The sequence below is a fragment of the Pseudomonas simiae genome (assembly GCF_900111895.1).
Classification (GTDB): domain Bacteria; phylum Pseudomonadota; class Gammaproteobacteria; order Pseudomonadales; family Pseudomonadaceae; genus Aquipseudomonas; species Aquipseudomonas simiae.
Genome location: NZ_FOKB01000012.1, coordinates 1 through 55095 on the forward strand (window position 1 = coordinate 1; position 55095 = coordinate 55095).

Sequence of the window (55095 nt, forward strand, 5' to 3'; positions counted from 1 at the left end):
GGCGTCGCCGCGCTGCCCAGCAACAACGGCTTGGCCGCTTCGACATGCGCGTCCAACCGAGGCCCGACGAGCTGATCGGCCAGCCTCTCCAGCCACGTACGCACGCGACCCGACTTGATAGGCCCCAACACCTGCATACCCAGTCGAACGTGTACCCCCATGCCTCGCGTGGCCCAGATCAAAAACAGATTGATCAGCACTTCACCGGTGATTTCGCCCGCCAGTTCATACATCTCTGGCGGTGCAAGCATGCGTATCCAGGCGACCACTGCCGACAGATAGATGAACAACAGTGGCTCATCGCTCAGCACCAGCAGGCCATGGGCGATGGCGTCCTTGCCCAGTTTCAGCAGCTCGTCCAGTTCGGCCTGGGTGATGTACTGCAGCAATTTCTCGCTATTGGCCTTGAGGTCCGCCAACAGGTCGTACAGCTGCGTGACGTTATCCCAGAGGTTATAGAGCGCCTTACCGATCCCACCCGCGAACGCCACGCCTTGCATCGCACTTCGCTCGAACGGCGTGGCGCTGGCGAAGTCTTTCCATCGCGGCTTGAAGGTCTTCGTCCATTCATCACGCAGGCGATGTTCCAGCCCGGCGATCACCGACTGATAAGACGCATACAGTGCCTTGACGTGTGCCTTGGAAACGTTGGGGTAAAAGGTGACCTGGTAGCGTTGATCGCGGATGCACTCGTTGACTTCAAGAATGCCGCTGGCATCGATGGTTCGTCGGATAGGGGCACCGAACGGCTTGCCGTCCGATCCGATGGCTTGCAGCATCACCGGCGTATTGCCGATAGGAACAAACCGCGTGCTTTCAAACATGTGCACCAGGGTCAATGAGCCCTGAGCCTTGCAGACGGCGACCGTGCGATTGGGTTTTTTGGAAGACGCGGGAGCGACGAGGGCAACGTCTTCCCCGACTCTGAATACTTGCTCCACGTCCAGCGCTGAACCACTCCAGAAGCTCTCGGCCCATTCGTCAAATGAGTTCAGGCACGACCTGAAGTCACGAAAGACGGTTTCCACGTCCGGCGTTTCGGCATCCATGGGGTAGAGGACGAACTGCGCAATAACGGGAATCATGAAACGGCCCCATTGAGTGGGGCACTGATAGAGAAGAGCATCGGCGGTCCCTCGCGCTGATTGGTCAGGCGAGAGACTTTGGAGAGGTTGGCAGGGAAAAGAAGTCGGCGTTATTCGCCAGGAAGGCTAGGAAGTTTCGCCAAGACCTCGGGTAAACCGAGGCTCGGTTGTAGGAGGGAGATTACAGGTTGAACAGTCCTACAGCTTCAACTGCCCAATCGCCTTGCTCAGTTCTCCGGCCAGGGTGGCCAGTTGATTGCTGGTGGTCGCCGAGTCGACGGTCTGCTGCACCGTGTTCTCGGTCACGTCGCGAATGCTGACGACCGCGCGATTCATTTCTTCGGCCACGTGGCTTTGCTGTTCGGCGGCGACGGCGATCTGGGTGTTGCTTTCGCGCATCTGCGCCACGGCACCGGTGATTTCGGCGAGCGCGGCGCCGGCCTCCTGGGCTTGATGCACGCAGTCGTCGGCCTTGAATGAGCTTTCCTGCATGAAGTCCACCGCGTCGCGGGTGCCCGCTTGCAGAGCCGAGACCATGCGGGTGATTTCATCGGTGGAGCTTTGCACGCGCTTGGCCAGGTTGCGCACTTCGTCGGCGACCACGGCGAAGCCACGGCCCATTTCTCCGGCGCGGGCGGCTTCGATGGCGGCGTTGAGGGCGAGCAGGTTGGTCTGCTCGGCGATGCTGTGGATAACGCTGACCACGCCGTTGATTTTCTGGCTGTCTTCGGCGAGCTTCTGGATCATTACGGCGGTTTGTTGCACGCCGGTGGACAGGCCGGCGATCGAGCGTTGTACCCGGGTGACCACTTCCTGGCCGCTGCCGGCGAGGGTATCGGCGGTCTGGGAGAGATCCCTTGTGGCGCCTGCGTGTTGGGCAATGTGATGAACCGTTGCAGTCATCTCGTTGATGGCGGTGGCGGCCTGGTCGGTTTCACTTTGCTGGCCGAGCATGCCGTGCTGTACCTCGTTCATGCTGCTGGCCAGCCGTGCGGCGCCATCGTCCAGTTGCCGGGCGGTGTGCGCCACGGTGTTCACGACGCGCTGGTAACCGGCCTGCATCGCGTTGAACGCGCTGGCCATCTGGCCGACTTCGTCCTTGCACGCCAAGGGTACGCGAGCCGACAGATCGCCGGTTTTCTCTACGTGCAGCATCACGTCCTTGAGGGTGTTGAGCTGGCTGAGCAGGAAGCGGATCAGCAATTGCGACGCGCCGAGCATCGCCAGCATCAGGATCAGGACCGCCACTGCATAGTTGGCGAAGCGTTCCTCGAACACTTGGCTCAAGCTGGGCGCGTAGGCAAGGACGGCAATGTATTGACCATCAGGGCGGGCGACGACTTCAGCGCCCAGCAGCGGGTTATCACCGAACACGGGCATAGGGTTGAACTCGACCCAACCCGTGGCGCTGCCCAGGGCTGACAGATCCTGATCGGCCAATTGTGGGATTTGGCCGCGCTTGAACGTCAGCCAGTGCTCGCCCTTGGGCAGTGTTTCCCCAGCCGGCCAGGCGTCTAGCAGCCGCGCTTGTGCCTGCGCCGAGGCGTGGGAGGCCGTGCTGCGCGCCTGTTGTTCAAGTTGCACGGCATACAGCACCAGCAACAAAGTAGTGATGAAGGCGACCGCGTTGACGGCCCAGAATTTGTACTTCAGCGAGATATTGCTAAGCCAGGCACCCATGGAAGGTTTTCTCTGATAGCGGAAACAGCATTGGCAAGGTGCCATTATTGTGCCGCTATCGAGTCAAACGGTTTTGACGTGGGTCAATGCACCGCATCAATCCACTTCAGGCAGTCCAAAAAAGCGACGGGCGCATGCCGTGCTGTGGCGGGCGAGGTCTTCCATGCTTTCGTTTCGATGCAGGGCGACTTCGCGCAGGACTTCCGGTAGGTACGCCGGCTCATTCCGGCCATTTTTCGGCTTGGGGCGCAGGGTGCGTGGCAGCAGATAAGGGGCGTCGCTTTCCAGCATCAGACGCTCACGAGGAATTTCCCTGACAAGTGGGTGCAGGTGTGTCCCACGGCGTTCGTCGCAGATCCAGCCGGTGATGCCGATGTGCAAGTCCAGGTCGAGGTAGCTGAACAACGCCTGCTGTTCGCCGGTAAAGCAATGCACCACGGCGGCCGTGAGATGGTCGCGGTAGTCCTTGAGAATTTCCAACAGGCGCTGGTTGGCGTCACGTTCGTGGAGGAACACCGGCAACTTCAGCTCGACGGCCAGGGCCAAGTGTTCTTCCAGGACTTTTTCCTGCTGCGGTCGCGGGGAGAAATCCCGGTTGAAATCCAGCCCGCATTCACCCACAGCCCGTACGCGGCTTTCGCTGAGCAAACCGCGCAGACGCTTGGCGCTGTCGCCGTTCCAGTCGCTGGCGGAGTGGGGGTGGATACCCGCGGTGCTGAACAGGCGTTGGCCGCTTTCATCCAGTTTTTCGCATAACTCCAAGGCCTGTTCGCTGCCCTCAATGTGGGTGCCGGTGAGCACCAATTGCTGTACGCCGGCGGCGTAGGCTCGGTCGAGTACAGCCTGGTGCTTCTCGTCGAAACTGGAGTTGGTCAGGTTGACGCCGATATCAATGAGTTGCATGGTGCTATCTCCGCCTGCGGCCGGAAAGCATATCAGAGCTGTAGATTTATAAGAAAAACGAAGAACTACAACGAGTTATAGCTGTCTTTGAACGTCGCAAGTTCATTGTGGTGGGCCGAACGCCTTACCCTGTGCCACCGTTGCGCGCAAAGCCTGCGCATAAAGCGCTCTGTTTCTGACACCCACCGCCTCGTTTTTCGCGAGCGCGTTGGCCAGTATTCTTTTCCGGAGAGCGGATGATCCGACCCTCGGCGTTGCTTATGTTGTGCCTGACGTTGCTGCTGCCCGTGGCGGCGGTTGCGCGTCTGGACGGGCCGCTGGAAGTGACCAAGCCCGGCAAGGTCCGCGACCTGGCAGAGATTCGCTCCAGTCGCACCCTGCGCGTATTGGTCAATCAGAGCCGTAACAGCTCCGGCGAGGTCCAGGGCCAGGCCATCGGCGTCGAGTACCATCGCCTGCGCGCCTTCGAGCAATACCTCAATGGTCATGCCCGTGATGGCCAGGAAATCAACCTCAAGATCATTCCCAAGGCCAAGGACCAGTTGCTCGGCGCCCTGGCCCGTGGCGAAGGTGACCTGGTGGCACCGGGTGAATTGCTTGATGTGAAGGCGGCGCACAAGATCAGCGCCAGCGATCCGATTGTCAGCGATGTGCCGCTGTGGCTGGTGGGTGTGAAGGGCGAGCGGCGGTTCACCAAACTGGAGCAACTGTCCGGTCGCACCCTGGCGCTGACCACCGGGAGCGCGGCGGCGGATGCCATCAGCCAGGTCAATCAGAAGCTGGCGTTGCACAAGCAACCGCCGGTGAAAGTGGAGTGGGTGGACCCGACCCTGGCTGTGGAAGATGTACTGGAAATGGTCCAGGCCGGCATTTTTCATCTGACTATTGTTGAAAAGCCGATTGCCGAACGCTGGTCGAAGATCCTGCCCAAGTTGCGATTTGATAAGCAGGTAGCGATCAGCGAACCGGGCGACGAATACTGGTTCGTGCGCCAGGATGCCTCGATGCTGCGGGCCAGTATTGATCGATTCCTCAAGACCTACCGGACGCCGGCCGACCAGGATGTGGCGTTCCAGCGTATTTACCGGCGTCTCTATCAAGTACGCAACCCCCTGGCACGCGTTGACCGCCAACGCCTGGAAAAACTGCGCCCGGTATTACAAAAACATGCCCGCGAGCAAGGCATGGATTGGTTGAACCTGGCGGCACTCGCCTTCAAAGAGTCGGCGCTTGATCCGGGTGCACGCAACAGTGGTGGTCCCACCGGCCTCATGCAGATCACGCCGTCCGCGGCGCAGCGAGTGGGGGTCAACAATATCGAGAGCCTTGATAGCAATGTGCAGGCGGGTGCGCGCTACCTGGCGATGATCCGCCGCAAGTTCTTTGCCAGTCCCAAGCTCAACGAGCGCGAGCGGATGGCGTTTGTACTGGCGGCCTACAACATGGGGCCGGAGCGGGTGCAGGGCATGCGCACCGAAGCCAAGCGCCGGGGGCTGAACCCGAATCAGTGGTTCTTCCAGGTTGAACGCATCGCCATGGAGCAAGTAGGGATGGGCGGCGTCAGCTATGTTAATAGCGTCAACAAGTACTATTTGGCGTTCGAGAGGGAGCGAGAGTCCCTGGAGCCGCCAGCGCCGAAAATCGCCTCACGTAAGTAATCGATTTAATCGATATTAATCAGGCATTTTTTCGGCTTTTATCATTGCCTAAACTGATTAATATAGCGGCCAACCACCCCCTACTTAGAAAAGGATTATCACCATGAGCCCACTGATCAACAGCATCCTGGCCACCCGCGCCGGTTACGGCCTGACCATTTTGCGCATTGTCGTCGGCATCATTTTTGCCGCCCACGGTTCGCAGAAACTCTTCGGCTGGTTTGGCGGCTACGGTCTGGCCGGTACAGCCCAGTGGATGGAAAGCATCGGCCTGGCGCCGGGTACTCTGATGGCGCTGTTGTCGGGCGGCACCGAGTTCTTTGCTGGCCTGGCGTTGATTATCGGCCTGCTGGCTCGCCCTGCGGCACTGGGCCTGACCATCCTGTCGCTGGTGGCGATCTTCTCGGTGCATATCCATAACGGCCTGTTCATGGCCAACAACGGTTATGAGTTCGCGCTGGCCTTGCTCGGTGGTTCGCTGGCGGTGCTGCTGGAAGGCGCCGGAAAGCTGTCTGCGGATCGCGCCATCGCCAACTGATCCCCGTAGAACCTTCAAGAGGCCCGCCATGTGCGGGCTTTTTGCTGATCTGGATTCTTGACACCGCCCCTCCGGCTTCTCTAGGATGCCGCTCATGCGCCGATTTAAACAGCTAATTGCGGGGCGCCATGGGTGATCGTTATCGGTCCCGACAGAAGCATGCTCCATGCTTCGAAATTCCGCTAAAGCGCTGGTTCGGTGTTGCCTCTCACCTGCCCGCAGACTTTTGAGGCAGAGACACGACACGATGAATGCACTACGCCCCCTGATACGCCTGGCTCCGATCACTGCGGACCTCACTCAACGCAATCCTAAAATCCTCCTGGGCGGCAAGCACCAGCCGACGCTGTTGCGTTACCTGGACGGCTGGCCGCGTCGTACGGGCCGACCTTCCGCGTTCCTGATCCAGTTTGTCGAAGATGGCGATTCCCTTGCGCGGTTTGCCAGCAACAGTTTCGACCTTGCCGTTATCCAGGCGCCAAGTGCAAGCGACGCCGATGAGGTCATCCGTCAGTTGACCCGCATTGCTCGGCAAGGGCTGATCGCCCGTCGTTGAGCGTTCAGTGAATCACACTGCCGGCTTTGAGACGACGACGGCGTTGGCCCAGAAAGACCATCCAGGCGATCAGGCATAACGTCAGGGGTATCGCAAAGGTCACGACCAGTTTTATAGCCCACTCCATATGGCGTACCTGGGCATAAGCTTCGAGCTCCAGGGCATGCAGCTCCATGGGCAGGCGCAGACGCTCCTTGTTGAGCGCCTGCAACCGCGTGGTGGTATCCACTGCCTGGGTGCCGAGGGCGGTTGTCCACGGGCTGAGCCGTTGCCATTCTTGTTCCGTGCGTTGCAGACGCCGCTCCAGTTCGCCGGCTTTCACGCGATAGGCCTGCTTCGCGACTTTGCGCATAGCTTCCAGCCGGTTTGACGAACGTTCCTGCGCCACGCGCGGGCGAATGGCGGCGAGTGTGTCGGGGGCGGACAGGTTGTCCAGCGTATTCAAGACAAACAGCGCGTTGCCGTCCGGCGCGGAGTTGTTGACCTTGTCCATGAGCATGTCCGTGTCAGCAACCACCACGACATGAATATTGGCCGCTTTTTGCAAACCGGGCGGCAGCCCGTTGATGCCATCGGGAAACACCGAATAGCTCGGCCCCTCGATACGCGCAGCAATCACATGAGATCGTTCCTGATTCGACGCCTCTTCCATCAATGCGTCGATCTTGGCTGCGCTCGTGAGGCTATTGGCATCCAACAGGACAGACTGTTCGGAACTTTGCAGGATCGGGGTGAAGGTCGTGCGGCTCTTGCCCAGTTGGGAGAGGGCGCCACTGCTCGATACCGTCACTCTATTGAGGTTCCAGGTACTGATGTCATTTGTGTTCATCGCCTGGCGGGGCAGGTTCAACCGCACCTGATTGGGCGCGCCCGGGGCTTCCCGTGGCGTGTAGAGGTCGTCGACCACCAGCTTGTTCGTCGGCATCTGGATACCCCAGGCCGCCAGCAACTCGTTCAGTCGAGTGTTTTCGGGGGGAAGGTTTGAACGTTGTTCAGTCAACGGGTCGATAAACAACATCAATCTGCCGCCCCTCAAGACAAATTGTTCTATTGCATACAGGGCTCGCTCAGACAACGCCTGTGGGTGCACGACCAGCAGCGTTTTGATCGGCTGGGGGACGGATGCGGCACTCGGCTCCAGGTTGACCAGGTCGAACGCCTGCCGCAGTTCCTGCAACAGCCGGCTCGCAGATTCGTCCATCTCCAGCCCCGACAGTAACGCAACGACCGGGCGCTCCGGGTGCTGCAATTTATAAAGCAGATGGCCGATTTCATACTCAAGCAAAGGCTCTTGGTCGAGGCTGAAGGCGCCGATGCGCCGCACACCGTGACCGACACGGGTGCCGATGAGGCCGAGAAAACCCGCATTGTCGTCAAGTCCTGACAGTCGGGCTTTGTAGGCGTCCTCCGAAAAAGGGGCCGGTTCAATAAGGTGCAGGTTGATCATGCCATTGGCCGTTTCCTCATATTCCTTGAGCAGGTCTTCAATGCGCTTGCTGTAGCGTTGTAGCGCGTAGCTTCTTTTCAGGTTGTTGTTGGAGTTGAAATAATACAAGTCCACCGGGTCTTCCAGTGCAGTCAGCAGCTGTTTTACGGCAGGCGCTAAAGTGTGGATTTTTTGCTCAGAAAGATCCCACCGTAGATCAGGCAGTTTGCCTACCCAAACCAGATTGAACGCCAGGAAAAGCAGGAGGGTGACGGTGAGTGTCATGCTGGTGCGCAGCGAGGACCGCATTAAGAATTTCCCTTCTCAGCTGTGTTTGTAGTTGAGGGTGACAGTCGTCGCAGTGAGAAAGGCGAGAATCATACTGATGAAGTAAAGCGTGTCACGAAGTGTGAGTTTCCCATCATCGATGTTGCTGAATCGCAACGTAGGGCTAAGTGCTGCCAAACTGTCAATCAGCCCGATAGGGGCTTGATGTTCAAGTGCATCCAAGATGGCAGAAAGCCCGCTGGCTGTCAGAAGCAGGCCCAGGGTCAATCCGAAAACGACGGTGCGTTGGCGTACAAATGCACAAATAAAACAACCCACCGACAAGTAACTGCCCGCGAGTAACCAACTAACGACCCATTGCGAAGCAATAACGCTGTTGTCGGGCTTGCCCAAGTAGTTGGCGATGATGACCAGAGGAAACATCAGTAACAGGGCTGTGCCTGCTACGAGCCAGGCGGCGAGGAATTTTCCGATCACCCATTCATAGGTTGTGATGGGCATGGTTTTCATCAGCCCGAGAAAACCTGCACTGGATTCATCCGCCCAGAGTTGCGTGGCCAAGGCAGGCGTCAGTAACAAGTACAACCAGGGGTGAAACTGGAAGAAAACCTGCAAGTCACTGCTGTTCTGTTCTGGCCACGGGCTTACGTATCTTCCCAATGTCACTGACAGTATCAGGAAGACGGCAATGTGCAGGTAAGTACTGGGTGTGCAGGCATAACTGGCGAGCTGGCGCTTTAAAATGATCGGTAATAATTTCAAAGGGGCGCCTCCTGGCTCAGGTGGTGGACCACATCATTCAAGCGACCTGGTTCCAGGCTCAATGAGTTGATTTTCCAGCGGCGACTGGCAATCAGCGTGTTGATATGGGGATAAATGGTGTGCCCCGGCATGGCGAGAACGGTTACCGTGCCGGGTGCATGTCGATGCTCTTCGATGCCAGCCACGCCGGGCAGTACGGCCAGCGCCAGCAGGTCCAGTGGGGTGTCCGCGGCCAAGGTGACGGCCTGGAAATGGCGCGAGTCGCGTTGTAGATCAGGCAGTGGGGTGTCGGCGACCAGCCGACCACCCGCGATGACAAGTGCACGTGTGCAGAACTCGGACAGTTCATCGCAATGACGGGAGGCGATGATCACTGTCATTTCTTGCGTCAATGACTGGATAAGCCCCCTGAATGAATGCTTCTGATCAGGCGCGAGTCCTTCGGTTGGTTCATCCAGCAGGAGTAGGGCAGGGCTATGCAGAATGGCCTGGGCGATGGCGACTTTGCGTTTCCAGCCGATGGAGAGCGCATCGAGGGGGGCATTGAGCACCGGAAACAGATCCAGTCGCGCTACCGCCTGTTCCAGCCGCGCGCGTTTGTCTGCGCCGTGGAGGCCGCGAACGGCCGCGATGAATTTAAGGAACGCGCTGACGGACATCGTTGGATGGCCAAGGTCCATGGACAGTTGATAGCCAACGCGTTGCTTTGCTTTAAGTGCGTGGGTTTGTATATCGAACCCCTGGATTTTTATATGACCGCTGGACGGCTGCGTTGAACCTGCTAATAGGTCGAGCAGGGTAGTTTTTGCCGTATGATCCTGTCCGAATAATCCCAGGCATTCTTGTTGATTGGCGCTGAATGAAAGGTCGCTGAGTATGGTTGTGTTACCCGTGTGTTTTGTCAGGTTGCTTATTTCGATCATTTTTTTTACCGAAAAAGTTTGGCATGACGTAAGGGGCGTGAAAAAAGGGTACGGGTAATGGCCACTTTTGGGAATGTCGATAACGCTTATTAAGAGAAGTCCTACGCGCCGGTTAGACAGGCCGCTGAAACAATGTGCTAGGTTTCGGAATGTCCAATTTTTGAATGTTTATTTATTGTTTAGATAAACTTCTGCCCTGCACAATGAGGCCTGAATGCCATGATGCTGCTACGTACCCTTGTTCTTGAGCGCAACGGTCAAGATGCTCCAGTTAACGGTGCACTGCTCTGTGGGTTTGCCGTAGGTCAGACGGCTTCCAACTTTCTTGTCTACAGTATGGATGAGGAAGTAGAGCCGGAAAGTTCCAGGGTTTATATCGCTGTGTTACGTAAGAAAGTTGATCGCTACTTCCTGGGCGCGGTTGAGTCCAGGGAAGATCTGCAGTTGGCATTACATGTGTTCAAGCAAATTCTGACGTTGGCCGCTTCGGGAATGAAGGCGGGCGGGGTTACGGAAACCCAGGTGCCCTATCATTTTGTTGATTTGAAAGGCTGCAAGCTGCCGCCTGCCAGGCCCGAGGACCATCATTCGGTGATCATCAAGAAGGCGCTGGTGATGAAGGTGATCACCCTGGGCATGTCTGCGCCGACGCTGCCGGCGATCGAAAGCGCTTCAGTGATCGTGCCGTCCATTCGTTTCTCGTCGCAAATGAGTTCATCTCCCAAAGCGATGACCCCTTCCGAGCCCGTCCGGGCACCTGTGCATCAACAGTCCGTTGAGGAAAGCCGACAGCTACCTGTCGAGGCTCCCTCAATGATGGCGCCGGCCTCACCGGCCGATGGGTTGGAACCACCGAAACGCCCACCGCCCGAAGACCCCAGTACGCTGTTCGAAGTGGACAGCACATTGACCAATCTGGCCCGTGTTGCTCAAGAGCTGACTCAGCAAAAATTGGCAGCCATCGAACGGGAATCGGCACTTGAGCAATGGCAGGCGCGCTTGCAGCAGGAGCAGGAACAATTGGATCAGAAGGTTCGAGAATTGGAACAACGCACCACTCAATTGCATGATCATTCGCTTGCTGTCAGCCAGAGGACCGAAGCCCTGAAGGTGATGACGTCGCAGGTATCGGGCTTGCGACAGAGTTTGCGGGGAGTACTGCTTGAGCTGGATCAGGCGTTGGATGGCTAGACTGGCCTGGCTACTTTCGCCGGTTCATTTATCATCAACGCCAGCCAGCCGGCGCCTGGGCTTTGAGCACAGGCGGATCGGCACCTATGGACATTGCCTCGGGATGCAAGCGTTTGAGTACCAAGCTGATTACCAAAGAAGGTCATGAAGCGCTGAAGAAGGAGCTGGATTACCTGTGGCGCGAAAAGCGCCCGGACACCACGCGCAAAGTGACCTGGGCGGCCTCGCTGGGAGATCGCAGCGAAAACGCCGATTACCAGTACAACAAGAAGCTGCTGCGTGAGATCGACCGTCGCGTGCGCTACCTGCGCAAGCGCCTGGAAGACATGCGTGTGGTGGAGTACATGCCCGAGCAAGAGGGCAAGGTGTTCTTCGGCGCTTGGGTAGACATCGAAAACGAGCAGGGTGAGACCAAGCGTTTTCGCATTGTCGGCTATGACGAGATTTATGATCGAATGGACTACATCTCCATCGATTCCCCCATGGCGCGTGCGTTGTTGCGCAAGCAGGTAGACGATGAGGCTATCGTGCAGACCCCGAGCGGAGAAGTGTGCTGGTGGATCACCCGCATCGAATATGTGAAGTGAGCGAAGTCGGCCCGCATTCAGTGATGAACGCGGGCCGACTGCGTTTCAGCCTTCGCGTAGCACGGTCAGTGGGCTGGCATTGAGCGCACGACGGGTGCCAAACACACCTGCACCACCGATCAGTACGGCACCGATCACCGGCAGCAGCAACAGCCACGGATGAGGCTGCCAGGCCAGGTCAAACGCATAGCGATACAACACAAAGGTCACCAACTCGGTCCCGAGCGCTGCGAGCAGTCCACTCACGGCACCCAGCAAACCGAACTCGATGCGCCTGGCCTTGACCAATAGCTTGCGCTCGGCGCCCAGTGCGCGCAGCAGTGCCCCTTGTCGGATGCGCTCATCCAAGGTGGCTTGCAGGCCGGAGAACAGCACCGCCATCCCCGCCGCCAACACAAACAGCAGCACGTATTCCACCGCAAGGGTCACTTGCGCAAGGATGCTGCGCAACTGCTCCAGCAGCGCCTCAACCTGCAGGATGGTCACCGCCGGGAAGGCCCGCGACAGGTCGACGATCTGCTGGTCATGCCCTGGCGCCAGGTAGAAGCTGGTCAGGTAGGTGGTCGGCAGATCCTTCAAGGTGCCCGGTTGGAAGATCATGAAGAAGTTGGGCTGGAAGTTGTCCCAGTTGATGGTCCGCAGGCTCGTTACCCGCGCTTCACGATTTTCACCGCCGACCGTGAACACCAGGTGGTCGTCGAGCTTGAGCTTGAGGCTTTCCGCCACCTTGGCTTCGACAGAGACGCCAGGGACTTCATCGGTGGGTTGTTGTGACCACCACGAGCCCGCGGTCAGGGCGTTGCCCGGCGGCAGTTCGGCGGCCCAGGTGAGGCTCAGGTCGCGTTGCACCGCGCGATCACCGCTGGAGTCCTTGCTGACGATTTCCTGTACGGGTTCGCCGTTAATACTGATCAAACGTCCCGGCACCACCGGATACAGCGGTGCGGATTGCGCTTGCAGTTCCAGCAGGCGGGCGCCAAAGGCGTCCTTGTCGGCTGGCAGGATATTCAAGGCGAAATAGTTGGGCGCATCCTTGGGCAACTGATTTTGCCAGGTGTCGAGCAACTCGCCGCGCAACAGGGCGATCAAGCCCATGGACAGCAGGATCAAGCCGAAGGCCAGGGATTGACCCGCCGCCGCCAGTGGGTGACGCAACAGTTGGCCCAGGCCCAGGCGCCAAGGCAGTGACGCGCGGGCCAGCAGGCGACGCAGGCTTTGCAACAGCAGCAGGAGCAAGCCGCCGAGTATCAGCGCAGCGACCACGCCGCCGCCCAGCAGGGCGAAGGTCAGCACCAGGTCGAGGCTCAGGCGCCACATGATCAGGCCCAAGGCAAACAGCGCCGCGCCATAGACCATCCAGGTACTGGAAGGAATCGGCAGCATGTCGCGACGCAATACCCGCAGCGGTGGCACACGACCCAGTGCGGCCAGGGGCGGTAGGGCGAAACCGGCGAGGGCGACCAGCCCTGTACCGATCCCGGCGATCGCCGGCAGCAGCCCACCGGGTGGCACGTCCGCTGGCAGCAGGTCGTGGAGGAAATAGAACAGGCCAAACTGCGCCAGCCAGCCGAGCACGGCGCCGGTGAGGCTCGCCAGCAGTCCCAGTACGCTCAGTTGCAGGCTGAACAGCAACATGGCTTCGCGTCGCGATAATCCCAGGCAGCGCAGCAACGCACTGGCGTCAAAACGTCGGGTTGCGAAGCGGTTGGCCGACAGCGCCACGGCCACACCGGCCAACAGCACGGCCACCAGGCTGGCCATGTTCAGGTAGCGCTCGGCCTTGCCCAGGGCGCCGCCGATCTGCTGGTTGCCGTCCCGGGAGTCCTGCAAGCGTTGGTTGGCGGCGAGGCCTGGCTTGACCAGGTCTCGATAGGTCTGCAGCACGGTGCTGCCCTGTGGGCCGCGCCACAATTCGCGATAACTCACGCGGCTGCCGGGCTGCACCACACCGGTGGCGTCCAGGTCTGCCAGGTTGATCATCACCCTTGGCGTCAGGCTGTAGAAGTTGCCGGCGCGGTCCGGCTCGTAGGTCAGCACGCGGGCCAGGCGCAGCGTCTTCATACCCACATCGATGCTGTCGCCAACCTTGAGGTCCAGCGCGGTCAGCAGGCGCGCTTCCACCCAGGCTTCACCGGGTTTTGGTCCGCCGCCTGGGGTTTCAGCGCCAAAGGGGGCCGCCGCGCTTTTCAGTTCACCGCGCAACGGGTACTGCTCGTTGACTGCCTTGATGCTGGAGAGCTGGATGCCGTTATCGGTGGCAATGACGCTGGAAAATTCCACGATGCGGGCGTGATCCAGGCCCAGTTCGGTGCCTGAGCGGATTTGCTCCGGTCGTGCGGGCGAGCTGCCTTCCAGTACCAGGTCGGCGCCGAGGAACTCGGTGGCGCGCAACAACATGGCGCCATTGAGACGCGCACCGAAGTAACCGATGGCGGTGCTGGCTGCCACGGCCACCAGCAGGGCGAAGAACAACACGCGCAATTCGCCGGCGCGGGCGTCGCGCAGCAATTGGCGCATGGCAAGGCTGAACAGGCGCAACAGCGGCAAACGTGCCATCAAGGCTCCAGGGGCGCGACCATCAGGCCGGCTTCAAGGCGGATCAGGCGTCGGCAACGGTGGGCCAGACGCTCGTCGTGGGTGACCAGCACCAGGGTCGTGCCGCTCTCTTTGTTGAGTTCGAACAGCAGGTCGCTGATGCGCTCGCCGGTGTGGCTGTCGAGGTTGCCGGTGGGTTCATCGGCAAACAGCACGTCCGGTTCTGCGGCAAAGGCGCGGGCAATCGCCACCCGTTGTTGCTCGCCACCGGAAAGTTGGCGCGGCGAGTGGGTCAGGCGTTGGCCCAGTCCGACACGCTCAAGCAAGTGTCGGGCGCGTTCTCGGGCGTCTTTGCGGCCGTCCAGTTCCAGCGGCAGCATGACGTTTTCCAGCGCGTTGAGGCTGTCGAGCAGTTGGAACGACTGGAACACGAAGCCCACGTGCTCGGCACGGATGCGTGCGCGCTGGTCTTCGTCGAGGGTGCTGAGGGCTTGCCCGGCGAGGGTGACTTCGCCGCTGCTGGGCAGGTCCAGGCCGGCCAGCAGGCCGAGGAGGGTGGATTTGCCGGAGCCGGAGCTGCCGACGATAGCCAGGCTATCGCCCTTGTTCAGTTCCAGGCTCAGTTCGTGCAGGATAGTCAGTTCACCTTCCGCGCTGGGAACCACTTTGCTAAGGTTCCGCGCGGTGAGAATGCTTGCGCCCATGGAGAATCCGATGCGAATGTGGTTTTTGAGTGCTGGCCTGGCCTTGATGTGCATGGCCCAGAACGCAGCGGCGGGTACAGTCCTGATCGTTGGCGATAGTATCAGTGCCGGTTTCGGCCTGGATACCAGCAAAGGGTGGGTTGCCCTGCTGCAACAACGGCTCAAACAGGAAGGTTTCGACGATAAAGTGGTCAACGCTTCCATCAGCGGGGATACCAGTGCCGGAGGCCTGGCGCGGCTGCCGGCGGCGCTTGCAGAGCATAAGCCGGACGTGGTGGTGATCGAGTTGGGTGGCAACGATGGCTTGCGCGGCCAGCCACCCGCGCAATTGCAACAAAATCTTGCGTCGATGATTGATCAGTCCAAGGCCGGCGGGGCCAAGGTGCTGTTGTTGGGGATGCAACTGCCACCCAACTATGGCCCGCGATACACCACCGCATTTGCCGAGGTCTATGGTGCGTTGGCCAAGCAAAAAAACGTCCCGCTGGTGCCGTTTTTCCTCGACGGCGTGGGCGGGCATCCGGAGCTGATGCAGGCCGATCAACTTCACCCGGCGGTCGGCGCACAGAATAAGTTGCTGGAAAATGTCTGGCCGACGCTAAAACCGCTGTTATGACGCTTTTCTACCGGCAGGCTTTCGGCTAAGGTGGCGCCCCCCCGATTTGGAGCCCCCGATGTCGCGTCCTGCCTGGTCCCTGTTTAACTACCAACTGATCGAGCCGGACGAGCAGCTGGACCTGTTCGCCTGTCAGGAAGTGCGGGTGCATCTGGTGGCGCGTCAACTTGAGCTGGGGGGCTCCATCGATCGCACACTCTGCGGCACGCTCTTGCCTGCGCAACCGCGCTGGTCGCGGGTGGATCGTTCGATTTTCCAGGACCAGCGCCTGTGCCCTTTGTGCCGTGCGATCCTGGAGTCCCAGAAGCGGGGTACGCCGCCGATCTGGCCGGAGCTGCGTTTCGAGTTGTAGGGGGCAGCTAGAAGCGCGCTTCACGTATACAATCGATGTTTACCTACCCGTCGTCTGCGAAGGATTTACCGGATGTTGTCGCGCCTTTCCGTCGTCACCTGCTGCCTGTCTCTCGCTGCACTCTGTGCGGCCGGTTCTGCGTCGGCCCTGCAGTTGCCCTTGCCACCGCCGGGTGAAGACATCGTCGGCCAGGTCCAGGTGATCAAGGCCAAGTACGAAGACACCTTTGCCGACCTGGGCACCACCTATGACCTGGGTTACTCGGAGATGGTCGCCGCCAACCCCGGCGTGGATGCATGGTTGCCGGGCGCGGGCACCGAGATCGTGCTGCCGACGCGCTTCATCCTGCCGCCGGGCCCGCGCGAAGGCATCGTGATCAATCTGGCGGAATACCGACTCTACTACTTCCCCAAGGGCCAGAACGTGGTCTACACGTTCCCGTTGGGGATCGGTCGTGAAGGCTGGGGTTCTCCTATTGCCCACACCAGCATCATCGCCAAGACACCCAACCCGACCTGGACGCCGCCCGCGTCGATCAAGGCCGAGCACGCCGCCAATGGTGACCCGCTGCCCAACGTGGTGCCGGCCGGCCCGGACAATCCGCTGGGTCCGTTCAAGTTCACCCTGGGCACGCCGGGTTACCTGATCCACGGTTCCAACATGAAATTTGGTATCGGCACGCGTACAAGTCACGGCTGCTTCCGTATGTTCAACAACAACGTGTTGGAGATGGCGGGCATGGTGCCGGTGGGGACGTCGGTGCGCATCATCAACGATGCCTATAAATTCGGTCGCAGTGGTGGCAAGGTCTACCTGGAAGCACATACGCCGTTGAATGATGACGGGACGCCGTCGGTGGTCGACAAACACACCGCTGTCATCAACGCCTTGCTCAAGCGTGAAGACTTGGCCAATCAATTGCGGGTGAACTGGGACCAGGTGCGCGATGTGGTCGCGGCGGAAGATGGTTTGCCGACGGAGATCGGCGAGCCTGGCGCGGCCTCGGTCGCCGTGAGCGCGCCGATCGACCTGCCGCAATAAGTCGCTCGATCATAAGCCCGCCACGGTCTTGCGCCGGGGCGGGCTTTTTATTGCCCGAGATTGAGGTACACACCCCAGGCAATAAAAAAGCCGACCCATAAATGGATCGGCTTGATAACAACCCCGAGGGATTATTACTTGCGGCTAGCTTTTTCAAGCATACGCAGAGCGCGCTCGTTAGCTTCGTCAGCAGTCTGTTGTGCTTTTTGAGCAGCAGCCAGAGCTTCATCAGCTTTACGGTAGGCTTCGTCTGCACGGGCCTGGGAGCGAGCTGCTGCGTCTTCAGTTGCAGTCAGACGAGCTTCGGTTTCTTTGGAGACGCTGCTGCAACCGGTAGCCAGAACTGCGGCCAGAGCCAGAGCAGAGAATTTCAGAACGTTGTTCATCGTGTTCCCCTTCAAGGACTTTCTATTAGATAGCTAGTTCGCCCAGAGTGAGCTAATAGCCGGCGTACATACTACCCATTACTTGTAGTAAGTAAACTGACGTAGCGCAAGAAGCAAAAAAAATTCTCGCGCCGAATCTATTTTGGCTAATCTTTTGGAGGTTTGTATAAAAACCGTCCAATTTTTTCGAACAGGCGAAAATTGGATCCAGGCTGAAAGGGCCGGCCCGCATGTGTTAAGCCTTGCAAACAGATGAAATTTTATATATCCACGCTGATACTTCCGTTCAGCATGGCTTTGCGTTGTCCTGCATCTTTTACGCATGTAGAGGTGACTTTAAGAGCGCCTGTTCGTCTTAAGGTTCAAGTGCCGGCAATGTTCAGGCTTTCGATCCCAGGTTGATCGGAGCCCTTTCTATATCCACCAGCGGCAGCGGATGACGAGTGCGCCTTGAGCAATTTCAGGATTGGTGCCTACTATTCCCTACGTGCTGGTTGTAAGCGCTCAGGGTTTTCTCGTTGTCGAAACCGGCACGGGGTGGCGTAGATGTTCCTTCGCCGGAAAAACATCGGTAAGGTAGGGGTCAGAAACCAAGACCCGCGAGGAGTAGTGATGAGCGAGGCGTTGTCCATCCACCATGACCAGGCTGGTCATCAGTTCGAGACCAATGTGGACGGTCATCGTGCCTATCTGACCTATATGGACCTCGGCAAACAGACCCTGGACATCTATCGGACCTTCGTGCCCAACGCACTGCGGGGCCGTGGGATTGCGGCGGCATTGACCGAGGAAGCCTTGAAGTTCGCCGAAGAGGCCGGTTACACGGTGATCCCGTCCTGCTCCTACGTCGAACGCTACATGGAGCGCCACCAGCGCCATGCTGCCAAGCTGTAAGACATAGACAATGCAATGAAAAACGCCGGGCTGAGCCCGGCGTTTTTGTGTGCGCAGTTTAAATCAGGTGCGTTTGCGCTTAGGCAATACGTCCTTGAGCTTGGCGTGCATGCTGCGCAGGGTGTTTTCGGTGGCGGACCAGTCGATGCAGGCATCGGTGATCGACACGCCGTACTGCAAGTCGGTCAGGTCTTTTGGAATCGCCTGGCAACCCCAGTTCAGGTGGCTCTCGACCATCAGGCCGATGATCGACTGGTTGCCTTCCAGGATCTGGTTGGCAACGTTTTCCATCACCAACGGCTGCAGAGCCGGGTCCTTGTTGGAGTTGGCGTGGCTGCAGTCGACCATGATGTTCGGCTTGATCTTCGCCTTGTTCAACGCCTGCTCGCACAGCGCAACGCTGACCGAATCATAGTTGGGCTTGCCGTTGCCGCCACGCAATACCACGTGACCGTAGGCGTTGCCCTTGGTGGTGACGATGGACACGCCACCTTCCTGGTTGATACCCAGGAAGCGGTGTGGGCTGGAGACCGATTGCAGCGCGTTGATCGCCACGGTCAGACCGCCATCGGTGCCGTTCTTGAAGCCCACGGCCGAGGACAGGCCGGACGCCATTTCACGGTGAGTCTGGGATTCGGTGGTACGTGCGCCGATGGCCGACCAACTGATCAGGTCCTGCAGGTACTGCGGGGAGATCGGGTCCAGGGCTTCGGTGGCAGTGGGCAGGCCCATCTCGGCCAGGTCCAGCAGCAATTGACGACCGATGTGCAAGCCGTCCTGGATCTTGAACGAGTCGTCCAGGTACGGGTCGTTGATCAAGCCTTTCCAGCCGACGGTGGTGCGCGGTTTTTCGAAATAGACGCGCATCACCAGGTACAGCGTGTCGGACACTTCCGCCGCCAGTACTTTCAGGCGTTCGGCGTACTCGTGGGCAGCCTTCAGGTCGTGGATCGAGCAAGGCCCGATGACAACGAACAGGCGGTGGTCGGTGCCGTCGAGAATGTCACGGATGACTTCGCGGCCCTTGGTGACGGTCTGCAGGGCAGCGTCGCTCAGGGGGATTTCGCGCTTGAGCTGATCGGGTGTGATCAGGGTCTCGTTGGATTCGACGTTTAGGTCATTGATCGGTAAATCAGCCATCGTGTTACTCGTCAGGGTCACGGGTGCCGGCCGCCAGCCATCCCCGTGCGGCGGAGCACAGCATGATTTGAATGCAGGGGGAGGAACCTTAGCGCGTAACACGGGCCCGCGACAATGGGCAAAGCCCGCTTTAATCCAGTGCTGGCGCCACAAAGGCCTCATGGGAGAACTCGCCCGCATGGCGCGATACCCACTCGCGGGCGAGGGCTTCGAGTTGCTGGGGTGTCGGCTCGGCATCTTCGTGCTGGCGGCAATAGCGCTGTATCCGGCATGCTTGCTCACCCATGCGGGCACCGAACAAGGCATGTTCGTCGGTAAACGAGATACCGACGCGGTAGCCGGTTTCCACCTTGCGGCACCACGCCACATAGCCCGGATAACGCGCGCTGGCGCCCAGGGAGGGGATGTGCAGATCAACCGCCGTGCCTTCGCGCCAGGCACGTGGCCAATCGCAGGCGATGCCGCCCAGGCCGCTGGTGTGCAGGCGTTGGCGGGGGATAGCAGGAGAGGGGCGTTGGATTAACTCGACAGCGACATCATCAGGGTGAGGTACAAAACGACCCATGTACACGGACTCCGAGCACCGTCCAATTGACGGCGGTGGCAGCAGTATAGTGAAGGAACTGGAATTGACCGACCTGGATATTGACCAGCAATTGCTGGGATTGCCAGGTATTTCGCTCGTCGTGTTTACGAGCCAGGGGTGTTCCAGTTGCCGTTGGGCGCGCCAACAGTTGCCGGGCTGGCCGTTGCCAGTGGACCGCGTGTGCTGGGTGGACGCCGGGCAGAACGGTGGGGCGGTCGAACGCTACCAGATCTTTCATTTGCCGGCGCTGTTCGTGGTGTGCGAGGGTCAATTCCTGGGGCAAATACACACACGTCTTACGCGTGACGACGTTTTCGACTCAGTAAAACAGGCACTCACCCGTCCACCTGAGGAATTGCCATGACAGCAGTTACACCCCAGTCGCCGCGGATCGGCATCATCGGCACCGGCGCCATCGGCGGTTTCTACGGCTTGATGCTGGCGCGCGCCGGTTTCGATGTGCACTTCCTGTTGCGCAGTGAATACGCGGCGGTCAGCGAGCACGGCCTGCATCTGAACAGCACGGTGCATGGCCCCTTGCACCTGCATCCGGTACAAGCGTATGCCCGTGCGGCCGATATGCCGCCGTGCGACTGGTTGCTGGTAGGCACCAAGTCGACCGGCAACCTCGAGCTGGCCCCGACCCTCGCCCAGGTGGCCGCGCCGGATGCCAAGGTGGTGCTGCTGCAAAACGGCCTCGATGTCGAAGACAGCCTGCGTCAGCACCTGCCCGCATCGCTGCACCTGCTGGGTGGCCTGTGCTACATCGGCGTGCACCGCTCTGCCCCCGGCGTGATCGAGCATCAGGCGTTAGGCCGGGTCAACCTGGGTTATCACAGTGGCACGGCGGCCAATGATGGTGCCGCCCAACAGGCGATCGTCGAAGCCGGCGCAGCGCTGTTTCACAAAGCTGGCATTGAGTCCCAGGCCATGGCCAGCGTGCATCAGGCCCGTTGGCACAAACTGGTGTGGAACGTGCCCTACAACGGCCTCTCGGTATTATTGGGCGCGGGCACCACGGCCATGATGGCCGACGAGTCCAGTCGCGCGCTGATCCAGGCGCTGATGGCCGAAGTGATACAGGGTGCCCACGCCTGTGGTCATGACATCCCGCAAAGCTACGCCGAGCAGATGTTCACCATGACCGAAACCATGGACGACTATCTGCCGAGCATGTACCACGATCACGTGCACAAACGCCCGCTGGAACTGGCGGCGATCTACGCCCGGCCACTCGCTGCCGCCAAGGCTGCCGGGTGCGAACTGCCGCGGATGCAGGCGCTGTACCAAGCCTTGAGTTTCATTGATCGACATAACCGCTGAGTTCGAGGGCACACGATGGCAAAGGGATTGGGCGACAAACTGGTGCTGGCGATCTCGTCGCGGGCACTCTTTGACTTGAGTGAAAGCCACAAGGTCTACCTGGCCGAAGGGGTCGAGACTTACCGCCAGTACCAGATCGAACACGAGGAGGAAATCCTCGAGCCCGGTGACGCTTTCCCGCTGGTCAAGAAGCTGCTGAGCCTCAATGCCCGTCTCGGCCGTGCCCGGGTCGAAGTGGTGTTGGTGTCGCGCAACAGTGCCGACACTGGCCTGCGCGTGTTCAATTCAATCCAACATTACGGCCTGGATATTTCCCGCGCCGCTTTCGTAGGCGGGCGTAGTCCTTATCCTTACCTGGCAGCGTTTGGTTGCCATCTGTTTCTTTCAACCCACGCTGAAGACGTGCGCAGTGCCCTCGATGCCGGGTTTGCAGCGGCGACGATTCTGTCCGGCGGTCCGAACCGTGCCTCCAGCGAAGAACTGCGCATTGCCTTCGACGGCGACGCGGTGCTGTTCTCCGATGAGTCGGAACGCGTGTACCAGGCCGGGGGCCTTGAGGCGTTCCAGGCCAATGAGCGGGAGTCGGCGCGCCAGCCTTTGCACGGCGGTCCTTTCAAAGGGTTTTTGGCGGCACTCAACTTATTGCAGCGCGAGTTTCCCGATGAGGCCTGCCCGATCCGCACCGCCTTGGTCACTGCCCGTTCGGCGCCGTCACACGAGCGGGTGATTCGCACCTTGCGTGAATGGGATATTCGCCTGGACGAGTCGTTGTTCCTGGGCGGCCTGGAAAAATCCGCGTTCCTGGAGGCGTTTGCTGCCGATGTGTTCTTCGATGACCAGGCCGGGCATTGCGAGAAAGCCATGGAGTTTGTCGCCACCGGGCATGTGCCCCATGGCATCAGTAATGAGGTGAAGCTGTAAGTCAGTCGAAGTCAGCGAGGCGCTGCTAAGCTGATTTCATCTCCGCCATCCTGGCCGCCCAGGAGGTTCTATGATTCGTTCGATGCTGTACGCCACGGACCTCGGTCTGTATGCGCCTTATGTGATGCAGCATGCGCTGGCGCTGGCGCGGACGTTCAAGGCGGACCTGTATGTGATTCACGTAGTCGAGCCCATCGGGCTGTTCGCCGAATCGGTGTTACAGAGCTACCTTGATGAGAAGGCCCTGAGTGAGTGGCAAAGTCAGGGGGTGACCACGGTCATGGCGACGATCGAACAGCGGGTGCTGGACAGTTTTCGCGAGGAGTTGGGTGACGGGGAGCAAGACCTGAAGTTGATTCGCTCGGTACGGGTGATCCAGGGGGACCCGTGTGAGGTGATACTCGACCAACTGCGCAAACTTTCCGTAGACCTGTTGATCGTAGGTAGTCATAGCCATGCAACCGCGGCGGCCACCCCGTTGGGGCGCACGGCTGCTCGGGTGCTGCAGTTGTCTACGGTGCCGGTTTACCTGGTGCCTTCGTTGCAGCGTCGACGCAGTGAGGACGTGTGATGGTTGGGAACGATAAAAAGTTCTAGATTTATCCATCGAACCTTTAATATAGTTATATACCGTCGCTGATACCCGTGGCGTCTATCTGCTTTGAGGGACACATATGAAGCTTCAACAACTGCGCTACATCTGGGAAGTGGCGCACCACGACCTCAACGTTTCCGCTACCGCTCAAAGCCTTTACACCTCGCAACCCGGTATCAGCAAGCAGATCCGCCTGCTCGAAGACGAGCTGGGCGTTGAAGTGTTCGCGCGCAGTGGCAAGCACCTCACCCGTGTCACCCCGGCCGGTGAGCGCATCATCACCACCGCTGGCGAGATCCTGCGCAAAGTCGAAAGCATCAAGCAGATCGCCCAGGAATTCTCCAACGAGAAGAAGGGCACCCTGTCCATCGCCACCACCCACACCCAGGCGCGTTATGCGTTGCCGCCGGTGATCCGCGATTTCATCAAGCAGTACCCGGACGTGGCCCTGCACATGCACCAGGGTTCGCCGATGCAGATCGCCGAGATGGCCGCTGACGGCACCGTCGACTTCGCCATCGCCACCGAGGCCCTGGAGCTGTTCGGCGACCTGGTGATGATGCCGTGCTACCGCTGGAACCGTTGCGTCGTCGTGCCTCAAGGTCACCCGTTGGCCAAGCTGCCGAAGTTGACCCTGGAAGCCCTGGCTGAATACCCGATCGTGACTTACGTATTTGGTTTTACCGGCCGTTCCAAGCTTGACGAAGCCTTCAGCCATCGCGGTCTTACGCCGAAAGTGGTGTTCACCGCAGCCGACGCCGACGTGATCAAGACATACGTGCGCCTGGGGCTGGGCGTGGGCATCGTCGCCAAGATGGCGGTCGACACTGCGCTCGACAAAGACCTGGTGGTGCTTGATGCCAGCGAGCTGTTCGAGTCCAGCGTGACCAAGATCGGCTTCCGTCGTGGCACCTTCCTGCGGGGCTTCATGTGCGACTTCATCGAGAAGTTTGCGCCGCACCTGACCCGTGAGGTCATGGCCAAGGCGATCCAGTGCCACAATAAGCAGGAGCTGGAAGCGTTGTTTGATGGCGTTGAGCTGCCCGTCCATTAAGTGAATGAATGCGATCCACTGTAGGAGCTAGCCCGCTCGCGACAATCGTCAACGATAACGCAGGGCGCCAGGATTAACGCGGCGTGCTTGTGTGCTTCGCGAGCAAACTCGCTCCTACAGGTTATCTAGCCTCGGTAACTGTAAAATGTTGCCGAGCGCCCGCCACCATAATCTCCACCTCATCGCCTTCGAACTTACCCAGCAAGCTTTTGCCCAGTGGCGAGCGCGGGGTGATGACGGTCACCGGTTGCCCGACCACATCGACCTTCAAGCCTGCCGCGTCCGGCGCCAGGAACAGCCACTGCTGGCGACCGTTTTCGTCTTCCAGGCCCAGTAGCGCGCCGATTTCAATGCCCCGCTGATCATCGTAAGCACGCAGTTGCATGTTCTGGCACAGCGCCAACGCTTGCTTGATCTCCTCCACGCGTTTGGCTTGCCCCGCCGCCAGGTAGGATGCTTCCAACCCCAGCGTGTCGTATTTGTTCTCTGCGATGTTTTCTTCGTGGGTCGCGGTTTCGTAGGCGGTCTGCGCGGCGCGTTGGGCAATGTCGAGGTCGAGGGTGAGCTTTTCCAGTACGAGCGGGTGCACGGCGTGTTTATTCATGGTCATCAATCGCAGAATTGCAGGACATTGGCCCGGGTCTTTTCGTTGGGGGCGTTCTGGTCCTGTTGCAGCCAGAACTGGCATTTGGGATTGGACAAGTTACGCGCATTGTTGCGGGCCTGGTCCAGGGTTTGTTGTTGTTCCTGCTTCTGCAGGTTTTGCTGGTACTGCTCGAACATGCGGTTCGGCGGTTCAGGTGCTACCACCGCAGGCTTGCCCAATTGCTGCACGGCCTGGGCCACCGGTGCCAGGCTCTGCGGGAACAGGTAGCGCGATGCCAGCCAAGCCGTTAGCGCGATGGCGATAAACCCCAACCACACCCCAAACGCGATGGAAGCACTGAGCTTGAACAGCGACAACGGACGATCAGACATGATGGCCTCCTGGCAGGCATTGACGGCGTGGCGGCAATTGTCGCACAGCCACCGTGCAGAATAATCGCGATCAAGTCTTCTGCATCCGCGCATTTATGCGGACAATCGAGCCTTTGAGCGTTGGAGCCCGGAATGAAAGCCCGCTGGGATATTTTTTGTAGTGTCGTCGACAACTACGGCGACATCGGCGTGACCTGGCGCCTGGCCCGGCAATTGGTCGCGGAGCACGCCTGCGATGTGCGCTTGTGGGTCGACGACCTGCGCGCGTTCGAACGCATGTGTCCGGACATCGATGTGGAGCAAGACCTGCAATGGCAGGAAGGCGTCGAAGTGCGCCATTGGCCGGCCGAGTGGGTGAGTGTACCGGCAGCGGATGTGGTGATCGCCGCGTTCGCCTGCCAGTTGCCGCCCGACTATATGGAAGCCATGGCTGAACGCGGATGTACGCCGTTGTGGATGAACCTGGATTACCTGAGTGCTGAAGAGTGGGTGGTGGGCTGTCATCGGCTGCCATCGGTGAAATTCAAGGGCGTGCAGAAGTACTTCTTCTTTCCCGGGTTCCGCCCCGGCACTGGCGGGTTATTGCGTGAGGCGCGGTTGCTGGAAGAACGTAAGGCGTTTCAGCAGGATGCCGGTGCACAACGAGACTTCCTACAAGCCTTGGGCATAGTTCCCGCAGTCGATGCGCGGCTGATCTCACTGTTCGCCTACGAAAATGCTGGCCTCGCCAGCTGGCTCGACGTGTTATCGACGGACGGGCGTGCCACTCATCTGCTGGTTCCGGAGGGGCGTATTCTGGGCGACGTGCAGCGCTGGCTCGATGTGGAACGGCTGGTCGCGGGCGATATCCAGCAACGCGGATCGCTGACGGTGCAGGTCATCGCGTTCGTGCGCCAGGAACAATACGACCGTCTACTGTGGTGCTGCGACTTCAATGCCGTGCGCGGCGAAGACTCGTTCGTGCGCGCCCAATGGGCCGGGCGGCCGTTGTTGTGGCACATCTACCGTCAGGACGAAGACATCCATCTCGACAAGCTCGACGCCTTCCTGGAGCTGTACACCGCCGACTTATCAGCGGCGGCAAGCGCGGCGTTGATCGGTCTCTGGCAAGCCTGGAACACGGAGGCCGATATGGCTCAACCGTGGAAAATGCTGCTGGAGCACTGGCCGGAGGTGAGCCAGCGCGCCGAAACATGGTGTCTGGAACAGGGTTTGCAGGCCGATCTTGCGACGGCGCTGGTGAAGTTTTATGAAAGTTGGATATGATACGCCACCTTGAATTTTGTAAATCCCATCCAAATTTCGGATATATGCAATGAAAACTGGTAAAGAACTGAAACCCGGTACAGTGATCCGTCTCGAAAACGACCCTTGGCTGGTTCAGAAAGCTGAGTTCACCAAGTCTGGTCGTAACAGCGCAATCATGAAGACCAAGCTGAAGAACCTGCTGACCGGTTACAAGACCGAGATCGTCTACAGCGCCGATGACAAACTGGACGACGTAATCCTCGACCGCAAAGAAGCGACCCTGTCCTTCATCAGCGGCGACACCTACACGTTCATGGACACCACTGACTACACCATGTACGAGCTGAACGCTGAAGATATCGAAGCCGTTCTGCCGTTCATCGAAGAAGGCATGGAAGACGTCTGCGAAGCTATTTTCTTCGAAGAGCGCCTGGTTTCCGTAGAGCTGCCGACCACCATCGTGCGTAAAGTGGCCTACACCGAAGGTTCCGCTCGCGGCGACACTTCGGGCAAGGTGATGAAGCCTGCCAAGCTGAGCAACGGTACCGAACTGCAAGTGGCCGATTTCATCGAAATCGACGACCTGATCGAAATCGACACCCGCGAAGGTGGTTCGTACAAAGGTCGCGCCAAGAAGTAATTCTGGCCCTGCCGATACGAAAAAAGCCCGACCATGCGTCGGGCTTTTTTATGCGCGTTACGTTTTACTTCAAGTGTTGCTTCAGCTCATCCGAGGCCTGGAGCAGCGCGGAGCGGACTGCTGGGACTTGGCTGACCACGTTGAGCAAACCGTAGTCGTGGATCATGCCGTTGTAACGTACGGCGGTGACCGCTACACCGGCTGCGTCCAGCTTGCGGGCATAGGCTTCGCCTTCATCGCGTAACACGTCGGCGCCGGCTGTTTGAATCAGCGCGGGCGGCAAGCCTTTCAGCTGGTCAATGGTCGCCCGCAGCGGCGAGGCGTAGATCTCGGCGCGCTGGTTGGCGTCGGTGGTGTAGTTGTCCCAGAACCACTTCATCATGTTGCGGGTGAGGAAGTGCCCTTCGGCGTATTGGTTATAGGACCCTGTGTCGAAATTGGCGTCGGTCACCGGCCATAACAGCACTTGGAACTTGATCGCCGGTGTGCCCTTGTCCTTGGCCATCAGGCTGACCACTGCCGCCATATTGCCGCCGACACTGTTGCCCGCTACCGCCAGGCGCTTGCCATCAACGTTGATCTCTTGGCCGTGCTCGGCCACCCATTTTGTCGCGCCGTAGGCTTGGTTGATCGCCACCGGGTAGTGCGCTTCCGGCGAAGGCGTGTAGTTGACGAAAACCGCCACCGCCCCCGAACCCACCACCAGATCCCGCACCAGGCGTTCATGGGTCGGATAGTCCCCAAGCACCCAGCCGCCGCCGTGGAAGAACATGAACACCGGCAATGTGCCCTTGACCCCGGCCGGACGCACGATGGTCAGGTCCAGCGGCTTGCCATCGACCTGGATGGTCTTCTGGCTCACATCCGCTTTGGGCAAGGTCAGCTTCACACCGGCCTGGGCGCCGGTCAGTACGGCACGGGCGTCCTTTGGCGTCAGTTGTTCCATCGGTTTGCCGGTGCCGGCGTTCAACACGTCCAGAAAAGCTTGGGTGGAGTGTTCGACTTCACCTGACGCAGCAAAGGCGTTGGTGATGGACAAGGCGAGCAGGGTGCCGGTGAGTGCTTTACCAATTGTGTTCATTGCGTTCTCCAGGGGCGGCCGAGGTCATTTAGACAGTCACGTGCAGGCGTACATCAACGTTGCCACGGGTGGCGTTGGAGTACGGGCAGACTTGGTGAGCGGCGTCGACCAGGCTTTGCGCGTCGTCTTGAGCCAGGCCCGGCAGGCTGATGTGCAGGTCGATATCCAGGCCGAAACCACCAGGAATCTGGCCGATACCGACGTGGGCGGTGATCGAGGCGTCATCCGGGATTTTGCGTTTTGTCTGGCTGGCGACGAATTTCAGGGCGCCGATGAAGCAGGCCGAGTAGCCGGCAGCGAACAGTTGCTCAGGGTTGGTGGCCTGGCCGCCGGCGCCACCCAGTTCTTTAGGGGTGGAGAGTTTGACGTCGAGGATGTTGTCGTTGGAAACAGCACGGCCATCACGGCCGCCGGTGGCGGTAGCTACTGCGGTATAGAGCGTTTGCATGGCGTTTTCCTCTTTGTTTTAGCGCTAAATGTTTGCGCGCTAAGTAGTTGGTGAGGAGAATGTATAGCGCCAATGTTTTGCGCGCAAGATAAATTTATAAAATTATTCAGAGGGCGGGACGAACGGTCGTTGTCTGCGGGCGCAGCGGAGTCGACGCCCTTGAAGGGGAAGGGGTTTAAATGCTGGCTTGCAGGTTAGCGCGCAACGCAATCAGGTCGCCCTGCAACTTACGCAATTGGTCCAACTCCAGGCCGCTTGCACCGAGGATGCAGTGGGGAATTCCCATGGCCCGGTCTTGCAGGGCGCGGCCGGCGGCGGTCAATTCCACGACCACCACGCGTTCATCTTCGCGGCTGCGGGTACGGCTGAGCAGGCCTTCGACTTCCAGGCGCTTGAGCAGCGGTGTCAGCGAGCCCGGATCAGTCAGCAGGCGACTGCTGATTTCGCCGACGGTCAAACCATCCTCTTCCCACAACACCATCATTGCCAGGTACTGCGGGTAGGTCAGGCCCAGCGCTTGCAGCAGTGGCTTGTAGACCTTGGTCATCAGCAGCGAGGTCGAGTGCAGGGCGAAGCACAGCTGGTTATCCAGCATCAGGGATTCGCAAGGATCGGGATTTTTGCTCATGGCGTTGCCTCCGGAAAACGTCTCTGGGCTGGAATCTAGCGGGCAAATCTTTAATGCGCCAGATAATTCTGTCCGAGCGGTCAGACCAAGCCACTTTGCAATGCCAGGTCCCACGACGGCACGGGGCTGAAGCGGGTTTTGAGGTATTCCAGCAACAAGCGGCTGCGTGCGTTGGGTTGCTGTTCCAGGCGTAGTGCATAGATCCCGGTGGTTTCGGGGCTGGGCAGGCCATTTTCGCAAAACAATGGCAGCAGTTCGCCGCGCACCAGGTATTCACTGGCCAGCCAGGTGGGCAGGTGGGCAATGCCCAGTCCGGCCAGGGCACCGGACAGCAAGGCTTCGGCGTTATTTGCACTCATGCGGATGCGACGTGGGCGATAGGTAGCACGGCGCCCATCCAGCTCGAATCGCCAGGCGAATGTTGGCGCCAGGCCATCCCAGTCCAGCCCGTCGTGTTCGCTCAGCTCCTGAGGGTGGTTCGGCATGCCTCGGCTCTTCAGATAGGCCGGGCTGGCACAGGCGACGCGCACGATGCTCGCCAGTGGGGTAGCGATCAACCGCGTGTCGACGATATGCCCGGCGCGCAGTACCAGGTCAACCTTGCCCAGGTGCGCGCCCTGCATGTCCACAAAACTGTCGATCAGATGCAGGTGCACATCCAGCCCTGGGTAGACATTCAGGAAGTCCGCAATCACCGGCGCCAGGTGCCGTCGACCGAACGCCGCTGGCGCATCCACCCGAATCAGACCCTCCGGCGCATGGCTCAACGACACGGCTTCGGCCCGTGCTAATTGCAACTCGCTGACGATCCGCCGCGCCCGCTCGGCAAACGCCACACCCGCCGGGGTCGGCACTACCGCGTGGGTGCTGCGCTGGAATAGGCGGCTGCCCACCGAGCTTTCCAGGCTGTCGATCCGCCGCGCCACCGCGGAGGGCGTCAAGGGATGACGGCGTGCTGCCGCGGAAAAACTGCCGGTTTCCAACACATCGAGAAACAGGCTCAGTTGATCAGTCAGAGTATTGGGGTTCATCAAACGAATGCTTATGCGAGATTGGCACAGCCATTGTGCGTTGCTGTGCGTTTCCGCGCCAGAGTCGACTGCGTAGGATGCAAGGCCTGTGATTGCGGAGTGACAAGCTGTGTTGGATTTAATGATGTACCTGGTATTGGGCGCGGCCCTCGGCACAGTGGGTGGGCTGTTCGGCATTGGCGGCGGGCTGATCGCGATCCCGGTGCTGGGCGTGTTGTTCGGCCTGGATCAGCAACTGGCCCAGGGCACGGCACTGGTGATGGTCGTGCCCAATGTGATGCTAGCGCTGTGGCGCTACCACCAGCGCAACCGCATTGAACTGCGCCATGCGTTGCCGTTGGGCGTGATGGGTTTCAGTTTCGCCTGGCTCGGTTCGATCTGGGCCGTGGGCCTGGATGCGGGCGCCATGCGCATCGGCTTTATTGCCTTCCTGCTGACGCTCTCGGCCTACAACCTGGTGCGCATGTTCACCCGCAACGCACCGCCGACGGCGCAGATGCGTTACTCCTGGCCGTGGCTCGGGGTGCTGGGTGCGGCATCCGGTTCCATGGGCGGTTTATTCGGTGTGGGTGGCGCAGTGGTTGCCACGCCGGTGCTGACCAGTGTGTTCGGCACTAGCCAGGTGGTTGCCCAAGGCCTGTCCCTGGCCCTGGCACTGCCGAGTACCGGTGTAACTCTGGTCACCTACGCCTGGCACCAGGAAGTGGACTGGATGATCGGCGTCCCCTTGGCCATCGGCGGTTTGCTCAGTATCAGTTGGGGCGTGAAAGTCGCCCACGCCCTCCCGGAGCGTGTACTGCGCGGCCTGTTCTGCGGCTTTCTGGTGGTGTGCGCGGTGATGCTGACCTTTAAGGTCTGAAACCTTCGATGATGTATTCCGCCAGGCAGTCGGTGATGGGCGAATTCATCTGGGGGTTGCGCAACAAGTGCAGGTTCATCGAGGGCAGGGGGGGCAGGCCCTCGTCCTTGCCCAGCACCCGCAGGTCTTCAGTCACCAGGCTTTCCATGCTGACCATCACCGCCAGGCCGGCGTTGACCACTGCCTGGATCGCCGCCACGTTGGAGCTGTGATAGGCGAGGCGATAATCCCGCCCGGCTGCCTCCAGTGCTGAGCGCGCCCACTGGGTATAGAGACAGTCGACACCGGACATCGCCAGTGGCAGGGCATCATGCTCGTCCGTGCAAAAGCAGGGCGCTGCCACCCACACCATGCGTTCTGTGCGCAACAGCTCACCGATTTCATTGCCTGGCTCGCGGCTGACGACGGTCAACGCCAAATCCCGCCGCTGCATCAGCACTGATGAAGATTCGCAGTGCATCTCGATCTGAATCAGCGGGTAGGCCTTGGAAAACTGCTTGAGAATTCCCGGTAGGAAACGCATCACGTAATCATCTGGCGTGCCGATGCGCACCAACCCCACCATGTGCGGCTCACGCAGGGTGTTGAACACCTCACTGTGCAGTTTCAGGATGCGCCGTGCATAGCCCAGCAACACCTGGCCCTCGGGCGTCAGTCGCACCTGCCGACCATCACGCTCGAACAGCTTGCGCTGCAACACGTCTTCTTCCAGGCGCTTCATCTGCATGCTCACCGCCGATTGGGTGCGGTTGACCAATTCACCTGCGCGGGTGAAACCTCCCTGGTCGGCAATGGCGACGAAGGTGCGCAGCACTTCTGTGTCGATGCTCGGAAAGCTGGACAATTGATCAATCTCTGAGATGTATTGCATAAAAAACATTCGTTGGATTGATCATAAGCCCAGGCACACACTTGCGCCATCCCCACTGGAGGGCGCGAAGATGAAAGGTCAAAGAGGTTTTGTGTTGATGGCGAAACGTCCGTTTGCCGGGCTGTTTCACAAGATTGCCCGTTGGCAGGTGGTGCATGCGGAACGCCAGATGCTGGCAACCTTGAGCGATGATGCACTCAAGGATATCGGGCTCAATCGCGGCGACGTAGAGCAGGAGCGGCAGCTGCATTTCTGGCAAGACCCGCTGCGAAAATGATCGCAGATGCAGTAGGGTGGGGGGCGCGCCCATACGGAGATTCCCATGCCCGCCGACCTGTCTTTTTCACTCAAGCAAGCTCGGCGCATGGCGCTGGCGGCCCAGGGTTTTTCCGGGCGCCAGGCGCCTGCACTGATTAAGGCTGCGCATCTCAACCGGATGATCGAGCGTCTGGGTGTATTGCAGATCGATTCAGTGAATGCCGTGGTGCGCTCGCATTACCTGCCGCTGTTTTCCCGTTTGGGTCATTACTCCCCTTTACTCCTTGAGCAGGCGGCCTGGAGCCAGGGCCGGCGGCGTTCGTTGTTCGAATACTGGGGGCATGAGGCTTCGCTGTTGCCGCTGGCGCTTTACCCGTTGATGCGTTGGCGCATGGCGCGGGCGCAGCAGGGGCAGGGAATTTATTCGCAAATGGCGCGTTTTGGGCGTGAGCAGCAGGCCACGATCCGGCGGGTCTTGCAGATCGTCGAGCAGCAGGGCGCGCTGGGTGCTGGTAGTTTGTCGACCCGTGCGGAACGTGCCGGTCCTTGGTGGGACTGGAGCGATGAGAAACACGCGCTGGAATGGCTGTTTGCTGCCGGCCTGGTGACTGTTGCAGGCCGACGCGGCTTTGAACGTCTCTACGATCTGCCAGAGCGGGTCATTCCCAGCGATATCCTTCAAACCTCTGTGACTGAGGCGCAAGCCCAGCGCGGTTTGCTGCTGCACAGCGCTACGGCGCTGGGCGTGGGCACCGAAAAGGACCTGCGCGATTACTTCCGTCTCGACCCTGCCGACAGCCGCTCTCGCCTCGCCGAACTGGTGGAAGACGGCCAACTGCGGGTTTGCCAAGTACAAGGTTGGAAGCAACCGGCTTACTGCCTGCCTGACCCGAAAGTGCCACGCAACGTGCCGGCCAGCGCTCTGCTGTCGCCGTTCGACTCGCTGGTCTGGGAACGCAGCCGCACCGAGCGTCTGTTCGACTTCCGATACCGCCTGGAGATTTATACCCCGCAAGACAAGCGAGTGTACGGCTACTACGTGCTGCCGTTTCTGTACAACGAACGGATCGCTGCACGCGTCGACCTGCGCGCCGAACGCGCCAATGGACGCCTGGCGGTGCATGCGGTGCACGAAGAAGAGTCGGGACTCGATGATGAGGGTATGCAGGCGCTGGCGCAGAACCTGTTGCAAATGGCCGGTTGGCTGGGACTGGAACAGGTGCAGCTCAATTGCCAGCGGCCGAGTGCCGACCGGTTAAGGGCGGCAATGCTTGATAGGGGTGGGCTTTAGGGCCTCTTCGCGAGCAAGCCCGCTCCCACATGTGACCGCGTAGATCCTGTAGGAATGCCGTCGAATGTGGGAGCGGGCGTGCTCGTGAAGGCGTCAGTGCAGGCGACTTAAATCTCAGCGTTTGACTTGTTTAAGCGTCTCGGCAATCAGAAACGCCAATTCCAGCGACTGATCGGCATTCATCCGTGGGTCGCAGTGGGTGTGGTAGCGGTCCGACAATCCATCCTCGGTGATCGGCCGCGCGCCGCCGATGCACTCGGTGACGTTTTGCCCGGTCATCTCGATGTGAATCCCGCCGGCATAAGTCCCCTCGGCCTGGTGCACCTGGAAGAACTCCTTCACCTCGCCCAGGATCTGCGCAAAGTCGCGGGTCTTGTAGCCGCTGCTGGCCTTGATGGTGTTGCCGTGCATCGGGTCGGAACTCCACAGCACCTGCTTGCCTTCGCGCTGCACGGCGCGAATCAGGCCTGGCAGATGGTCGCCGACCTTGCCTGCACCCATGCGTGCGATCAGGTTGAGGCGGCCGGGGTCGTTGTCCGGGTTGAGGATGTCGATCAAGCGGATCAGGTCATCCGGGTTCATGCTCGGGCCGACCTTGACCCCGATCGGATTGTTCACTCCACGCAGGAACTCGACGTGGGCGCCATCCAGTTGGCGGGTGCGGTCGCCGATCCACAGCATGTGCGCCGAGCAATCGTAGTAGTCGTTGGTCAGGCTGTCGCGGCGCACGAACGCTTGCTCATAGTTGAGCAGCAACGCTTCGTGGGCGGTGAAGAAACTGGTTTCGCGCAGTTGCGGCGAGCTGTCCATACCGCAGGCGCGCATGAAGGCCAGCGTCTCATCGATGCGGTCGGCCAGTTGGCTGTATTTCTCGGCCAGCGCGGAGTTGGCGATGAAGTCCAGGTTCCACTTGTGCACTTGGTGCAGGTCGGCAAAACCGCCCTGGGCGAAGGCGCGCAGCAGGTTAAGGGTGGCGGTGGACTGGTGGTAGGACTGCAGCAGGCGGTCCGGGTCCGGCACGCGGCTTGTTTCGTCGAAGCCGATACCGTTGACGATGTCGCCACGGTAAGCGGGCAGGGTGATGCCGTCGATGGTTTCATCGTTGGCCGAGCGCGGCTTGGCGAACTGGCCAGCCATGCGCCCGACCTTGACCACCGGGCAACCGGCGGCGAAGGTCATCACGATGGCCATCTGCAGCAGTACCTTGAAGGTGTCGCGGATTTTCGCGGCGGAGAACTCGGCAAAACTCTCGGCGCAATCGCCGCCTTGCAGCAGGAATGCGCGGCCCTGGGTCACCTCGGCAAACTGGCGACGCAACTCGCGGGCTTCCCCGGCAAACACCAGTGGCGGGTAGCTGGCCAGGTTCTGCTCTACTTGCAGCAAGTGCGCAGCGTCCGGGTACTGGGGTTGTTGCTGGATCGGCAGGGCGCGCCAGCTGTCGGGGCTCCAGGGTTGGCTCATCATGAACTCGATTGGCTGATTAGAGATCGGGCGCCAATGTTATCAGCAATTAGTGCGTGACCTGTTGCCGCCGGTTGGCCGACAATCGCGCCTTTGCCGTGCGGTAAACCGTTAGGAGTAGTGATGACCGAGGAGCGTGTCGAGCGCCTGCTGGCCGAAGTCCATGATGATTTCGGCATGATCCGTGTGCTCGAAGTGGCGGATTACCGGTTTCTGGAATTCGGAGATGCCATCGAACAGAGCTGCGTATTTACCGCCGACCCCAGCTGGCTGGAGTACGACTACACCCGCGCCATGTTGATCGGCGCGTTGTGCCATGAGCAACCGGAAAGCGCGCTGTTCCTTGGGTTGGGCGCCGGCACGCTGACCCAGGCCTGTCTCAAGTTCCTGCCGCTGGAAGACGTGGAAGCCATCGAGCTGCGCCCCGATGTGCCGCGCCTGGCCATCGAGTACTTGGGGCTGGACGACGACCCGCGGCTGTATATTCGCATTGGCGATGCCCTGCAATTGCTCGACAGCGCCGAAGCGGCCGACTTGATCTTTGTTGACCTCTATACCGACGTCGGCCCCGGTGTCGGGCACCTGGCCTGGACCTTCCTGGAAAACTGCCAGAAAAAACTCAATCCCGGTGGTTGGCTGGTGATCAACCAGTGGGCCACCGACGATGGCAAACCCCTGGGGGCGGCGTTGTTGCGTGGCTTGTACCACCGGCATTACTGGGAACTGCCGGTGAAGGAGGGCAATGTGATTCTGCTGGTGCCGTCGGAGCTGGATCAGGTATTGGACCTGGGTGCGCTTTCGGCGCGTGCCGAAGCGTTGGCGCCGCGGTTGGGATACTCGTTGCAGCCGTTGATCAAGGCGATTCGTCCCGCAACCTAGTCGCCTGTAACGATGCCATCGCCGGCAAGCCTGCTCCCACATTTTGACCGCATTTCCCTGTTGAAATGCATTCCCCTGTGGGAGCGGGCTTGCCCGCGAAGAGGCCGGTACTGCCCGTTCAAATACCCTTGAACACCCCAGGGCGCTTCTCGATCATCGCTCGTACGCCTTCCTTGGCATCCTCGCTGTTGAGCAGTTTATCCACCATCGGCGGCAAAGCCGCAGCCGCCACGGTCTCGCCTTCCACCCGCGCCAGCCGTGCCGACATCAAGGTGGCCTGTACGCCCAGAGGTGCCTGGCGGGCGATACGGTTGGCCAGTTCGACGGCGCGGGGCAGCAGGTCTTCGCTGGCCATCACTTCCTGCACCAGGCCCAGGCGCAGGGCGTCATGGGCGTCGAACTCGTCGCCGGTCAACAGCCAGCGCATGGCGTTGCCCCAGCCGGCAATCTGATGAAAGCGCAACGTCGCGCCGCCAAACGGAAAGATCCCACGCTGAACTTCCATCTGCGCAAAGCGCGTATTGCTGGCGCAGAGGTTGATATCTGCAGCCAGCATCAGCTCTATCCCGATAGTCAGGCAGTAACCCTGGGCCGCGACGATCACCGGTTTGCTCACGCGTGGGCCGGCAAACACGCCCCAGGGATCGCAACCGCCCAAGGGCGGCTGCCAGCCACCGGCCATCACCCCGCTGACATTGGCCAGATCGAGCCCGGCGGTGAAGTGATCGCCATGGGCGAACACCACGGCGACCCGCGCGTCGGTGTTTCGATCAAATTCGCCATACGCCAGGCTCAGCTCATTGAGCAGATCCAGATCGAACGCGTTGCGTTTGGCCACCCGGTCCAGGCCTAAAAGCAAGACATGACCCTGGAGTTCACGGCTGACGCGGCTGCTACTGGCTTGATTCATGGGTGTGCCCTCGGGCGCAGGGAAGGATTTCGGACCAAAGGGGCCGACAGGTAAGGTGAAACGTTTAAGTGTTATGACCAGCAGGGCCGGGCCTTTGAAAAATAGACCTTGCCGGTGTTATCTGCAAAGGCTGTGACACAGCGCGGTTTGTCGGTGCTTTGCGATAAAAAAAGCTCCCTTTTTCAGCTATTTCCGGTATAGTGCGCGCCGGCCTTTAACCGGGCCGCGTTTAGGTAGCGCAATTCCCCGAAGTCAGCTTCGGCTGCACGTCCGCACAGCGGACTCTCCCTTGACGAATCTTTTTCATTCATTCGTTTTCGCAAATCCCCGCCGACAAAGCAGCCAGGGCGACTCTTGAGTCTCAACACGGCATGCGCAGCTTTGGAGCATGGGTCTTTGCGGATGCACTTAGAGGCAGACCCATGACCCAGGAAACCGGCGGCTTCGCCGCTTTTAATCTTAACCCGAATATTCTTGCAGCCGTCGCAGCGACCGGCTACGAAGAGCCTTCGGCGATTCAGCAGCAATCGATCCCGATCATCATGGCCGGCAAGGACATGATCGGCCAGGCGCAAACCGGTACCGGCAAAACCGCCGCGTTCGCTTTGCCTATCCTGCATTGCATCGATCCTGCCAAGCGCGAACCGCAAGCCCTGATCCTGGCGCCAACCCGTGAGTTGGCGCTGCAAGTAGCAACCGCTTTTGAAACCTACGCCAAGCAAATGCCGGGCGTAACCGTTGTGGCCGTTTACGGCGGCGCGCCTATGGGCCCACAACTGAAAGCAATCCGTAATGGCGCACAGATCGTTGTCGCCACGCCGGGCCGTCTGTGCGACCACCTGCGTCGTGACGAGAAAGTCCTGTCGACCGTGAACCACCTGGTTCTGGACGAAGCTGACGAAATGTTGAAGCTGGGCTTCATGGATGACCTGGAAGTCATCTTCAAGGCGCTGCCACCGACCCGTCAGACCGTTCTGTTCTCGGCCACCCTGCCGCAGTCGATCCGTGCCATTGCCGAGCGTCACCTGCGCGATCCAGAGCACGTGAAGATCCAGACCAAGACTCAGACCGTTACCGCGATCGAACAGGCTCACCTGTTGGTTCACGCTGACCAGAAGACCTCGGCTGTATTGAGCCTGCTGGAAGTCGAAGACTTCGACGCCCTGATCATGTTCGTGCGCACCAAGCAAGCGACCCTGGACCTGGCCAGTGCCCTAGAAGCCAAAGGCTACAAAGCCGCTGCGCTGAACGGTGACATCGCCCAGAACCAACGTGAGCGCGTGATCGACTCTCTCAAGGATGGCCGTCTGGACATCGTTGTGGCGACCGACGTTGCCGCCCGTGGCCTCGACGTTCCACGTATCACCCACGTGTTCAACGTTGACATGCCGTACGACCCAGAGTCCTACGTTCACCGTATCGGCCGTACTGGCCGTGCCGGTCGCGAAGGTCGTGCACTGCTGCTGGTGACTCCACGCGAGCGCCGCATGCTGCAAGTGATCGAGCGTGTAACCGGTCAGAAAGTTGCCGAAGTCCGCCTGCCGGATGCCCAAGCCGTTCTGGATGCTCGCATCAAGAAACTGACCAACAGCCTGTCGCCACTGGTGGCTGACGCTGAATCGACCCACGGCGACCTGCTGGACCGCCTGACCGCCGATATCGGTTGCACCCCGCGTGCCCTGGCTGCAGCCCTGCTGCGCAAGGCGACCAATGGTCAAGCCTTGACCCTGGCAGCTATCGAGAAAGAACGTCCACTGGTGCCGAACAGCGCGCCGCGCGGTGATCGTCCAGAGCGTTCCGGCGACCGTCCAGACCGTGGTGATCGCGAGCGTCGTGCTCCAGTGCCATTGGCTGAAGGCCGTGCTCGTTGCCGTACCGCGCTGGGCGCGCGTGATGGTATCGCTGCCAAGAACCTGCTGGGCGCTATCCTCAATGAGGGTGGCCTGGCACGTGAAGCCATCGGTCGCATCCAGGTTCGTGACAGCTTCTCCCTGGTGGAGCTGCCGGAAGACGGTCTGGAAAAACTGCTGGCCAAGCTGAAAGACACTCGCGTTGCCGGTAAGCAGCTGAAGCTGCGTCGCTACCGCGAAGATTGATCCGCCCCTGGGCTGATTGATCGCACATAAAAAATCCCCGACTGGTTCGGGGATTTTTTTTGGCTGAAATTCGCCTGTAGGCGACGGCAAGGGGCGTTAGCCGAAGCGGTAGATGTCCATGCCCAACGCGCCCATAGTGAAGCCTTGGTGCGCGATGCTGAAATCACCCCCAGCGCCACGTGCGAAGTACAGCGGCAGCAGGTGCTCGTCACTGGGATGGCTGCGTACGGCATTCGGCGCCTGGCGCCGATAGTCGTGCAGGGCGGCTTCATCGTCGGCTGCCAGCTTATCGACCACCCAGTCCCGGAAGTCTCGCGCCCATGGCTCGATGCTTTCAGGCCCTGCATGCCAGTCCAACTCGCCCAGGTTGTGGGTGATGCTGCCCGAGCCGATCAGCAGTACGCCGTGCTCGCGCAGGCTGGCAAGGGCATGCCCGACACGGGTCTGCAGGGCAGGGCCCATGCGGCTGGGCAGGGACACCTGCACCACCGGGATATCGGCCGTTGGGTACATCAGCGACAGCGGCACCCAAGTGCCGTGGTCGAATGGACGACGGTCATCGGTGCGGGCATTCAGACCGTCGGCCTTCAGCAACTCGACAATCCTACCGGCCAGTTGCGGGTCGCCCGGCGCCGGGTACTGCACGGCAAACAATTCGCGGGGGAATCCGCCGAAGTCGTGCCAGGTTTCAGGCGTGGCGCTGCCGCTGACCAGGAGTTCGTCGCTTTCCCAGTGCGCCGACACCACCACGATGGCCTTCGGGCGTGGCAACTCGGCAGCAAGACGCTGCAGGGCCGGGCCGCTGGCACCGGGTTGCAGGGCAAGCATGGGCGAACCGTGGGAGATAAACAGGCTGGGGAGCATAAGTGGGGTCCTGAGCGTTAACATGGGCCCATCTTCAGTCAGATCATTGATCTAAATCTAATATAAGTTTTAGCACCATTTGATCGAATTTTATGGAGGATCTATGGAACCTGAGTTTTGGCAGGAGCGCTGGGCGCGCAATCAGATCGGCTTTCATCTGCCCGAGGTCAACCCTTACCTGCAACGGCATTGGTCGCAGCTGGCGCTCGTCGAGGGCGCCAGGGTGCTGGTGCCCTTGTGCGGCAAGAGCCTGGACCTGATGTGGTTGGCCAGTCATGGGCTGCGGGTGATGGGGGTGGAGCTGTCGGAGCAGGCCGTGGAGGCGTTTTTCAGCGAACAGAACCTTGTGCCACGTATCACTCGGCGGGATGCCTTTACGGTGTACCAGACTGATCTGATCGAAGTGTGGTGCGGCGACTTCTTCGCTCTGGACGCCGAAGCCTTGGCCGGTTGCACCGCATTATATGACCGCGCCGCCCTGATCGCCTTGCCGCCGCTGATGCGTGCGCAGTACGCCGAGCATTTGAGTCGCCTGCTGCCTTCGGGTTGCCAGGGACTGCTGATCACCCTTGATTACGACCAGTCGCAAAAAGCCGGGCCACCGTTTGCTGTGACGGATGATGAAGTCAAGGTGCTGTTCGGCTCGGACTGGACCGTGAAGACGCTGCAAGAGCAAGACGTCCTGGGGGAGAGCTGGAAGTTTGTTCAGGAGGGTGTCACGCGGCTTGATGAGCGGGTTTATTGGCTGGGCAGGGCGTAAACCTTGTCCATAAAAAAGGGGCGATCCAATCGCCCCTTTTTTGCAATGCGGGTTATCAGCCCATGCGACGCAGTGCGTCGATACGCTCTTCCAGCGGCGGGTGGCTCATGAACAGGCGAGCCATGCCCTGCTTGATGCCACCGTTGATGCCGAAGGCGGTCAGGCTGTCCGGCATGTGCACCGGCAGGCCCTGCTCGGAGCGCAGGTGTTGCAGCGCTGCGATCATCGCCCCGGTACCGGCCAGGCGGGCACCGGCTTCATCTGCACGGAACTCTCTCTTGCGTGAGAACCACATAGTGATTGCGCTGGCCAGGAAGCCCAGTACCAACTCGGCGAAGATGGTCGCCACGAAGTAGGCAATGCCGCGGCCGCCTTCGTTCTTGAAGATCACCTTGTCGACAAAGTTGCCGATGATCCGTGCAAAGAACATCACGAAGGTGTTCACCACGCCTTGTACCAGCGCCAGGGTGACCATGTCACCGTTGGCCACGTGGCCGATCTCGTGGGCCAGTACGGCCTTCACTTCATCGTACGAGAAGCGTTCCAGCATGCCCTGGCTAACCGCAACGAGTGCGTCGTTCTTGTTCCAGCCGGTCGCAAAGGCGTTGGCTTCATAAGCCGGGAAGATCCCGACTTCAGGCATTTTGATACCGGCTTCGCGGGATAACTCCTCAACGGTCTGCAGCAACCATTGCTCGTGCCGGGTACGGGGTTGGGTGATCACCTGGGTGCTGGTGCTCATCTTCGCCATCCACTTGGAGATGAACAGCGAGAACAGCGAGCCGGCAAAACCAAAGACCGCACAGAAAATCAGCAGCTGATTGAGGTTCAGGTCAACCCCGTTGGCCGCCATGAACCCATTGAAGCCGAAAAGGCTCAAGGTGATGCTGGCAATCAGCACGACCGCAAGGTTAGTGGCCAAGAACAGCAGGATGCGCATCATGGTTGTAGAATTCTCCTCATGCTTAATATGTCGCGTACTGCGGGGTATATAAGGTGCGGCATGGGGTGATTCAACCGAGCGACTATTTCAAACTGTGTCCTACAGCTTGAATGTAGAGCCTTGAAGGGCATTTCCGATAGGGAAAAGACGGCTGAATCGGTTTTCCGTAGCCTCGCAGCCCTGTAATTACGGGGGGTAGGTGGCTTTTGCGCTGGCCGCGAACTGCCTGTCTGTGGGAAAGGCAGAGAAGTGTTGCCAGATACTCGCTGTACGACCGATTGTCGGTCGTACAGCGCCGTTTCCATTACTGGCGATAGGACTTGAGGAAGTTGCCGATGCGACCAATGGCCATTTCCAGATCGTCCACACGCGGCAGCGTCACCACGCGGAAGTGATCCGGCCACGGCCAGTTGAATGCGGTGCCTTGCACCACCAGCAGCTTTTCCGACAGCAGCAGGTCGAGCACGAATTTCTCATCGTTGAGGATCGGGCACACCTTTGGGTCGATCCGCGGGAAGGCGTACAGCGCACCCATGGGTTTCACACAGCTCACGCCCGGGATTGCGTTGAGCAGTTCCCAGGTGCGGTTGCGCTGTTCCAGCAGCCGGCCTTGGGGCAGAACCAGATCATTGATGCTCTGGTAGCCGCCCAGGGCGGTCTGGATGGCGTGCTGGCTCGGTACGTTGGCGCACAGGCGCATGTTGGCCAGTATGTCGATACCTTCGATGTAGCTCTGGGCGTTGTGCTTGGGGCCGGAGATCGCGATCCAGCCGGAACGGAAGCCCGCCACGCGGTAGGACTTGGACAGGCCGTTGAAGGTCAGGCACAGCAGGTCCGGCGCCAGGGAGGCGGTGCACACGTGCACGGCGTCATCGTAGAGGATCTTGTCGTAGATCTCGTCGGAGAACACCACCAGGTTGTGCTGGCGTGCCAGTTCGAGCATGCCCAGCAAGACTTCCCTGGAGTACACCGCACCGGTCGGGTTGTTCGGGTTGATGATCACCAGAGCCTTGGTGTTCGGGGTGATCTTGGCCTTGATGTCGGCCAGGTCCGGGAACCAGTCTGCGCCTTCGTCACACAGGTAGTGCACCGGATGGCCGCCGGCCAGGGTCACAGCGGCGGTCCACAGTGGGTAGTCGGGCGCCGGCACCAGCACTTCGTCGCCGTTGTTGAGCAAGGCCTGCATGGACATCACGATCAGTTCGGACACGCCGTTGCCCAGGTAGATGTCTTCGATGCCGACACCTTCGACCTGCTTTTGTTGGTAGTACTGCATCACCGCCTTGCGTGCGCTGAACAGGCCCTTGGAGTCGCTGTAGCCCTGGGCGGTGGGCAGGTTGCGGATCACGTCCTGGAGGATTTCGTCCGGCGCTTCGAAACCAAAAGGCGCCGGGTTGCCGATGTTCAGCTTGAGGATGCGATGGCCTTCCTCCTCCAGGCGTTTGGCGTGCTTGAGCACTGGGCCGCGAATGTCGTAGCAGACGTTGGCGAGCTTGTTCGATTTGCTGACCTGCATGGCGATGTGATCCTGAAAATGAACGATCCAGACGGTGGGACACTACCGTACTGCGAATCCTGCGGGGCCCGCACCCATAAATACGTTTGAATGCCGGTAGCGCGGGTGCCAGACTGGCGTTTTGAAGAGGCGCAATCATACGTGCCGCCTGATCCATGGAAAAGACACAGATCAGGCTTTTTCAGTTGCCGAGGTGTACCGATGGAAAAGTTGCAGAAAACCGTTGAAGAATGGAAGGCGATGCTCGATCCGGAGCAATACAACGTGTGCCGTCTCAAGGGCACCGAGCGACCCTTCAGCGGCAAGTACAATGGCACCAAGACCGACGGTGTGTACCACTGCATTTGCTGCAACGAGCCGTTGTTCGACGCCAAGACCAAGTTCGACTCCGGCTGCGGCTGGCCGAGCTTCTATGCGCCGATCGCCGACAGCGCCATGGTCGAGATCCGTGACGTCAGCCACGGCATGATCCGCACCGAAGTCACTTGCGCCAAATGCGATGCCCACCTGGGGCACGTGTTTCCGGACGGTCCGCCGCCGACCGGCCTGCGTTACTGCATCAACTCGGTGTGCCTGAACCTCGTCCCGCGCTGAATTGAACCGCGCGGCGCCCTGTAGGAGCGAGCCCGCTTACTCCTACAGGTTTGGGTTGATATCACGGCATCAATGTCGTCAATTAAATTGCACGCAATTGAATTGCTTACTATGTTTGTTGTTCTTTTCTCCCGATCGAGGCATTGCCATGAGCAACAACCTGCTGAGCATCCCTTGCACCACCATCAAGGGTGAGCAAAAGACCTTGGCCGATTTCGCCGGCAAGGCCATCCTCGTGGTCAATACCGCGAGCAAGTGCGGCTTCACCCCGCAATACAAGGGGCTGGAACAGCTCTGGCAGCAGTACAAGGACCAGGGATTAGTGGTGTTGGGCTTCCCCTGCAACCAGTTCGGCAAGCAAGAGCCCGGTAACGAAGGCGCAATTTCCGAGTTCTGCGAGCTGAATTTCGGCGTCAGCTTCCCGCTGTTCAAGAAGATCGACGTGAATGGCAGCGACGCCCACCCGTTGTTCGTGCAACTGAAAGAACAGGCGCCGGGCCTGCTGGGCTCCAAGGGCATCAAGTGGAACTTCACCAAGTTCCTCATCGGCCGTGACGGCCAGGTGGTCAAACGCTTTGCGCCGACCACTAAGCCGCAGGACCTGACCCAAGAGATCGAAGCCCTGCTCAAATGACCGTCTCCCTGGCTCTCGACAACCAACTGTGTTTCAAGCTCTACGCCGCGTCCAGGGCGGTGACTCGCGCATACAAGCCGATGCTCGATCAATTGGGCCTGACTTATCCGCAATACCTGGTGATGCTGGTGTTGTGGGAGTGGCACGCCGCCACGCCGGCGCAACCCACGGTCAAGGCGTTGGGTGAGCGCTTGATGCTGGATTCGGGCACGCTGACGCCGCTGCTCAAGCGCCTTGAGCAACTCGGTTTGGTCAAGCGCCAGCGCAGCGCCAAGGATGAGCGGGAGGTGCACCTGAGCTTGAGCGAAACCGGTGTGCAGTTGCGCGACCAGGCTCATGGGCTCAAGACCCGGCTGCTGTGTGACAGCGGCATCGACCTGAACCAGGCCGACGCCCTGCGCGATGGCCTGGATCAGTTGCTTCGGCAGATCAGAGACTTGTCGTCTTCGGCACCCACAGCTCCAGCAGGCCACTGAGTTCTTCGCGACGGAACGGCTTGGCCAGGTAGTCGTTCATGCCCGCGGCCCGGCAACGTTCGCGCTCTTCGGACAGCGCGTTGGCGGTCAACGCGACAATCGGCAGGTCCGGCCAGCGCCCGCTGCGACGAATCTGCCGGCTGGCTTCGTAGCCGTCCATCACCGGCATATTGCAGTCCATCAACACCAGGTCGAAGTGTTGTTCCTCAAGAAACTTGAGTGCCTCGCCACCGTGGGCGGCCACGATCACCTCACACCCCAGTTTGCTGAGCATACCCTTGGCCACCAGCTGGTTGACCGGGTTGTCCTCCACTAGCAGGATGCGTGCCCTGTGCACCAGGGGCGCGGTTTCCATCTGGATCGGGTCGAGGATCAGTTGCGCGTCGCTGCGCAAGTTACGTTGCAGTATCTGATACAGCGCATTGCGGCTCAGCGGGCGCGCCTGTTGTTGCAGCGGTGCGAGTGCGGCGACTTCTTCACTGGGCATGAAATTGCCATAGGCGGTCACCACCAGGATCGGTGCCGTGATGGTGGGGCGCAGGCGAAACAGGCATTCCGGGCAGTCGGTGATCAGCAGGTCGGGGGTTTGCCCGCTTAAATCTTCATCACGCGGGTAGCATCGGGGTGTCAGCCCCCAGTGGGGCAGCAGGGTGGTGAGCAGTTCCGTCAGGCCGCTGCCGGTGCTGGTGATGGCGATCACTTCACCCTTGAGCGGTGCGGGTTGTATTGCGGGAAGATGGGTGGGCAGCGGCAGGTCGGCGCAGAACTGGCTACCGAACCCCACTTCGGAGCTGATGCTCAGCCGGCCTTTCATGGCTTCACACAGGTTATGTGTCAGCGCCAGACCCAGGCCCGTGCCGCCGAACTGGCGAGTGATACCGGCGCCGGCCTGGGTGAAGGGTTGGAAGATCTTCACCTGGGCTTCCTGCGCAATACCGATGCCGGTATCGCAGACCTCGATACGTACCTGGCCTTCATGCGCGCTGAGGCGAACATCCACGCGGCCGAAGCGCGTGAACTTCAAGGCGTTGGACAGCAGGTTGCTGACGATCTGCCGTACACGGGTCGGGTCGCCCAGGACCTGGGCCGGAAACTGCGGGTCGATCAGGCACGTCAGCTCGACGCTCGGCGCGGCGTTCTGCGACAACAGGTTGGCGGTGTCTTCCACCAGCGAACCCAGGTCGAACGGGATGCGCTCCAACTCCAACTGGCCAGCGTCGAACTTGGACAGGTCGAGGATATCGTTGAGCAACTCCACCAGCACCTTGCCCGAGTCATGGGCTATAGACAGTTGCTGGCGCTGTTCGGCGTTGAGTGGGCTGTCGAGTGACAACGCGATCATCCCCAGCAGGCCGTTGAGCGGTGTGCGGATTTCGTGGCTCATGTTGGCCAGGAACGCCGCCCGTGCCTGGGCCATGCCCAATGCATGCATCTTCGCCGCTTCCAGTTCATCGTTGGACTGGCTCAGCCGCTGGTTGCTGGCTTTGAGCTCCAGGGTACGGGCAGAGACGATGTCTTCCAGTTGCCCGAGGTATTCGGTGAGCCGATCTTCAGCGTGACGACGTTGCTGGATCTCCGTCTCCATGTTTTCAAACTGCTGATTGGCAACGTTCACCAGCACGCCGATTTCGTCGTGCTCATGGCCCGGTGGGCAATCCAGGCGTGCCTGTTTGCGGTTGCTCAATTCGCGGATGATACGTACCAGGGGCTGGGTCAACATCACGTAGAACAAACCCAGCAAGATGCCGGTCAGTAACAGGCTGCGGACGAAGCCGTTGAGGAGGGTGACCTCCGCGCGGCGCAGGAAGCGGCTGCCAAAGGCATAGGTGTCCACGTCCAGGCGTAGCACGCCGAGGGACTCGTTGGGCATATGGCTGAGGAACAATCGGTCTTCAAACTGGCGGTTGGCACCGAACAGGAAGTCGCTGACCGGGCGGTAGGAGCTTTCTTTGCGTGGGCGGTCGACATCGGCCAACACCACACCGTTGTTGTCGATCAACTGGGCATGAATGATGGCGGGGGAGTGCAGCAGGCCCAGGGTCAGTTCCTGAGCCAGTTCGGCGTCGATGTTATAGGCGATGCGTGAGGCGGGGTTATGGCTGATTTCGATCAGCGAGCGAATTTCGCGGTTGATGGATGCGTCTTCGCTGGCATAATCAATGCCGATTTGGATCAGGCTGAGCAAGGTTCCCAAGACGAAACCGACCAGCACAGTCAATCTGGCTTGTTTATAAGACAAGCGGTGGGCGAACTTGATATCCATCGAGTGTTGAACCACTTCACGTTTCCCTTCGCCCGGCAAGCATAGCTGAACATCCACAGGCTCTGGCTTACCTGGCATGAATCGTTTTTTTACGCAGCCTCGTGCGGTCTGCCGCAGGGTTGCCAATACGCCATCTTTTGCAAGAACTTGCCAGAGGAATAATCGTGGACTCTCGATTGGATGCCTTTCTTGAACGGGCCGACGCAGTGCTAGCCCGCCTGGAACCCTTGTTGCCCGCGCCGCGCCAAACCATTGATTGGAACCAGTGCCTGGCTGCCCGCTGGCAGCGTGAGGGCCGCAGTGGTTTCTTGTTGCCGCTGGACGTGAGCCTGGAGATGCGCCTGTCCGACCTGATCGGTGTGGACAAGCAACGTGAAACACTGGCACGCAACACTCAGCAATTCATCGACGGCCTGCCCGCCAACCACGCCTTGCTGTGGGGTTCGCGTGGCACTGGCAAATCGTCCATGGTGCGTGCCTTGCTCGCCCAGCATGCCAAGGCCGGTTTGCGCCTGATCGAAATCGAGCGCGACCATTTGGCCGACCTGCCGCGTGTGGTCGAGCAACTGGTCAAGCTGCCGCAGCGGTTTATCCTGTTCTGCGATGACCTGTCATTCGAGGCCGGTGAAGGCGATTACCGCGTACTGAAAAGCGTACTGGACGGCTCACTCGAACAGGCCCCGGAAAACGTGCTGCTGTATGCCACCTCCAACCGCCGCCACCTGGTGCCGGAAAACCAGAGCGACAACGACAACTGGAAACGCGTGGATGGTGAGTTGCACCCAAGCGAAGCGGTAGAGGACAAGATTGCCTTGTCCGATCGGTTTGGTTTGTGGCTGTCGTTCTATCCGTTTACCCAGGAGCATTTCCTGGATGTGGTGGAGCACTGGATCGGCGAGCTGGCGAGCAAGGCCGGTTTGCAGTGGCAGCGCGATGAAGCCCTCGACATCCTCGCCGTACGCTGGGCAACCGGCCGTGGCAACCGCAACGGCCGCTGCGCTTACCAGTTCGCCCGTTACTGGGTGGGCCTTAAATTGCTGGAGCGTCAATCATGATCGACCTACAAAGCGCCGGTACCGGCCTGAATGGCTATGCCATGCTGTGCGCGCAGTTGGAGTCGCTGCTGGCCGATGAGCGGGATTTCATCGCCAATAGCGCGCAGTTCTCTGCGTTCCTGTTCAACCAGCTGGACGACTTGAACTGGGCCGGTTTCTACCTCAACCGTAACGAAGAACTGGTGCTGGGCCCGTTCCAGGGCCAGATCGCCTGTGTGCGCATTCCATTCGGCCGTGGCGTGTGCGGCGCGGCAGCGGCAACGCGCCAAACCCAGCGTGTGGAGGACGTGCACGAGTTTCCCGGGCATATTGCCTGTGACAGCGCCTCGAACAGCGAACTGGTGGTGCCTCTGGTCAAGGACGGCAAGCTGATTGGCGTCCTTGACCTCGACAGCCCATCGCTGTCGCGTTTTACCCTTGAGGACCAGGCGGGTATTGAACAACTGGCGGCGATTTTCCTGAAATTGACCGACTGCTGACGGTTCCATCGGGGGCGAGCCGGGAGGCTCGCTCCCGCCTATTGCTCTGTCGTTAAACTGTCCAGTTGCATTCGCAGCTGCCTTTCCAGTTCAAGCATGCATTTTTCCAGAGTCTTGATGCCGGTTTCGATCAGTGGCAGATCATCACCTCGGGCACACCCCTGTTCCAGCGCTTCGCACTGAGCGGCCAGTACGCTGGCTTGCACAATGCGCGCGGCGCCCTTGATCTTGTGCGCCTGTTCGATGATGTCTTGGAGTGGCGCCTGTCGAGCCACTAGCGCAATTATTTCCTGGCGGTCATGCGCGCTGCTGCTCAACAACTCCTCCAGCAGGCGCCGGCTCAGTTGCGGGTCGCCTCCCGTCAACGCGTCCAAGCTGCTCAGATCCAGCAGTGTACTGGTGGGGTGTGGACCGATCTGCGCCAGCTGTCGCTCCAGTATCGTGAGGCTGATGGGTTTGAACAGGCAGTCGTTCATTCCCGCTTCAGCGCAGCGCCGCTTCTCTTCCGGTTGGGCATTGGCCGTGAAACCCAGTATGACGCAAGGGGGCAACTGCTCGCGTTGTTCGTATTCACGGATGGACCGGCTTAACTCATAACCGTTCATGATGGGCATGTTGCAGTCGGCGATGACCAGGTCGAAGTGTTCCTGGCGCCAAGCCTGGAAGCCGGCCGCGCCATGCTGGGCTGCCGTGAACTGGTGGCCGAGGTAACCCAGTTGCTGGCACATCAGCAAGCGGTTCGCGGGGTGATCATCTACCACCAGCACATTGAGCACCGGCGCAGGCGTGGGGGTTGCCGGCTTGGGTTCTTCCACCGCATGCACGGGCTGCAGGCTGTGCATCTTAAGACTTACGTACACCTGCGTGCCCACCATGGGAACGCTGCTCAGGCTCAATTGCCCGCCCATCATTGCGCACAGGCTGCGGCAGATCACCAACCCCAGGCCCGCCCCGCTGCGGGCCAGGTGCCCCGAGTTGTCGGCCTGGGAGAAGGGTTCGAACAAGCGCAATTGGTCTTCTCGGCTGATGCCTATACCCGTGTCCTCGACCACTAGCTTCATTTCGACTTGCTGCGGCAGGTCGGTAGCGTGCACCTCCACCTTGACCTTCACCTCACCGCGCTCGGTGAATTTGATGGCATTGCTCACCAGGTTCGACAGCACTTGTTTGAAGCGCAGCGGGTCGATCAGGACGTCGGTGTCGTCAAGCCCAGGTTTGAACTCCAGCAACAAACTGAGCGTCTTCTGGCGCGCCAAGCCGTCGAACACGCGGACCACCGACTCAATCACGTCCTTCAGGTTTACCCGCTCGGGAGACAGGCTCAGTCGGCCTGACTCGATGCGCGCGATGTCGAGGATGTCGCCGATCAGCTCCAGCAGGTCCTTGGCCGAGTGGTAGGCAACCTCGATGGCCGGGCGATCCAGATGGCCCTGATCTGCTCGCTTGAGGGTCAGTTCCAGCATGCCGATGACGGCGTTCATCGGTGTGCGTATTTCGTGGCTCATGGTCGCAAGGAAGGTACTTTTGGCGCGGTTGGCCTCATCGGCACGCTCCTTGGCCGCGCGCAGCTCATCGAACAGTTGGCGCCGTTCGCTGATGTCGATCCAGCCTCCGATGATGCCCTGGACTTCGCCGGTCGAGTCGCGATAGGGGAGGATCCAGTGATAGATCGTCAGTTTTTTTCCGCGAATATGCAGGGGGCGATCCACGATCAACGGGTTGCCTTGCGCGACCACACGCTGATAGTCAGCGTGGTATTGCGACGCTTCTGTTTCCAGTGCCGTACTGATCTGAAGGGCACTTTTTCCGATGACGTCCTCACGCTTGACGTCGAATACCTGCAGGTAGCTGTCGTTACAGGTCTGCAACAGGCCGTTGCGGTCGCGTACGTAAATCGGATGAGGCGTTTCATTGACCAGCGCGCGCATGAATTCGAACTGATCGTTGAGGGCGCGCTCGGCCATCCTGCGATGTTTTATCTGGCGGCGCATGTAGGCGTTCCAGGCCAGCGAGATCAATAGCAGCAGCCCGGTGCCGATGATGATCTGGGCAATCAAGTCGTGGTAGTCGCGCCAGTAGCTGTCGGAGGCGGCGGTGTAGCCTCGCCAGCGGCTGTTGATCACACCGAGCTCATCCGGAGCGATACTGAGCAGCGCCTTGTCCAGGATCGAGCTCAATTCCGTGGCGTCGCGTGAGGTGGCCAGCGCGAAAAGGGCTGGCAGGGTGCCGATGCTGGTGCCGATCTGTAATCTGTCCTGGAAGACGTGTGAAGACAGCAAGTAGTTGGCGACCACCAGTGAGTTCACCGCACCCTCAACGTGGCCTTGCGCGAGTAATTCCGCAGCCTTGAAGGTGTCGCTGGTTTCCACCAGTTGGATATGTGGGAAGTCCTTGCGAAGAGTGACTTCGAGCGGGTTACCCTGGGTGATCGCCAGACGTTTGCCGGCCATTTGTTCCAGGTTCAACGGGGCGTCAGGCTCTTTGCGCGTCAGCAGTACGTAGGAGTTTTCCAGGTAGGGACGGCTGAAATTCAACTGCGTCTCTCGCTCACTGCTGGGCACAATGGCGCCGATGATATCGACTTTGCCGGTGTCGATTTGTTCGATCATCGCGTTGATGTCACGCCCGCGTTGAATCTCGAAGCGTAGCCCGGTACGCAGGCGTATCAGTTCCAGGAGGTCGGCTGTAATGCCGCGGAAATTGCCGTCGGCATCAAAGAACGTCAGCGGCGCAAAGGTTTCGTTGGCGATGACCGTGACCACGGGGTGTGCCTTGAGCCAACGCTCTTCGCGTTGGGTCAGTTGCAGCTTCTGATCGGTCAGCAGAATGTCGCTGCCGGCGCTCCAGCGTTTGGCGATGTTTTCCCGTTCATGGGTGGGCAGTGCTGCCAGCACGGCGTTTACGATATTCAAAAGGATGGGCTGGTCCTGGCGCAGGGCAAAACTAAATCCGTAGGCTTCGTGCTTGCCGAAGTTGGCCATATGGATATTTTTCAGGTAACCCTTGTTGATCATGTAATGAGTGGAAATGGTATCGCCAAGAAACACATCGGCCTGGTCGAATGCGACGGCATTCAACGCATTCTGATAGGAGGGATAGGCACGAATAATGGCCTTTGGATACAGCTTTTGTACCTCCTCCAGGGGCAGGTAGTGGTAGACCAGGCTCAAGCGAAGACCGGCCAGGCCATCGCTGAGGCTGCGGGTTTCTCCTTCGCGTGTTACCAGAACAGGCTGGTCCACGGCATACGGTGCCGAAAGGGTGAGCAATGGATGGGTGGCTTCAAAACCGTTGGAAGAACCCAGCAGGTCGATTTCACCTGACTCCAGTGCCTGGATGGACGCCTCCCGGGTCGGGTAGCGCTGCACCCTGACGGGTAACGCCAGTGCCTTGGCCAACACCCCGGCGTAATCGGCGGTGATGCCTTCATAGTCGTACCCGCTCGACGTGATATCGAACGGCGGGTAGTCGGGGGCTGCCGTACCCAGGATCAGCTCACGTTTGTTCTGCAGCCACCGGCGTTGAGTGGCGTCCATTGGCGTGTCCAGTTGGGCGTTCCCTGCGCGGCTCAGTAAATTATAGTGCTCCGGTTGTGTTGCAGCGGCGAGCACAGTGGTGCTCAAGCACACGCCTGCGCTCAAGATAATGAGATAGTCCTTTATACACTTCGGCATCCGCTTTCTCACACCAGCGCGTTTCGTTTTGCCAGCTCGATAAGTTCTACCAAGGACTTTGCTTTCAGTTTTTGCATAAGCCTCTTTTTATACGTGCTGACGGTTTTGTTACTTAAAAACATTCCTTTGGCAATTTCCTTGTTGGTACGGCCTTGTGCAAAAAGTTGCAATACCATTAACTCTCGATCATTCACTGTTTTGAACAGCTCCAACTCTTCGTAGTTTGCTTCCGGTCCGCTCGTATTCAAGGCCTGGCTGGGAAAGTAGTTATAACCGGATAATACGGCGCGGATCGCACTCAGCAATTCACTCAGATCACCTTCCTTGCACACATAACCATCGGCACCTGAGCGCATGCAGCGAGTAGCAAACAGGGTGGGGGTTTGAGCCGTGAGGATAAGGGTCTTCATGGAGGTATTCATGGAGTTGAAGCGGCATAGCACTTCGAGCCCATCCAGTTTTGGGATTCCGATGTCCAGAATGATCAAGTCCGGAAGGCACTCGCGAACCATTTGTATCGCATCACAGCCATTATCGGTTTCGCCGACGACTTTATAGCCTTCGTGTTCCAGCAGCATTCGAATGGCCAGCCTGATTACAGGGTGATCATCGATGATGAAAACTGTGTTCATAATCATATTCCACGCAAGTGCAAATAAAGCGGGCACATTAGCTCAGAAGTTGAGGTGGGAGGATGAAGCAGCGGGGGGGAAGGTGCAAAACAGGAAAAGTCCTACAACAAAAACGGCTTAGGCTCACGCATTGCGAAGGCTTTGTGGGCGTTCATGTCGGCGCCTCAGGTTATTTGAAGGGTAAACCGCATGCCTGATGTTATCTAGCCAATCTCGGTAAGTTCTCTTAAGGCAGGATGTTTAATTTCCTACATTGATGAAAGCCATGAGTTCGTCCTGGTTCAGCGGTTTTGATAAGTAACCCAGCAGTGGCAGATTCCGCCGAAAGGCTTGCTTGCTCAGATACTCCAATTCGATCACGGGTAAACCACTGAGTAAAATGGCACCTGCTATAAAACATTGGCGGCTGGCTATTTCTATCAACTCCAGTCCAGGCAGGTCGGGCAGGCATTGATCGCACAGCATGAGATCGAAGGGGGCTTCGCCCTGCGTCATCAGTTGGATCGCTTGTTCAGCGTTTTCAGCCAGCGTCAATTGGTCGAAGCCAAAGCTCTTGAGCAGGCACTGGGTGGCAAGGCGCTGAAAGGGGTGATCCTCCACCACCAGGAGTCGAAGGTTGGACTTGAGCATAGGATGGGCACACGGTGAGTCAGATGGCGATTGGGCACGACGTAAAAGCGTGCGCGATTGTTCATCGTATGCTTGTACGAATTCGATCAGGCCGCTCTGTTCCCTTCGTAGGTAGCTTCCTTTCAGGGAGCAGGCGGTTGATCAAACGCTATTGAGGGCTAGAGCGCCCGGTCATCTCACGGGCCATCTCGGTGGCGTAGCTGTCGGTCATGCCGGCGATAAAGTCGATCATTCGCAGGAACGAGGTGTGCAGCGGCCACGCCGGGTCTGGCGCGTTGTTGCCCAGCAGATCGAGGATGCGTCGGTTCTTGAACGACGGCGTGCGTCCGCCGTGCTGCTCCAGGGCCGCACCGCAGAACGCATTCAGGAGAATTTCCAGGGTGGTGTAGGCGCCGATCTCGTGCAGCGTCTTGCGCTTGTCCTGGAAGATCTTCTTGCGCGCCATGTCCTTGGCATCCAGCACACAGCGCTTGGCCGGGCCGTGCATATGTTCTACCAAGTCGCCGGGCAGGGTGCCGGCGAGCAGGGCGTCCTGCTGTTCGACGAAGGCCTGTGCGGCTGCGTTGGTCAGATGTTCGATGGCCTTGCCGCGCAGGATTGCCAATTTGCGTCGGCGCGAGTCATGGGCGCCCAGTTGGCGATAGGTTTGGGGCAGATCGTCGCCCACCAGGTTCAGTAGCAGCGACTCGACTTCGGCGTATTCCAGCAACTCCATTTCCAGGCCGTCTTCCAGGTCGATCAAGGCGTAGCAGATATCATCCGCCGCCTCCATCAAGTACACCAGCGGGTGTCGGGCCCAGCGTTGTTCTTCGAGTTGCGGCAGGCCGAGCTTGTGGGCGATCTGCTCGAGGATCGGCAGTTCGCTCTGGTAGCAGCCGAACTTGTGCTTCTTGTAACCCAGGGAGTCCGCGTGGCGGGCGGTCCATGGGTATTTCAGGTAGGTGCCCAGGGTCGCATAGGTCAGCCGGGTGCCGCCGTCGAACTGGTGGTATTCCAGCTGGGTCAATACGCGGAAACCTTGGGCGTTGCCTTCGAAGTTGAGGAAGTCGTTACGCTCGGCGCTACTCATGTCGTCCAGCCAGCCGCGTCCTGCGGCTTGTTGAAACCAGTGGCGGATGGCGTCTTCGCCAGAGTGCCCGAACGGTGGGTTGCCGATGTCATGGGCCAGGCAGGCCGATTGCACCACCATGCCCAGGTCGCTGGGGTCACACCAGTCGGGCAGGGCGTTGCGCAGGGTTTCACCGACGCGCATGCCGAGGGAGCGACCCACGCAGCTCACTTCCAGGGAGTGGGTCAGGCGCGTGTGGATATGGTCGTTGCTGGAGACAGGGTGCACTTGGGTCTTGCGCCCCAGGCGACGAAAGGCGCCGGAGAAGATAATACGGTCATGGTCTTTGTGAAACGGGCTACGCCCCAGTTCTTCCGGGCTGTGCAGCGGTTTGCCAAGACGTTCGCGAGTCAACAGGGTGGGCCAATCCAAGGCGGGTACTCTCCGTGCGGTGAATGACCCTCCCAGCTTCCCGGTTCAGCGTGCCCTGGGCAAGCGAAAATCTACAGCCCGGCCGCGTCGATATCGATTAACAGCAAACGCTGACCGTTTTCGAAGAATTGTCCGGCCGTGAGGCAATACTGGTTGGTGGTGGCGTCGCGGTAGGTCGAGGACAGGGTCAGGCGACGTTCTTCCCAGCCTTCGGCCAGCAAGTGATAGAAGTAGGGGCGCCATGACCAGTTGTGGCCCAGGTAGCGGCTATCGGACTGCCAGGCATCCTGGCGCCACTCGAAGTTGGGTGTCAGCTGGGTGCCATGCCGGTCACACTGGTAGAAGCGCAGCAGCCAGGGAAACGCCGGCAGTTGCGGCAGTTTGCTCAACGGTGCCTGGGCCTGGGCCCAGGTTTGCAGGATCTTCATCAGTTCGACCAGTTGATGGCGCAGCTGCATGATCCGCCCGCGCTCCGCCAGCTTCTGCTGGACATAGGCCGCGCGCAATTGGGCGAAGCGCGGGACGAAGGCGTCGGCGGCGAACCAGTCCAACCGGGCCGGGGCAAACAGATAACCCTGTACATAGCGCGAGCCGCACTCCAAGGCAAAGCGCAACTGCGCCTCGGTTTCCACACCTTCGGCAATGATCCAGCAACCGGTCTTCTCGGCCATT

At 59.7% G+C, this 55095-nt stretch carries 55 protein-coding genes and 2 pseudogenes (1 of these 57 only partly in view); 27 read left to right on the forward strand and 30 right to left on the reverse strand.

Annotated elements, in window-relative coordinates; all coding sequences use genetic code 11:
* The 4 genes and pseudogenes from BMZ57_RS26150 to BMZ57_RS26160 form a co-directional block, all read right to left on the reverse strand.
* Nucleotides 1-1085: pseudogene (locus BMZ57_RS26150) on the reverse strand (type IV secretion protein Rhs); the annotation flags it as partial.
* 198 nt (nucleotides 1086-1283) lie between these two features.
* A complete protein-coding gene (locus BMZ57_RS30285) occupies nucleotides 1284-2168 on the reverse strand; it encodes a methyl-accepting chemotaxis protein (RefSeq protein ID WP_373422441.1) in 885 nt (294 codons plus the stop codon).
* Nucleotides 2154-2810, reverse strand: a pseudogene (locus BMZ57_RS30290) (HAMP domain-containing protein); the annotation flags it as partial. The gene BMZ57_RS30285 and the pseudogene BMZ57_RS30290, both read right to left, overlap by 15 nt.
* 51 nt (nucleotides 2811-2861) lie before the next feature.
* Entirely contained in the window at nucleotides 2862-3668 is an 807-nt protein-coding gene (locus tag BMZ57_RS26160; protein WP_010211895.1) for a TatD family hydrolase, read from the reverse strand.
* A gap of 236 nt (nucleotides 3669-3904) precedes the next feature.
* Between BMZ57_RS26160 and BMZ57_RS26165 the strand changes: the two genes are divergently transcribed.
* From BMZ57_RS26165 to BMZ57_RS26175, 3 genes are all read left to right on the forward strand, one after another.
* On the forward strand, nucleotides 3905-5326 hold the full coding sequence (locus BMZ57_RS26165; RefSeq protein WP_038452984.1) for an MltF family protein: 1422 nt from the start codon (nucleotides 3905-3907) through the stop codon (nucleotides 5324-5326).
* Nucleotides 5327-5429: 103 nt separating this feature from the next.
* Nucleotides 5430-5864 (forward strand): DoxX family protein, encoded by a 435-nt coding sequence (locus tag BMZ57_RS26170; RefSeq protein WP_010211891.1) that lies wholly within the window; start codon nucleotides 5430-5432, stop codon nucleotides 5862-5864.
* Nucleotides 5865-6111: 247 nt separating this feature from the next.
* On the forward strand, nucleotides 6112-6420 hold the full coding sequence (locus BMZ57_RS26175; RefSeq protein WP_010211889.1) for a hypothetical protein: 309 nt from the start codon (nucleotides 6112-6114) through the stop codon (nucleotides 6418-6420).
* Nucleotides 6421-6424: 4 nt separating this feature from the next.
* Here the strand turns inward: BMZ57_RS26175 and BMZ57_RS26180 are convergent, their stop codons facing one another.
* Genes BMZ57_RS26180 through BMZ57_RS26190 form a run of 3 tightly spaced genes read right to left on the reverse strand, consistent with a single transcriptional unit; the run spans nucleotide 6425 to nucleotide 9819 of the window.
* The gene (locus BMZ57_RS26180) at nucleotides 6425-8155 is read right to left on the reverse strand and encodes a Gldg family protein (protein ID WP_069673331.1); all 1731 of its coding nucleotides are present in this window, start codon (nucleotides 8153-8155) and stop codon (nucleotides 6425-6427) included.
* Nucleotides 8156-8170: 15 nt separating this feature from the next.
* A complete protein-coding gene (locus tag BMZ57_RS26185; RefSeq protein WP_047543577.1) occupies nucleotides 8171-8896 on the reverse strand; it encodes an ABC transporter permease in 726 nt (241 codons plus the stop codon).
* Nucleotides 8893-9819, reverse strand: a complete 927-nt coding sequence (locus BMZ57_RS26190) for an ABC transporter ATP-binding protein (RefSeq protein WP_042570780.1) — start codon at nucleotides 9817-9819, stop codon at nucleotides 8893-8895. The genes BMZ57_RS26185 and BMZ57_RS26190 overlap by 4 nt, the downstream gene beginning before the upstream one ends.
* 219 nt (nucleotides 9820-10038) lie before the next feature.
* On the opposite strand from BMZ57_RS26190, the gene BMZ57_RS26195 reads away from it, so the two are divergent.
* Both BMZ57_RS26195 and greB read left to right on the forward strand, forming a co-directional pair.
* Complete coding sequence (locus BMZ57_RS26195) at nucleotides 10039-11010, forward strand: hypothetical protein (RefSeq protein ID WP_042570781.1); 972 nt, start codon at nucleotides 10039-10041, stop codon at nucleotides 11008-11010.
* A gap of 113 nt (nucleotides 11011-11123) precedes the next feature.
* Nucleotides 11124-11597, forward strand: a complete 474-nt coding sequence (greB, locus tag BMZ57_RS26200) for a transcription elongation factor GreB (RefSeq protein ID WP_010211882.1) — start codon at nucleotides 11124-11126, stop codon at nucleotides 11595-11597.
* A gap of 45 nt (nucleotides 11598-11642) precedes the next feature.
* Here greB and BMZ57_RS26205 read toward each other — a convergent pair whose 3' ends face one another.
* Both BMZ57_RS26205 and BMZ57_RS26210 read right to left on the reverse strand, forming a co-directional pair.
* The gene (locus BMZ57_RS26205; RefSeq protein WP_010211881.1) at nucleotides 11643-14153 is read right to left on the reverse strand and encodes an ABC transporter permease; all 2511 of its coding nucleotides are present in this window, start codon (nucleotides 14151-14153) and stop codon (nucleotides 11643-11645) included.
* Nucleotides 14153-14836 carry an ABC transporter ATP-binding protein gene (locus tag BMZ57_RS26210; RefSeq protein WP_005786391.1) on the reverse strand — a complete coding sequence of 228 codons (684 nt, stop codon included), beginning with the start codon at nucleotides 14834-14836 and terminating at the stop codon, nucleotides 14153-14155. The genes BMZ57_RS26205 and BMZ57_RS26210 overlap by 1 nt, the downstream gene beginning before the upstream one ends.
* A gap of 10 nt (nucleotides 14837-14846) precedes the next feature.
* On the opposite strand from BMZ57_RS26210, the gene BMZ57_RS26215 reads away from it, so the two are divergent.
* The 3 genes from BMZ57_RS26215 to BMZ57_RS26225 all read left to right on the forward strand — a co-directional run bounded on the left by BMZ57_RS26215 (nucleotide 14847) and on the right by BMZ57_RS26225 (nucleotide 16845).
* The gene (locus tag BMZ57_RS26215) at nucleotides 14847-15452 is read left to right on the forward strand and encodes an arylesterase (protein WP_010211880.1); all 606 of its coding nucleotides are present in this window, start codon (nucleotides 14847-14849) and stop codon (nucleotides 15450-15452) included.
* A gap of 58 nt (nucleotides 15453-15510) precedes the next feature.
* The gene (locus BMZ57_RS26220) at nucleotides 15511-15804 is read left to right on the forward strand and encodes a hypothetical protein (protein ID WP_010211879.1); all 294 of its coding nucleotides are present in this window, start codon (nucleotides 15511-15513) and stop codon (nucleotides 15802-15804) included.
* A 72-nt stretch (nucleotides 15805-15876) separates the two neighbouring features.
* Nucleotides 15877-16845, forward strand: a complete 969-nt coding sequence (locus tag BMZ57_RS26225; protein WP_069673333.1) for a L,D-transpeptidase family protein — start codon at nucleotides 15877-15879, stop codon at nucleotides 16843-16845.
* A 134-nt stretch (nucleotides 16846-16979) separates the two neighbouring features.
* On the opposite strand, the gene oprI is transcribed toward BMZ57_RS26225, so the two are convergent.
* A complete protein-coding gene (gene oprI / locus BMZ57_RS26230; protein WP_003172710.1) occupies nucleotides 16980-17231 on the reverse strand; it encodes an outer membrane lipoprotei OprI in 252 nt (83 codons plus the stop codon).
* 612 nt (nucleotides 17232-17843) lie between these two features.
* On the opposite strand from oprI, the gene BMZ57_RS26235 reads away from it, so the two are divergent.
* Entirely contained in the window at nucleotides 17844-18125 is a 282-nt protein-coding gene (locus tag BMZ57_RS26235; RefSeq protein ID WP_003189869.1) for a GNAT family N-acetyltransferase, read from the forward strand.
* A 63-nt stretch (nucleotides 18126-18188) separates the two neighbouring features.
* Here BMZ57_RS26235 and BMZ57_RS26240 read toward each other — a convergent pair whose 3' ends face one another.
* Both BMZ57_RS26240 and BMZ57_RS26245 read right to left on the reverse strand, forming a co-directional pair.
* On the reverse strand, nucleotides 18189-19265 hold the full coding sequence (locus BMZ57_RS26240) for a 3-deoxy-7-phosphoheptulonate synthase (RefSeq protein WP_069673334.1): 1077 nt from the start codon (nucleotides 19263-19265) through the stop codon (nucleotides 18189-18191).
* A gap of 130 nt (nucleotides 19266-19395) precedes the next feature.
* Nucleotides 19396-19830, reverse strand: coding sequence for a PilZ domain-containing protein (locus tag BMZ57_RS26245; protein ID WP_042570783.1), 435 nt, complete (start codon nucleotides 19828-19830; stop codon nucleotides 19396-19398).
* Between BMZ57_RS26245 and BMZ57_RS26250 the strand changes: the two genes are divergently transcribed.
* The 5 genes from BMZ57_RS26250 (at nucleotide 19829) to cysB (ending at nucleotide 23744) form a co-directional block, all read left to right on the forward strand.
* Nucleotides 19829-20215: a YbbN family protein gene (locus BMZ57_RS26250; protein WP_010211871.1), complete on the forward strand. Its 387-nt coding sequence runs from the start codon at nucleotides 19829-19831 to the stop codon at nucleotides 20213-20215. The two genes, BMZ57_RS26245 and BMZ57_RS26250, sit on opposite strands and share 2 nt — an antisense overlap.
* Complete coding sequence (locus tag BMZ57_RS26255) at nucleotides 20212-21174, forward strand: putative 2-dehydropantoate 2-reductase (protein WP_010211869.1); 963 nt, start codon at nucleotides 20212-20214, stop codon at nucleotides 21172-21174. The genes BMZ57_RS26250 and BMZ57_RS26255 overlap by 4 nt, the downstream gene beginning before the upstream one ends.
* Before the next feature lie 15 nt (nucleotides 21175-21189).
* On the forward strand, nucleotides 21190-22095 hold the full coding sequence (locus BMZ57_RS26260) for a 5'-nucleotidase (protein WP_010211867.1): 906 nt from the start codon (nucleotides 21190-21192) through the stop codon (nucleotides 22093-22095).
* Between the two features lie 70 nt (nucleotides 22096-22165).
* Nucleotides 22166-22666: a universal stress protein gene (locus BMZ57_RS26265; protein WP_010211866.1), complete on the forward strand. Its 501-nt coding sequence runs from the start codon at nucleotides 22166-22168 to the stop codon at nucleotides 22664-22666.
* Nucleotides 22667-22769: 103 nt separating this feature from the next.
* Nucleotides 22770-23744: an HTH-type transcriptional regulator CysB gene (cysB, locus tag BMZ57_RS26270; RefSeq protein WP_010211864.1), complete on the forward strand. Its 975-nt coding sequence runs from the start codon at nucleotides 22770-22772 to the stop codon at nucleotides 23742-23744.
* Nucleotides 23745-23865: 121 nt separating this feature from the next.
* Here cysB and BMZ57_RS26275 read toward each other — a convergent pair whose 3' ends face one another.
* Together BMZ57_RS26275 and BMZ57_RS26280 are read right to left on the reverse strand one after the other, a co-directional pair.
* Complete coding sequence (locus tag BMZ57_RS26275; protein WP_069673349.1) at nucleotides 23866-24348, reverse strand: GreA/GreB family elongation factor; 483 nt, start codon at nucleotides 24346-24348, stop codon at nucleotides 23866-23868.
* A gap of 5 nt (nucleotides 24349-24353) precedes the next feature.
* Entirely contained in the window at nucleotides 24354-24722 is a 369-nt protein-coding gene (locus tag BMZ57_RS26280; RefSeq protein ID WP_010211859.1) for a hypothetical protein, read from the reverse strand.
* Nucleotides 24723-24854: 132 nt separating this feature from the next.
* On the opposite strand from BMZ57_RS26280, the gene earP reads away from it, so the two are divergent.
* A complete protein-coding gene (earP, locus tag BMZ57_RS26285; protein WP_010211857.1) occupies nucleotides 24855-25988 on the forward strand; it encodes an elongation factor P maturation arginine rhamnosyltransferase EarP in 1134 nt (377 codons plus the stop codon).
* Between the two features lie 49 nt (nucleotides 25989-26037).
* Nucleotides 26038-26610, forward strand: a complete 573-nt coding sequence (locus BMZ57_RS26290) for an elongation factor P (protein WP_003172723.1) — start codon at nucleotides 26038-26040, stop codon at nucleotides 26608-26610.
* A 64-nt stretch (nucleotides 26611-26674) separates the two neighbouring features.
* Here BMZ57_RS26290 and BMZ57_RS26295 read toward each other — a convergent pair whose 3' ends face one another.
* The 4 genes from BMZ57_RS26295 to BMZ57_RS26310 all read right to left on the reverse strand — a co-directional run bounded on the left by BMZ57_RS26295 (nucleotide 26675) and on the right by BMZ57_RS26310 (nucleotide 29798).
* Nucleotides 26675-27691 (reverse strand): alpha/beta hydrolase, encoded by a 1017-nt coding sequence (locus BMZ57_RS26295; protein ID WP_021492245.1) that lies wholly within the window; start codon nucleotides 27689-27691, stop codon nucleotides 26675-26677.
* Between the two features lie 28 nt (nucleotides 27692-27719).
* Nucleotides 27720-28139: an organic hydroperoxide resistance protein gene (locus BMZ57_RS26300; RefSeq protein WP_010211852.1), complete on the reverse strand. Its 420-nt coding sequence runs from the start codon at nucleotides 28137-28139 to the stop codon at nucleotides 27720-27722.
* A gap of 175 nt (nucleotides 28140-28314) precedes the next feature.
* A complete protein-coding gene (locus BMZ57_RS26305; RefSeq protein ID WP_010211851.1) occupies nucleotides 28315-28767 on the reverse strand; it encodes a MarR family winged helix-turn-helix transcriptional regulator in 453 nt (150 codons plus the stop codon).
* Between the two features lie 80 nt (nucleotides 28768-28847).
* Nucleotides 28848-29798, reverse strand: a complete 951-nt coding sequence (locus BMZ57_RS26310) for a LysR family transcriptional regulator (protein WP_069673335.1) — start codon at nucleotides 29796-29798, stop codon at nucleotides 28848-28850.
* A 109-nt stretch (nucleotides 29799-29907) separates the two neighbouring features.
* On the opposite strand from BMZ57_RS26310, the gene BMZ57_RS26315 reads away from it, so the two are divergent.
* A complete protein-coding gene (locus BMZ57_RS26315) occupies nucleotides 29908-30657 on the forward strand; it encodes a sulfite exporter TauE/SafE family protein (protein ID WP_010211849.1) in 750 nt (249 codons plus the stop codon).
* Here BMZ57_RS26315 and BMZ57_RS26320 read toward each other — a convergent pair.
* The gene (locus tag BMZ57_RS26320) at nucleotides 30647-31528 is read right to left on the reverse strand and encodes a LysR family transcriptional regulator (RefSeq protein WP_032882913.1); all 882 of its coding nucleotides are present in this window, start codon (nucleotides 31526-31528) and stop codon (nucleotides 30647-30649) included. The two genes, BMZ57_RS26315 and BMZ57_RS26320, sit on opposite strands and share 11 nt — an antisense overlap.
* A gap of 70 nt (nucleotides 31529-31598) precedes the next feature.
* Here BMZ57_RS26320 and BMZ57_RS26325 point away from each other — a divergent pair, with 70 nt between their 5' ends.
* Nucleotides 31599-31805: a DUF1127 domain-containing protein gene (locus BMZ57_RS26325; protein ID WP_010211847.1), complete on the forward strand. Its 207-nt coding sequence runs from the start codon at nucleotides 31599-31601 to the stop codon at nucleotides 31803-31805.
* A gap of 45 nt (nucleotides 31806-31850) precedes the next feature.
* Complete coding sequence (locus BMZ57_RS26330; protein WP_069673336.1) at nucleotides 31851-33077, forward strand: winged helix-turn-helix domain-containing protein; 1227 nt, start codon at nucleotides 31851-31853, stop codon at nucleotides 33075-33077.
* 114 nt (nucleotides 33078-33191) lie between these two features.
* Here the strand turns inward: BMZ57_RS26330 and BMZ57_RS26335 are convergent, their stop codons facing one another.
* Nucleotides 33192-34538 (reverse strand): class II 3-deoxy-7-phosphoheptulonate synthase, encoded by a 1347-nt coding sequence (locus tag BMZ57_RS26335; protein ID WP_010211845.1) that lies wholly within the window; start codon nucleotides 34536-34538, stop codon nucleotides 33192-33194.
* Between the two features lie 123 nt (nucleotides 34539-34661).
* Between BMZ57_RS26335 and BMZ57_RS26340 the strand changes: the two genes are divergently transcribed.
* Nucleotides 34662-35417: a spermidine synthase gene (locus tag BMZ57_RS26340; RefSeq protein WP_010211844.1), complete on the forward strand. Its 756-nt coding sequence runs from the start codon at nucleotides 34662-34664 to the stop codon at nucleotides 35415-35417.
* Between the two features lie 118 nt (nucleotides 35418-35535).
* Here the strand turns inward: BMZ57_RS26340 and BMZ57_RS26345 are convergent, their stop codons facing one another.
* A complete protein-coding gene (locus tag BMZ57_RS26345) occupies nucleotides 35536-36327 on the reverse strand; it encodes a crotonase/enoyl-CoA hydratase family protein (RefSeq protein WP_045792378.1) in 792 nt (263 codons plus the stop codon).
* Nucleotides 36328-36749: 422 nt separating this feature from the next.
* Between BMZ57_RS26345 and BMZ57_RS26350 the strand changes: the two genes are divergently transcribed.
* Nucleotides 36750-38423: a DEAD/DEAH box helicase gene (locus BMZ57_RS26350; RefSeq protein ID WP_010211841.1), complete on the forward strand. Its 1674-nt coding sequence runs from the start codon at nucleotides 36750-36752 to the stop codon at nucleotides 38421-38423.
* 96 nt (nucleotides 38424-38519) lie between these two features.
* Here BMZ57_RS26350 and BMZ57_RS26355 read toward each other — a convergent pair whose 3' ends face one another.
* A complete protein-coding gene (locus BMZ57_RS26355) occupies nucleotides 38520-39287 on the reverse strand; it encodes a DODA-type extradiol aromatic ring-opening family dioxygenase (protein ID WP_010211840.1) in 768 nt (255 codons plus the stop codon).
* 103 nt (nucleotides 39288-39390) lie between these two features.
* Here BMZ57_RS26355 and BMZ57_RS26360 point away from each other — a divergent pair, with 103 nt between their 5' ends.
* A complete protein-coding gene (locus tag BMZ57_RS26360; protein ID WP_010211839.1) occupies nucleotides 39391-40047 on the forward strand; it encodes a thiopurine S-methyltransferase in 657 nt (218 codons plus the stop codon).
* Between the two features lie 55 nt (nucleotides 40048-40102).
* On the opposite strand, the gene htpX is transcribed toward BMZ57_RS26360, so the two are convergent.
* Both htpX and BMZ57_RS26370 read right to left on the reverse strand, forming a co-directional pair.
* On the reverse strand, nucleotides 40103-40990 hold the full coding sequence (gene htpX / locus BMZ57_RS26365) for a protease HtpX (RefSeq protein ID WP_010211838.1): 888 nt from the start codon (nucleotides 40988-40990) through the stop codon (nucleotides 40103-40105).
* Between the two features lie 304 nt (nucleotides 40991-41294).
* On the reverse strand, nucleotides 41295-42506 hold the full coding sequence (locus BMZ57_RS26370) for a pyridoxal phosphate-dependent aminotransferase (RefSeq protein ID WP_010211837.1): 1212 nt from the start codon (nucleotides 42504-42506) through the stop codon (nucleotides 41295-41297).
* Nucleotides 42507-42707: 201 nt separating this feature from the next.
* Here BMZ57_RS26370 and msrB point away from each other — a divergent pair, with 201 nt between their 5' ends.
* The 3 genes from msrB (at nucleotide 42708) to BMZ57_RS26385 (ending at nucleotide 44210) form a co-directional block, all read left to right on the forward strand.
* Nucleotides 42708-43100 carry a peptide-methionine (R)-S-oxide reductase MsrB gene (gene msrB, locus BMZ57_RS26375; RefSeq protein ID WP_044286865.1) on the forward strand — a complete coding sequence of 131 codons (393 nt, stop codon included), beginning with the start codon at nucleotides 42708-42710 and terminating at the stop codon, nucleotides 43098-43100.
* A 148-nt stretch (nucleotides 43101-43248) separates the two neighbouring features.
* Nucleotides 43249-43734 (forward strand): glutathione peroxidase, encoded by a 486-nt coding sequence (locus tag BMZ57_RS26380; protein WP_010211834.1) that lies wholly within the window; start codon nucleotides 43249-43251, stop codon nucleotides 43732-43734.
* Entirely contained in the window at nucleotides 43731-44210 is a 480-nt protein-coding gene (locus tag BMZ57_RS26385) for a MarR family winged helix-turn-helix transcriptional regulator (RefSeq protein WP_010211832.1), read from the forward strand. The genes BMZ57_RS26380 and BMZ57_RS26385 overlap by 4 nt, the downstream gene beginning before the upstream one ends.
* Here the strand turns inward: BMZ57_RS26385 and BMZ57_RS26390 are convergent.
* Nucleotides 44164-46473 (reverse strand): hybrid sensor histidine kinase/response regulator, encoded by a 2310-nt coding sequence (locus tag BMZ57_RS26390; RefSeq protein ID WP_029529199.1) that lies wholly within the window; start codon nucleotides 46471-46473, stop codon nucleotides 44164-44166. The genes BMZ57_RS26385 and BMZ57_RS26390 overlap by 47 nt on opposite strands.
* Nucleotides 46474-46637: 164 nt before the next feature.
* On the opposite strand from BMZ57_RS26390, the gene BMZ57_RS26395 reads away from it, so the two are divergent.
* Nucleotides 46638-47528, forward strand: a complete 891-nt coding sequence (locus BMZ57_RS26395) for an ATP-binding protein (protein ID WP_044286866.1) — start codon at nucleotides 46638-46640, stop codon at nucleotides 47526-47528.
* The gene (locus BMZ57_RS26400) at nucleotides 47525-48007 is read left to right on the forward strand and encodes a GAF domain-containing protein (protein WP_010211827.1); all 483 of its coding nucleotides are present in this window, start codon (nucleotides 47525-47527) and stop codon (nucleotides 48005-48007) included. The genes BMZ57_RS26395 and BMZ57_RS26400 overlap by 4 nt, the downstream gene beginning before the upstream one ends.
* Before the next feature lie 38 nt (nucleotides 48008-48045).
* On the opposite strand, the gene BMZ57_RS26405 is transcribed toward BMZ57_RS26400, so the two are convergent.
* From BMZ57_RS26405 to BMZ57_RS26425, 5 genes are all read right to left on the reverse strand, one after another.
* Complete coding sequence (locus BMZ57_RS26405) at nucleotides 48046-51681, reverse strand: transporter substrate-binding domain-containing protein (protein WP_069673337.1); 3636 nt, start codon at nucleotides 51679-51681, stop codon at nucleotides 48046-48048.
* A gap of 8 nt (nucleotides 51682-51689) precedes the next feature.
* The gene (locus BMZ57_RS26410; protein WP_010211823.1) at nucleotides 51690-52313 is read right to left on the reverse strand and encodes a response regulator transcription factor; all 624 of its coding nucleotides are present in this window, start codon (nucleotides 52311-52313) and stop codon (nucleotides 51690-51692) included.
* 240 nt (nucleotides 52314-52553) lie between these two features.
* Nucleotides 52554-52943, reverse strand: coding sequence for a response regulator (locus tag BMZ57_RS26415; RefSeq protein ID WP_021492236.1), 390 nt, complete (start codon nucleotides 52941-52943; stop codon nucleotides 52554-52556).
* 148 nt (nucleotides 52944-53091) lie between these two features.
* A complete protein-coding gene (locus tag BMZ57_RS26420; protein ID WP_010211819.1) occupies nucleotides 53092-54423 on the reverse strand; it encodes a deoxyguanosinetriphosphate triphosphohydrolase in 1332 nt (443 codons plus the stop codon).
* A 71-nt stretch (nucleotides 54424-54494) separates the two neighbouring features.
* Nucleotides 54495-55095, reverse strand: partial view of an EAL domain-containing protein gene (locus BMZ57_RS26425; protein ID WP_038452997.1) — the 3' portion only. It continues 563 nt past the right edge of the window; 601 of the gene's 1164 nt are visible here — the last part of the coding sequence; its start codon lies off the right edge, out of view; it ends in the stop codon at nucleotides 54495-54497.

Bases quoted from the DNA above. Each gene is read 5' to 3' on its own strand.
- BMZ57_RS30285 (WP_373422441.1), bottom strand. From the start codon at position 2,168: ATGGCCAGCGCGTTCAACGCGATGCAGGCCGGTTACCAGCGCGTCGTG.
- BMZ57_RS26160 (WP_010211895.1), bottom strand. From the start codon at position 3,668: ATGCAACTCATTGATATCGGCGTCAACCTGACCAACTCCAGTTTCGAC.
- BMZ57_RS26165 (WP_038452984.1), top strand. From the start codon at position 3,905: ATGATCCGACCCTCGGCGTTGCTTATGTTGTGCCTGACGTTGCTGCTG.
- BMZ57_RS26170 (WP_010211891.1), top strand. From the start codon at position 5,430: ATGAGCCCACTGATCAACAGCATCCTGGCCACCCGCGCCGGTTACGGC.
- BMZ57_RS26175 (WP_010211889.1), top strand. From the start codon at position 6,112: ATGAATGCACTACGCCCCCTGATACGCCTGGCTCCGATCACTGCGGAC.
- BMZ57_RS26180 (WP_069673331.1), bottom strand. From the start codon at position 8,155: ATGCGGTCCTCGCTGCGCACCAGCATGACACTCACCGTCACCCTCCTG.
- BMZ57_RS26190 (WP_042570780.1), bottom strand. From the start codon at position 9,819: ATGATCGAAATAAGCAACCTGACAAAACACACGGGTAACACAACCATA.
- BMZ57_RS26195 (WP_042570781.1), top strand. From the start codon at position 10,039: ATGATGCTGCTACGTACCCTTGTTCTTGAGCGCAACGGTCAAGATGCT.
- BMZ57_RS26205 (WP_010211881.1), bottom strand. From the start codon at position 14,153: ATGGCACGTTTGCCGCTGTTGCGCCTGTTCAGCCTTGCCATGCGCCAA.
- BMZ57_RS26210 (WP_005786391.1), bottom strand. From the start codon at position 14,836: ATGGGCGCAAGCATTCTCACCGCGCGGAACCTTAGCAAAGTGGTTCCC.
- BMZ57_RS26215 (WP_010211880.1), top strand. From the start codon at position 14,847: ATGCGAATGTGGTTTTTGAGTGCTGGCCTGGCCTTGATGTGCATGGCC.
- BMZ57_RS26220 (WP_010211879.1), top strand. From the start codon at position 15,511: ATGTCGCGTCCTGCCTGGTCCCTGTTTAACTACCAACTGATCGAGCCG.
- BMZ57_RS26225 (WP_069673333.1), top strand. From the start codon at position 15,877: ATGTTGTCGCGCCTTTCCGTCGTCACCTGCTGCCTGTCTCTCGCTGCA.
- oprI (WP_003172710.1), bottom strand. From the start codon at position 17,231: ATGAACAACGTTCTGAAATTCTCTGCTCTGGCTCTGGCCGCAGTTCTG.
- BMZ57_RS26235 (WP_003189869.1), top strand. From the start codon at position 17,844: ATGAGCGAGGCGTTGTCCATCCACCATGACCAGGCTGGTCATCAGTTC.
- BMZ57_RS26240 (WP_069673334.1), bottom strand. From the start codon at position 19,265: ATGGCTGATTTACCGATCAATGACCTAAACGTCGAATCCAACGAGACC.
- BMZ57_RS26250 (WP_010211871.1), top strand. From the start codon at position 19,829: ATGTACACGGACTCCGAGCACCGTCCAATTGACGGCGGTGGCAGCAGT.
- BMZ57_RS26245 (WP_042570783.1), bottom strand. From the start codon at position 19,830: ATGGGTCGTTTTGTACCTCACCCTGATGATGTCGCTGTCGAGTTAATC.
- BMZ57_RS26255 (WP_010211869.1), top strand. From the start codon at position 20,212: ATGACAGCAGTTACACCCCAGTCGCCGCGGATCGGCATCATCGGCACC.
- BMZ57_RS26260 (WP_010211867.1), top strand. From the start codon at position 21,190: ATGGCAAAGGGATTGGGCGACAAACTGGTGCTGGCGATCTCGTCGCGG.
- BMZ57_RS26265 (WP_010211866.1), top strand. From the start codon at position 22,166: ATGATTCGTTCGATGCTGTACGCCACGGACCTCGGTCTGTATGCGCCT.
- cysB (WP_010211864.1), top strand. From the start codon at position 22,770: ATGAAGCTTCAACAACTGCGCTACATCTGGGAAGTGGCGCACCACGAC.
- BMZ57_RS26275 (WP_069673349.1), bottom strand. From the start codon at position 24,348: ATGAATAAACACGCCGTGCACCCGCTCGTACTGGAAAAGCTCACCCTC.
- BMZ57_RS26280 (WP_010211859.1), bottom strand. From the start codon at position 24,722: ATGTCTGATCGTCCGTTGTCGCTGTTCAAGCTCAGTGCTTCCATCGCG.
- earP (WP_010211857.1), top strand. From the start codon at position 24,855: ATGAAAGCCCGCTGGGATATTTTTTGTAGTGTCGTCGACAACTACGGC.
- BMZ57_RS26290 (WP_003172723.1), top strand. From the start codon at position 26,038: ATGAAAACTGGTAAAGAACTGAAACCCGGTACAGTGATCCGTCTCGAA.
- BMZ57_RS26295 (WP_021492245.1), bottom strand. From the start codon at position 27,691: ATGAACACAATTGGTAAAGCACTCACCGGCACCCTGCTCGCCTTGTCC.
- BMZ57_RS26300 (WP_010211852.1), bottom strand. From the start codon at position 28,139: ATGCAAACGCTCTATACCGCAGTAGCTACCGCCACCGGCGGCCGTGAT.
- BMZ57_RS26305 (WP_010211851.1), bottom strand. From the start codon at position 28,767: ATGAGCAAAAATCCCGATCCTTGCGAATCCCTGATGCTGGATAACCAG.
- BMZ57_RS26310 (WP_069673335.1), bottom strand. From the start codon at position 29,798: ATGAACCCCAATACTCTGACTGATCAACTGAGCCTGTTTCTCGATGTG.
- BMZ57_RS26320 (WP_032882913.1), bottom strand. From the start codon at position 31,528: ATGCAATACATCTCAGAGATTGATCAATTGTCCAGCTTTCCGAGCATC.
- BMZ57_RS26325 (WP_010211847.1), top strand. From the start codon at position 31,599: ATGAAAGGTCAAAGAGGTTTTGTGTTGATGGCGAAACGTCCGTTTGCC.
- BMZ57_RS26330 (WP_069673336.1), top strand. From the start codon at position 31,851: ATGCCCGCCGACCTGTCTTTTTCACTCAAGCAAGCTCGGCGCATGGCG.
- BMZ57_RS26335 (WP_010211845.1), bottom strand. From the start codon at position 34,538: ATGAGCCAACCCTGGAGCCCCGACAGCTGGCGCGCCCTGCCGATCCAG.
- BMZ57_RS26340 (WP_010211844.1), top strand. From the start codon at position 34,662: ATGACCGAGGAGCGTGTCGAGCGCCTGCTGGCCGAAGTCCATGATGAT.
- BMZ57_RS26345 (WP_045792378.1), bottom strand. From the start codon at position 36,327: ATGAATCAAGCCAGTAGCAGCCGCGTCAGCCGTGAACTCCAGGGTCAT.
- BMZ57_RS26350 (WP_010211841.1), top strand. From the start codon at position 36,750: ATGACCCAGGAAACCGGCGGCTTCGCCGCTTTTAATCTTAACCCGAAT.
- BMZ57_RS26355 (WP_010211840.1), bottom strand. From the start codon at position 39,287: ATGCTCCCCAGCCTGTTTATCTCCCACGGTTCGCCCATGCTTGCCCTG.
- BMZ57_RS26360 (WP_010211839.1), top strand. From the start codon at position 39,391: ATGGAACCTGAGTTTTGGCAGGAGCGCTGGGCGCGCAATCAGATCGGC.
- htpX (WP_010211838.1), bottom strand. From the start codon at position 40,990: ATGATGCGCATCCTGCTGTTCTTGGCCACTAACCTTGCGGTCGTGCTG.
- BMZ57_RS26370 (WP_010211837.1), bottom strand. From the start codon at position 42,506: ATGCAGGTCAGCAAATCGAACAAGCTCGCCAACGTCTGCTACGACATT.
- msrB (WP_044286865.1), top strand. From the start codon at position 42,708: ATGGAAAAGTTGCAGAAAACCGTTGAAGAATGGAAGGCGATGCTCGAT.
- BMZ57_RS26380 (WP_010211834.1), top strand. From the start codon at position 43,249: ATGAGCAACAACCTGCTGAGCATCCCTTGCACCACCATCAAGGGTGAG.
- BMZ57_RS26385 (WP_010211832.1), top strand. From the start codon at position 43,731: ATGACCGTCTCCCTGGCTCTCGACAACCAACTGTGTTTCAAGCTCTAC.
- BMZ57_RS26390 (WP_029529199.1), bottom strand. From the start codon at position 46,473: ATGGATATCAAGTTCGCCCACCGCTTGTCTTATAAACAAGCCAGATTG.
- BMZ57_RS26400 (WP_010211827.1), top strand. From the start codon at position 47,525: ATGATCGACCTACAAAGCGCCGGTACCGGCCTGAATGGCTATGCCATG.
- BMZ57_RS26405 (WP_069673337.1), bottom strand. From the start codon at position 51,681: ATGCCGAAGTGTATAAAGGACTATCTCATTATCTTGAGCGCAGGCGTG.
- BMZ57_RS26410 (WP_010211823.1), bottom strand. From the start codon at position 52,313: ATGAACACAGTTTTCATCATCGATGATCACCCTGTAATCAGGCTGGCC.
- BMZ57_RS26415 (WP_021492236.1), bottom strand. From the start codon at position 52,943: ATGCTCAAGTCCAACCTTCGACTCCTGGTGGTGGAGGATCACCCCTTT.